At 31.7% G+C, this 56,668-nt stretch carries 64 protein-coding genes and 2 tRNA genes (2 of these 66 only partly in view); 32 read left to right on the top strand and 34 right to left on the bottom strand.

The window, feature by feature from the left end; translation table 11 throughout:
* Window positions 1–1,016 carry the 5' portion of an NFACT RNA binding domain-containing protein gene (locus EU96_RS03935; protein WP_032527013.1) on the bottom strand. It extends 685 nt beyond the left edge of the window, so the window shows 1,016 of its 1,701 coding nt (coding positions 1–1,016); its start codon is at window positions 1,014–1,016; the stop codon falls past the left edge of the window.
* Window positions 1,017–1,090: 74 nt separating this feature from the next.
* Here EU96_RS03935 and gmk point away from each other — a divergent pair, with 74 nt between their 5' ends.
* Entirely contained in the window at window positions 1,091–1,645 is a 555-nt protein-coding gene (gene gmk, locus EU96_RS03930; protein WP_032526768.1) for a guanylate kinase, read from the top strand.
* 15 nt (window positions 1,646–1,660) lie between these two features.
* On the opposite strand, the gene psaJ is transcribed toward gmk, so the two are convergent.
* Both psaJ and EU96_RS03925 read right to left on the bottom strand, forming a co-directional pair.
* On the bottom strand, window positions 1,661–1,795 hold the full coding sequence (psaJ, locus tag EU96_RS0109230; protein ID WP_011376028.1) for a photosystem I reaction center subunit IX: 135 nt from the start codon (window positions 1,793–1,795) through the stop codon (window positions 1,661–1,663).
* A 29-nt stretch (window positions 1,796–1,824) separates the two neighbouring features.
* Window positions 1,825–2,379, bottom strand: coding sequence for a photosystem I reaction center subunit III (locus EU96_RS03925; protein ID WP_032526769.1), 555 nt, complete (start codon window positions 2,377–2,379; stop codon window positions 1,825–1,827).
* Window positions 2,380–2,453: 74 nt separating this feature from the next.
* Between EU96_RS03925 and tsaD the strand changes: the two genes are divergently transcribed.
* From tsaD to EU96_RS03910, 3 genes are all read left to right on the top strand, one after another.
* Complete coding sequence (gene tsaD, locus EU96_RS03920; protein ID WP_032526770.1) at window positions 2,454–3,524, top strand: tRNA (adenosine(37)-N6)-threonylcarbamoyltransferase complex transferase subunit TsaD; 1,071 nt, start codon at window positions 2,454–2,456, stop codon at window positions 3,522–3,524.
* A 5-nt stretch (window positions 3,525–3,529) separates the two neighbouring features.
* Window positions 3,530–3,706: a hypothetical protein gene (locus EU96_RS03915; protein ID WP_032526771.1), complete on the top strand. Its 177-nt coding sequence runs from the start codon at window positions 3,530–3,532 to the stop codon at window positions 3,704–3,706.
* 164 nt (window positions 3,707–3,870) lie between these two features.
* Entirely contained in the window at window positions 3,871–5,070 is a 1,200-nt protein-coding gene (locus tag EU96_RS03910) for a cation:proton antiporter (protein WP_032526772.1), read from the top strand.
* Here the strand turns inward: EU96_RS03910 and gltX are convergent.
* From gltX to EU96_RS03880, 6 genes are all read right to left on the bottom strand, one after another.
* Complete coding sequence (gltX, locus tag EU96_RS03905; RefSeq protein WP_032527014.1) at window positions 5,067–6,506, bottom strand: glutamate--tRNA ligase; 1,440 nt, start codon at window positions 6,504–6,506, stop codon at window positions 5,067–5,069. The genes EU96_RS03910 and gltX overlap by 4 nt on opposite strands.
* Before the next feature lie 17 nt (window positions 6,507–6,523).
* Window positions 6,524–6,597 (bottom strand) — tRNA-Asp (locus tag EU96_RS03900).
* Window positions 6,598–6,712: 115 nt separating this feature from the next.
* Complete coding sequence (locus EU96_RS03895; RefSeq protein ID WP_002807701.1) at window positions 6,713–6,907, bottom strand: hypothetical protein; 195 nt, start codon at window positions 6,905–6,907, stop codon at window positions 6,713–6,715.
* 35 nt (window positions 6,908–6,942) lie between these two features.
* Window positions 6,943–7,015, bottom strand: a tRNA-Trp gene (locus EU96_RS03890).
* A gap of 53 nt (window positions 7,016–7,068) precedes the next feature.
* A complete protein-coding gene (gene rplS, locus EU96_RS03885) occupies window positions 7,069–7,539 on the bottom strand; it encodes a 50S ribosomal protein L19 (protein WP_032526773.1) in 471 nt (156 codons plus the stop codon).
* A 31-nt stretch (window positions 7,540–7,570) separates the two neighbouring features.
* Window positions 7,571–7,879 (bottom strand): PepSY domain-containing protein, encoded by a 309-nt coding sequence (locus tag EU96_RS03880; protein WP_032526774.1) that lies wholly within the window; start codon window positions 7,877–7,879, stop codon window positions 7,571–7,573.
* Between the two features lie 95 nt (window positions 7,880–7,974).
* On the opposite strand from EU96_RS03880, the gene map reads away from it, so the two are divergent.
* Window positions 7,975–8,814 (top strand): type I methionyl aminopeptidase, encoded by an 840-nt coding sequence (map, locus tag EU96_RS03875; RefSeq protein ID WP_032526775.1) that lies wholly within the window; start codon window positions 7,975–7,977, stop codon window positions 8,812–8,814.
* 3 nt (window positions 8,815–8,817) lie between these two features.
* Here the strand turns inward: map and EU96_RS03870 are convergent, their stop codons facing one another.
* Entirely contained in the window at window positions 8,818–9,537 is a 720-nt protein-coding gene (locus tag EU96_RS03870) for an SDR family oxidoreductase (RefSeq protein ID WP_032526776.1), read from the bottom strand.
* A 154-nt stretch (window positions 9,538–9,691) separates the two neighbouring features.
* Between EU96_RS03870 and EU96_RS03865 the strand changes: the two genes are divergently transcribed.
* The 5 genes from EU96_RS03865 to EU96_RS03845 all read left to right on the top strand — a co-directional run bounded on the left by EU96_RS03865 (window position 9,692) and on the right by EU96_RS03845 (window position 13,054).
* Window positions 9,692–10,801 carry a phosphotransacetylase family protein gene (locus EU96_RS03865; protein WP_032526777.1) on the top strand — a complete coding sequence of 370 codons (1,110 nt, stop codon included), beginning with the start codon at window positions 9,692–9,694 and terminating at the stop codon, window positions 10,799–10,801.
* Window positions 10,802–10,826: 25 nt separating this feature from the next.
* Complete coding sequence (locus EU96_RS03860) at window positions 10,827–11,339, top strand: hypothetical protein (protein WP_025922230.1); 513 nt, start codon at window positions 10,827–10,829, stop codon at window positions 11,337–11,339.
* 66 nt (window positions 11,340–11,405) lie between these two features.
* Window positions 11,406–11,903 (top strand): YajQ family cyclic di-GMP-binding protein, encoded by a 498-nt coding sequence (locus EU96_RS03855; protein ID WP_032526778.1) that lies wholly within the window; start codon window positions 11,406–11,408, stop codon window positions 11,901–11,903.
* Between the two features lie 28 nt (window positions 11,904–11,931).
* Complete coding sequence (locus tag EU96_RS03850) at window positions 11,932–12,141, top strand: hypothetical protein (protein WP_032526779.1); 210 nt, start codon at window positions 11,932–11,934, stop codon at window positions 12,139–12,141.
* 109 nt (window positions 12,142–12,250) lie between these two features.
* The gene (locus EU96_RS03845; protein WP_032526780.1) at window positions 12,251–13,054 is read left to right on the top strand and encodes a prohibitin family protein; all 804 of its coding nucleotides are present in this window, start codon (window positions 12,251–12,253) and stop codon (window positions 13,052–13,054) included.
* A gap of 70 nt (window positions 13,055–13,124) precedes the next feature.
* Here the strand turns inward: EU96_RS03845 and hemL are convergent, their stop codons facing one another.
* On the bottom strand, window positions 13,125–14,426 hold the full coding sequence (gene hemL, locus EU96_RS03840) for a glutamate-1-semialdehyde 2,1-aminomutase (RefSeq protein ID WP_032526781.1): 1,302 nt from the start codon (window positions 14,424–14,426) through the stop codon (window positions 13,125–13,127).
* A 226-nt stretch (window positions 14,427–14,652) separates the two neighbouring features.
* On the bottom strand, window positions 14,653–15,498 hold the full coding sequence (gene xth, locus EU96_RS03835; protein ID WP_032526782.1) for an exodeoxyribonuclease III: 846 nt from the start codon (window positions 15,496–15,498) through the stop codon (window positions 14,653–14,655).
* Between the two features lie 71 nt (window positions 15,499–15,569).
* On the opposite strand from xth, the gene EU96_RS10555 reads away from it, so the two are divergent.
* Genes EU96_RS10555 through EU96_RS03815 form a run of 4 tightly spaced genes read left to right on the top strand, consistent with a single transcriptional unit; the run spans window position 15,570 to window position 18,725 of the window.
* Window positions 15,570–15,854: a hypothetical protein gene (locus tag EU96_RS10555; RefSeq protein WP_032526783.1), complete on the top strand. Its 285-nt coding sequence runs from the start codon at window positions 15,570–15,572 to the stop codon at window positions 15,852–15,854.
* Window positions 15,855–15,893: 39 nt separating this feature from the next.
* A complete protein-coding gene (locus EU96_RS03825) occupies window positions 15,894–16,493 on the top strand; it encodes a hypothetical protein (protein WP_032526784.1) in 600 nt (199 codons plus the stop codon).
* Between the two features lie 52 nt (window positions 16,494–16,545).
* A complete protein-coding gene (gene larC, locus EU96_RS03820) occupies window positions 16,546–17,772 on the top strand; it encodes a nickel pincer cofactor biosynthesis protein LarC (protein ID WP_032526785.1) in 1,227 nt (408 codons plus the stop codon).
* The gene (locus tag EU96_RS03815; protein WP_032526787.1) at window positions 17,769–18,725 is read left to right on the top strand and encodes a lysylphosphatidylglycerol synthase domain-containing protein; all 957 of its coding nucleotides are present in this window, start codon (window positions 17,769–17,771) and stop codon (window positions 18,723–18,725) included. Before larC ends, EU96_RS03815 begins: the two co-directional genes overlap by 4 nt.
* Here EU96_RS03815 and EU96_RS03810 read toward each other — a convergent pair.
* The 4 genes from EU96_RS03810 to EU96_RS03795 are packed head-to-tail and all read right to left on the bottom strand — an operon-like array spanning window position 18,722 to window position 22,145.
* Window positions 18,722–20,260, bottom strand: coding sequence for an ABC transporter permease (locus EU96_RS03810; RefSeq protein ID WP_032526788.1), 1,539 nt, complete (start codon window positions 20,258–20,260; stop codon window positions 18,722–18,724). The genes EU96_RS03815 and EU96_RS03810 overlap by 4 nt on opposite strands.
* A gap of 26 nt (window positions 20,261–20,286) precedes the next feature.
* The gene (locus EU96_RS03805; RefSeq protein ID WP_032526790.1) at window positions 20,287–21,333 is read right to left on the bottom strand and encodes a CobW family GTP-binding protein; all 1,047 of its coding nucleotides are present in this window, start codon (window positions 21,331–21,333) and stop codon (window positions 20,287–20,289) included.
* Between the two features lie 27 nt (window positions 21,334–21,360).
* Window positions 21,361–21,651: a 4a-hydroxytetrahydrobiopterin dehydratase gene (locus EU96_RS03800; RefSeq protein ID WP_032527015.1), complete on the bottom strand. Its 291-nt coding sequence runs from the start codon at window positions 21,649–21,651 to the stop codon at window positions 21,361–21,363.
* Between the two features lie 38 nt (window positions 21,652–21,689).
* Entirely contained in the window at window positions 21,690–22,145 is a 456-nt protein-coding gene (locus EU96_RS03795) for a secondary thiamine-phosphate synthase enzyme YjbQ (RefSeq protein WP_032526791.1), read from the bottom strand.
* Between the two features lie 110 nt (window positions 22,146–22,255).
* On the opposite strand from EU96_RS03795, the gene EU96_RS03790 reads away from it, so the two are divergent.
* Both EU96_RS03790 and EU96_RS03785 read left to right on the top strand, forming a co-directional pair.
* The gene (locus tag EU96_RS03790) at window positions 22,256–23,761 is read left to right on the top strand and encodes a carboxypeptidase M32 (RefSeq protein ID WP_032526792.1); all 1,506 of its coding nucleotides are present in this window, start codon (window positions 22,256–22,258) and stop codon (window positions 23,759–23,761) included.
* 63 nt (window positions 23,762–23,824) lie between these two features.
* Window positions 23,825–24,412 (top strand): inorganic diphosphatase, encoded by a 588-nt coding sequence (locus tag EU96_RS03785; RefSeq protein WP_032526793.1) that lies wholly within the window; start codon window positions 23,825–23,827, stop codon window positions 24,410–24,412.
* A 6-nt stretch (window positions 24,413–24,418) separates the two neighbouring features.
* Here the strand turns inward: EU96_RS03785 and hemC are convergent, their stop codons facing one another.
* The gene (gene hemC, locus EU96_RS03780; RefSeq protein WP_032526794.1) at window positions 24,419–25,369 is read right to left on the bottom strand and encodes a hydroxymethylbilane synthase; all 951 of its coding nucleotides are present in this window, start codon (window positions 25,367–25,369) and stop codon (window positions 24,419–24,421) included.
* A 97-nt stretch (window positions 25,370–25,466) separates the two neighbouring features.
* A complete protein-coding gene (gene rpoD / locus EU96_RS03775) occupies window positions 25,467–26,648 on the bottom strand; it encodes an RNA polymerase sigma factor RpoD (protein WP_032526796.1) in 1,182 nt (393 codons plus the stop codon).
* Between the two features lie 323 nt (window positions 26,649–26,971).
* Here rpoD and priA point away from each other — a divergent pair, with 323 nt between their 5' ends.
* Window positions 26,972–29,248, top strand: a complete 2,277-nt coding sequence (gene priA, locus EU96_RS03770) for a replication restart helicase PriA (RefSeq protein WP_032526797.1) — start codon at window positions 26,972–26,974, stop codon at window positions 29,246–29,248.
* Here the strand turns inward: priA and EU96_RS03765 are convergent, their stop codons facing one another.
* From EU96_RS03765 to EU96_RS03755, 3 genes are all read right to left on the bottom strand, one after another.
* Window positions 29,249–30,358: a DUF3153 domain-containing protein gene (locus EU96_RS03765; protein ID WP_032526799.1), complete on the bottom strand. Its 1,110-nt coding sequence runs from the start codon at window positions 30,356–30,358 to the stop codon at window positions 29,249–29,251.
* A 3-nt stretch (window positions 30,359–30,361) separates the two neighbouring features.
* Window positions 30,362–31,213, bottom strand: a complete 852-nt coding sequence (gene argB / locus EU96_RS03760; protein WP_032526800.1) for an acetylglutamate kinase — start codon at window positions 31,211–31,213, stop codon at window positions 30,362–30,364.
* A 64-nt stretch (window positions 31,214–31,277) separates the two neighbouring features.
* Entirely contained in the window at window positions 31,278–31,808 is a 531-nt protein-coding gene (locus EU96_RS03755; RefSeq protein WP_032526801.1) for a DUF2854 domain-containing protein, read from the bottom strand.
* 44 nt (window positions 31,809–31,852) lie between these two features.
* Between EU96_RS03755 and EU96_RS03750 the strand changes: the two genes are divergently transcribed.
* Window positions 31,853–32,035: a hypothetical protein gene (locus EU96_RS03750; RefSeq protein ID WP_032526802.1), complete on the top strand. Its 183-nt coding sequence runs from the start codon at window positions 31,853–31,855 to the stop codon at window positions 32,033–32,035.
* A gap of 1 nt (window position 32,036) precedes the next feature.
* On the opposite strand, the gene EU96_RS03745 is transcribed toward EU96_RS03750, so the two are convergent.
* Entirely contained in the window at window positions 32,037–32,462 is a 426-nt protein-coding gene (locus tag EU96_RS03745; RefSeq protein WP_032526803.1) for a single-stranded DNA-binding protein, read from the bottom strand.
* A 28-nt stretch (window positions 32,463–32,490) separates the two neighbouring features.
* Between EU96_RS03745 and EU96_RS03740 the strand changes: the two genes are divergently transcribed.
* Together EU96_RS03740 and cutA are read left to right on the top strand one after the other, a co-directional pair.
* Window positions 32,491–33,297, top strand: coding sequence for a precorrin-6A/cobalt-precorrin-6A reductase (locus EU96_RS03740; RefSeq protein ID WP_052044259.1), 807 nt, complete (start codon window positions 32,491–32,493; stop codon window positions 33,295–33,297).
* Window positions 33,298–33,318: 21 nt separating this feature from the next.
* A complete protein-coding gene (cutA, locus tag EU96_RS03735) occupies window positions 33,319–33,609 on the top strand; it encodes a divalent cation tolerance protein CutA (RefSeq protein WP_440589344.1) in 291 nt (96 codons plus the stop codon).
* Here the strand turns inward: cutA and EU96_RS03730 are convergent, their stop codons facing one another.
* From EU96_RS03730 to EU96_RS03715, 4 genes are all read right to left on the bottom strand, one after another.
* A complete protein-coding gene (locus tag EU96_RS03730; protein ID WP_032526806.1) occupies window positions 33,610–34,620 on the bottom strand; it encodes an adenosine kinase in 1,011 nt (336 codons plus the stop codon).
* Between the two features lie 15 nt (window positions 34,621–34,635).
* Complete coding sequence (locus EU96_RS03725) at window positions 34,636–35,946, bottom strand: adenylosuccinate synthase (protein ID WP_025887755.1); 1,311 nt, start codon at window positions 35,944–35,946, stop codon at window positions 34,636–34,638.
* An 81-nt stretch (window positions 35,947–36,027) separates the two neighbouring features.
* The gene (psb27, locus tag EU96_RS03720; RefSeq protein WP_032526808.1) at window positions 36,028–36,465 is read right to left on the bottom strand and encodes a photosystem II protein Psb27; all 438 of its coding nucleotides are present in this window, start codon (window positions 36,463–36,465) and stop codon (window positions 36,028–36,030) included.
* 25 nt (window positions 36,466–36,490) lie between these two features.
* Complete coding sequence (locus tag EU96_RS03715; protein ID WP_032526809.1) at window positions 36,491–38,293, bottom strand: proline--tRNA ligase; 1,803 nt, start codon at window positions 38,291–38,293, stop codon at window positions 36,491–36,493.
* Window positions 38,294–38,468: 175 nt separating this feature from the next.
* Between EU96_RS03715 and EU96_RS03710 the strand changes: the two genes are divergently transcribed.
* The 5 genes from EU96_RS03710 to lepB all read left to right on the top strand — a co-directional run bounded on the left by EU96_RS03710 (window position 38,469) and on the right by lepB (window position 40,757).
* On the top strand, window positions 38,469–38,819 hold the full coding sequence (locus tag EU96_RS03710; protein ID WP_032526812.1) for a hypothetical protein: 351 nt from the start codon (window positions 38,469–38,471) through the stop codon (window positions 38,817–38,819).
* A gap of 97 nt (window positions 38,820–38,916) precedes the next feature.
* Window positions 38,917–39,171 carry a hypothetical protein gene (locus EU96_RS03705; RefSeq protein ID WP_032526814.1) on the top strand — a complete coding sequence of 85 codons (255 nt, stop codon included), beginning with the start codon at window positions 38,917–38,919 and terminating at the stop codon, window positions 39,169–39,171.
* Entirely contained in the window at window positions 39,161–39,715 is a 555-nt protein-coding gene (locus EU96_RS03700; protein WP_032526815.1) for an inorganic diphosphatase, read from the top strand. The genes EU96_RS03705 and EU96_RS03700 overlap by 11 nt, the downstream gene beginning before the upstream one ends.
* Complete coding sequence (locus EU96_RS03695; RefSeq protein ID WP_032526816.1) at window positions 39,712–40,068, top strand: Spx/MgsR family RNA polymerase-binding regulatory protein; 357 nt, start codon at window positions 39,712–39,714, stop codon at window positions 40,066–40,068. Before EU96_RS03700 ends, EU96_RS03695 begins: the two co-directional genes overlap by 4 nt.
* A gap of 29 nt (window positions 40,069–40,097) precedes the next feature.
* The gene (gene lepB / locus EU96_RS03690; protein WP_032526817.1) at window positions 40,098–40,757 is read left to right on the top strand and encodes a signal peptidase I; all 660 of its coding nucleotides are present in this window, start codon (window positions 40,098–40,100) and stop codon (window positions 40,755–40,757) included.
* 55 nt (window positions 40,758–40,812) lie between these two features.
* Here lepB and EU96_RS03685 read toward each other — a convergent pair whose 3' ends face one another.
* Window positions 40,813–42,141, bottom strand: a complete 1,329-nt coding sequence (locus EU96_RS03685; RefSeq protein WP_032526818.1) for a histidine phosphatase family protein — start codon at window positions 42,139–42,141, stop codon at window positions 40,813–40,815.
* 116 nt (window positions 42,142–42,257) lie between these two features.
* Here EU96_RS03685 and EU96_RS03680 point away from each other — a divergent pair, with 116 nt between their 5' ends.
* The 4 genes from EU96_RS03680 (at window position 42,258) to tal (ending at window position 46,980) form a co-directional block, all read left to right on the top strand.
* Complete coding sequence (locus tag EU96_RS03680; RefSeq protein WP_032526819.1) at window positions 42,258–43,619, top strand: CPBP family intramembrane glutamic endopeptidase; 1,362 nt, start codon at window positions 42,258–42,260, stop codon at window positions 43,617–43,619.
* Between the two features lie 86 nt (window positions 43,620–43,705).
* On the top strand, window positions 43,706–44,134 hold the full coding sequence (locus EU96_RS03675) for a hypothetical protein (protein ID WP_032526820.1): 429 nt from the start codon (window positions 43,706–43,708) through the stop codon (window positions 44,132–44,134).
* Window positions 44,134–45,885 (top strand): peptidoglycan D,D-transpeptidase FtsI family protein, encoded by a 1,752-nt coding sequence (locus EU96_RS03670; RefSeq protein ID WP_032526822.1) that lies wholly within the window; start codon window positions 44,134–44,136, stop codon window positions 45,883–45,885. The genes EU96_RS03675 and EU96_RS03670 overlap by 1 nt, the downstream gene beginning before the upstream one ends.
* A gap of 90 nt (window positions 45,886–45,975) precedes the next feature.
* Complete coding sequence (tal, locus tag EU96_RS03665) at window positions 45,976–46,980, top strand: transaldolase (RefSeq protein WP_032526823.1); 1,005 nt, start codon at window positions 45,976–45,978, stop codon at window positions 46,978–46,980.
* Window positions 46,981–47,003: 23 nt separating this feature from the next.
* Here tal and EU96_RS03660 read toward each other — a convergent pair whose 3' ends face one another.
* The 5 genes from EU96_RS03660 to EU96_RS03640 all read right to left on the bottom strand — a co-directional run bounded on the left by EU96_RS03660 (window position 47,004) and on the right by EU96_RS03640 (window position 51,431).
* Complete coding sequence (locus tag EU96_RS03660) at window positions 47,004–48,137, bottom strand: NAD(P)/FAD-dependent oxidoreductase (RefSeq protein WP_032526824.1); 1,134 nt, start codon at window positions 48,135–48,137, stop codon at window positions 47,004–47,006.
* Window positions 48,134–48,682, bottom strand: a complete 549-nt coding sequence (frr, locus tag EU96_RS03655) for a ribosome recycling factor (RefSeq protein WP_032526825.1) — start codon at window positions 48,680–48,682, stop codon at window positions 48,134–48,136. Before frr ends, EU96_RS03660 begins: the two co-directional genes overlap by 4 nt.
* Before the next feature lie 22 nt (window positions 48,683–48,704).
* Entirely contained in the window at window positions 48,705–49,409 is a 705-nt protein-coding gene (gene pyrH, locus EU96_RS03650) for a UMP kinase (protein WP_032526826.1), read from the bottom strand.
* Window positions 49,410–49,535: 126 nt separating this feature from the next.
* A complete protein-coding gene (gene cobO, locus EU96_RS03645; RefSeq protein ID WP_032526827.1) occupies window positions 49,536–50,228 on the bottom strand; it encodes a cob(I)yrinic acid a,c-diamide adenosyltransferase in 693 nt (230 codons plus the stop codon).
* Between the two features lie 33 nt (window positions 50,229–50,261).
* Entirely contained in the window at window positions 50,262–51,431 is a 1,170-nt protein-coding gene (locus EU96_RS03640) for a site-specific integrase (RefSeq protein ID WP_032526828.1), read from the bottom strand.
* A 65-nt stretch (window positions 51,432–51,496) separates the two neighbouring features.
* Here EU96_RS03640 and hemH point away from each other — a divergent pair, with 65 nt between their 5' ends.
* The 3 genes from hemH (at window position 51,497) to EU96_RS03625 (ending at window position 54,987) form a co-directional block, all read left to right on the top strand.
* On the top strand, window positions 51,497–52,672 hold the full coding sequence (hemH, locus tag EU96_RS03635) for a ferrochelatase (RefSeq protein ID WP_032526829.1): 1,176 nt from the start codon (window positions 51,497–51,499) through the stop codon (window positions 52,670–52,672).
* A 135-nt stretch (window positions 52,673–52,807) separates the two neighbouring features.
* Window positions 52,808–54,571, top strand: a complete 1,764-nt coding sequence (gene ilvB / locus EU96_RS03630; RefSeq protein WP_032526831.1) for a biosynthetic-type acetolactate synthase large subunit — start codon at window positions 52,808–52,810, stop codon at window positions 54,569–54,571.
* 65 nt (window positions 54,572–54,636) lie between these two features.
* Complete coding sequence (locus tag EU96_RS03625; RefSeq protein ID WP_032526833.1) at window positions 54,637–54,987, top strand: hypothetical protein; 351 nt, start codon at window positions 54,637–54,639, stop codon at window positions 54,985–54,987.
* Between the two features lie 6 nt (window positions 54,988–54,993).
* Here EU96_RS03625 and pgeF read toward each other — a convergent pair whose 3' ends face one another.
* The gene (gene pgeF, locus EU96_RS09820) at window positions 54,994–55,776 is read right to left on the bottom strand and encodes a peptidoglycan editing factor PgeF (protein WP_342666114.1); all 783 of its coding nucleotides are present in this window, start codon (window positions 55,774–55,776) and stop codon (window positions 54,994–54,996) included.
* Window positions 55,777–55,796: 20 nt separating this feature from the next.
* A protein-coding gene (locus EU96_RS03615; RefSeq protein ID WP_032526834.1) for a Tab2 family RNA-binding protein crosses the window boundary here: on the bottom strand, window positions 55,797–56,668 show its 3' portion. It continues 34 nt past the right edge of the window; 872 of the gene's 906 nt are visible here — the last part of the coding sequence; its start codon lies off the right edge, out of view; it ends in the stop codon at window positions 55,797–55,799.

Genomic DNA, 56,668 nt, shown 5'->3' on the forward strand with positions numbered 1-56,668 from the left:
AATATCTCATCAGCTTTTTCTTTATATAAATTGTAGTTTTCTGACTTTGATAGAAGATCATATTGAACATTTAAATTCTTTTTCTCATTATTCGTTTGTTTGAAAATTAACCCTTCAATTTTATTTACTAAGAATTCAAGTTTTTTTTGTTTTAAATGATAATTATAATAATTCTCTATACCGGTGCATAAATCTATATTATTTTCACAGTTAATTTCTTTATCTAAAAACCAAACGCAATAAAAAAATTTATTAAATATGGAAAAATTAAAGTTATTGTTTTTAAACCTATTTATCCATATCTTCCAACTTTTAAATATCTCCTTTAAGTTCGCATCGCTAATTAAATCAATATTTTTTTCCATTATTTCCGAATAGCTAGTGTTACTAAACACCTCTAATTGTTTTGTGAGGATAGGGCTTACTCCTTGGTAGGTATTTATTAAACAGTATTTCAAAGACTCAGGCACTGTTGAAATTGATTCTTTCCATGATTCAAAAGACTCATCTTCTCTAGGTTGTTTTTTGAGATTGACTGGAGGGTTAGAATAAATTAATCCTGTTGAAATTGTTCTAAAACTAGATTGACTTGAATTAATTTGCTTACCTACTGCGATTATTTTATGTTTATTATCCAAATAAAAAATATTACTATGTTTTCCCATTAACTCAAAAATTAAATACTTGCTAATTTCATCTCCAGGTTTTTTTGCAAAACCAAATTTTATAACTCTTTCGAAATCATCTTGATTAATCGAAATTAAAGCCATATATTTTAATCCGTATCTTATTTGTTTAGAAAGTGTACTTTCTCTTCCAATCTTTTCTGGCTTATTTATCTTTAGTATTCTGGGAGAGTCACCATTCCATGAAACTTCTAACCAAGTTTGAGAATCAACTCCTCTGAAACATAATTGAATAGTATTAGGCTCTGGTTGTTGGGCAGTTTCAAACTTTGTAGGTAAAATGTTTTTTGTTAAATAATGCAAGACAGATCTAATCGATGTAATATCCATTATCTGCGGAACACCTTTTTGCATTATTTCTTTTTGATTCATAAGATGTTCATTTTACTGTAAAACTTTTTTATATGAAAAATCAAAAAAAACTCATTATTCTTACCGGACCTAGCGGGGTGGGTAAAGGAACTGTTGTTAAAGAAATATTAGGTAAAGATGAAAATATTTCGCTTTCAATATCTGCAACTACTAGAGAACCTAGAGAGGGAGAGAAGGAGGGAGAAAATTATTACTTTTTGAATCAAGAAAAGTTTAAAGAAATGATTGAACAAAACCTTTTTCTTGAATGGGCTCAATTTGCTGGAAACTATTATGGAACGCCTTTATCTTCGGTCAATCAGAAAATCAAAAAGGGATTTACCGTTTTACTTGAAATTGAAGTGGAAGGTGCAAAGCAAATAAAGGAAAAGTTTCCTGAATCCCTTTCAATATTTTTACTTCCTCCGGATAAAGCAGAGTTAGAGAGAAGAATAAGAAATAGGGGTACAGAAAAAGAAGAGGCAATTAAAAAAAGACTCTTAAGGGCTAGTTATGAGATTTCAGAATCAAATCAATTTGATTTTGAGTTAACAAATCACAATGTTGATGAAACAGCTAAGAGAATAATCAAGTTAATAAAAACTTAACTATTCTCTCATTTATCAACTCATTGGATGGAATAATAAGTCTGGAAAAAATCTATTAAATTCAATGATAATTCCTGCGGTCATAGTAATCCATGCTGCTGCAACAACAGGAGCTGATCTCATGTATTTTGTACTAAATAGTTTGAACATGTTTTTAAGATAAATATTTAAGTTGAGGTTTAGCGTGGACCATTTAGAGTAATGTTTTTATCTGATTCTCTAAGTTCTCCACTTCTTCCTTGCTTGTTTGCAAGTAAGGGCCACTGGGCTCCTTTTATAAGACATTTTTGGGCTAGCGCGAAGTCTATAAAGATTTCCATGTCAGCAGGATTTTTAGTCTTTTTAGATTCAATTAGATACTCTCTTCCTGACCAACCAATTATGCCAGCAATATAAATAAATATTGTGCCTGGAATAAGAAGGTCTCCTTCATGGCCTCTGTTTAAAAGCGCTCCCCATGGTTCTAATGGGGCTCCCAAAATTAAATGAGGTAAGCCATCATCTCCGCAAGATGCTTTGCCATACCTTTCAAATCTTGCTATGTCTTTTTGAGTAGTAGCAGAACTTGCTCTCTCAATGAACTTTGGGTTTTCAGAGCATTTATTGAGTGCTGATGCAGTATATTCTGTGCTTGCTCTGTCTGCGTTTAAGGCAGGGCCATTAGCAGCAAAGGCAATTGGAGTAATGCCTAGGAACAGAAAAAACGAGGTTATGATTGAAAAAAAGAATTTCATAAGTTGCAATCTTTAATTCCTAATAGTGTGTTAATTAAGAAATTAATATTAAAATAGAACAAGTTGAACCAAATATGGGTAAAGTTTTAGCTATTGAAACAAGTTGTGATGAGACATCTGTCTCAATAGTTTCTAATATTGGCGAAAATTTCATAATTCATTCAAATATCATTGCATCTCAAATTGAAGATCATTCCAAATGGGGAGGAGTTGTTCCTGAACTTGCAGCTAGAAAGCATCTAGAGCTATTACCTTTTGTTTTAGAAAAGGCTTTGACAGCATCTAAAATCAAAATTGAGGAAGTTGATTATATTGCATCAACTGTAGCTCCTGGATTAGTTGGATGTTTGCGAGTGGGATCTATAACTGCAAGATCACTTTGCATGTTATATTCAAAGCCATTTTTGGGAATTCATCATTTAGAGGGACATTTATCTTCAATTCTATTTTCAGAAAACTATCCAAAGAAATCTTTTCTTACATTACTTGTGAGTGGCGGACATACAGAATTAATAAAGGTTGATGATAGAAGGAGAATGCAAAGACTTGGAAAAAGTTTTGATGATGCCGCTGGAGAAGCCTTTGATAAAGTTGGAAGATTATTAGGTCTTAGTTATCCAGGAGGACCGGCAATTGAAAAGATTGCTAAAAATGGAGACCCTATGAAATTTAATTTACCAAAGTGTAGGATTTCTGATAAAAGGGGCGGATTTCTTAAATATGATTTCTCTTTTAGTGGTCTAAAAACTGCTGTATTAAGACTAGTTGAGAAAATAAATTTAGACGGGAAGACTGTCCCAGTTCCTGATATTGCTGCAAGTTTTGAGAGAGTAGTGGCAGAGGTCTTGGTAGAGAGAACTATAAGATGTGCAATAGATCATAGCTTGGAAAATGTTGTTGTCGTTGGTGGAGTGGCGGCTAATAATACATTAAGAAAAATGATGATTAATGAAGCTAGTAAAAAATCTATTAAAGTTCATTTAGCTCCCCTTAATCTTTGTACAGATAATGCCGCGATGATTGGAGCAGCAGCGTTGTTCAGGGTCAAATTTAAGGATCATTTAAGTTCCCTTAAATTAGGCGTATCTGGAAGACTATCAATTGAACAAGCGAATACCCTTTATGAAGAAAATCCTCCTTTCTAACTTCAATGAACAAACAACCTAAAATTGAGATTAAAGAAACAAAAAACCTTGTTGATAAGCAGGAACTGAATTTATGGAAAAGAGGGTTTACCCCGCAAGCTGAAATATGGAATGGAAGAATGGCAACTATTGGTATAGGAATAATTTTTATTATTATTGCTTTAATAAGCCAATTTTCTTAATAGAAATCAAATTCACTTCAATTAAAAGTAATTTTAAGAGATTTAATATAATTAAGTTTTGTTCAGCTGATTAATTAAATTAAAAAGTATTGTATTTAATGGACTTGCGATAAGATTATTGATTTAATCAAAATAATTAATATCTTTATTATTTATAATTTTATATGACGCCTGAAAGGCTTGGATTACTTTGGGGAATAACTGTATTTGCAGGCGCTTGTGCTCGATTATTTTCTTCTTTTACAGGATTCCCCAGTGTAGTTATTTTATTGCTTTCTGGATTATTCATCGGAAGATCAGGTTTAGGACTTGTTGAGCCTTTAGATCTCGGACAAGGGCTTGAAACTATTGTAGGACTTTTAGTCTGTTTGGTTCTATTTGAAGGGGGACTAAATTTAAAACTGCCTGAGGGGAATATAAGAAATACTGTTTTGAAAATTTCATTGACAAGACTCTTTATTTCATTATCAGCTGGAATTTTTATTGCTCATTGGCTGGCAGGCCTTTCATGGCAAGTTGCAGGAATATATAGTGCCATAATTTTAGCTACTGGACCAACGGTTGTCTCTCCATTAGTTGAACAAATAAAATTAGCTTCCCCTCTTTCGGATGTTTTAAAAGCTGAAGGGTTGTTACTTGAACCAATTGGCGCAGTACTAGCATTATTACTTTTAGAGCTAACTTTAGGGGACCTACATGGGATTAAAGATGTATTTATTGCATTAATGCAAAGATTAGGGGGTGGAGTTTTAATCGGATTAAGCGCAGGATGGTTACTATCAGAAATTTTAAAAAAAATAAAAAATGAAGCCTCATTTGGCATAGAGCTTCAAGTTACTCTTGGATTTATTTTTCTTGTGTATGGAATTTGTGAATATTTTTTGCCAGAATCAGGATTGCCTGCTTCAGTCGCGGCAGGTTTTATTGTTGGCAAAAGAGAAGTAATAGATAAGGAGAGATTGGATAATCTAATAGGCGAATTAGCTCAATTAGCGATAACAGTTCTTTTCCCTCTTTTGGCAGCTGATGTTTCCTGGGGTGAATTAAGTCCGCTAGGTTGGGGAGGGGTTGTTTGCGTTTTTATGTTAATGGTAATTATTCGTCCCATCTCTATCTGGATAGCCACAATGGGAAGAGAATTAGCCTTAAAAGAAAAAGTATTTTTAGCCTGGTTAGCCCCAAGAGGTATTGTTACTGCAGCGGTAGCCTCTCTTTTTTCTATCAGATTAGAACAGGCTGGTATCCTTGGAGCTGGACGTCTTCAAGGTTTAGTGTTTCTTACTATATTGATGACAGTAGGAATTCAAGGTCTTACAGCTAAACCTTTGGCGAATCTGCTTGAATTAGGACAAAAAAAAAATTAGATTTCTTTAAGACATCTTTCAATTCGTGATATATCACTTTTACTCTCTGAAAAGAGTTCCCAACTTTGAATTAAATCTGGCCCACTAAGACAACCAAAGAATGCCACTCTTAATGATTTCATTAAAATTCCTTTTTTTACATTATGTGATTTTGAAATTTCATTTATTATGTCCTTGGCTTTATCTTTGTTTATTTTTAAAGAATTTTGCTCAATTAAATAATTTAAGATAAGTTTTAGAGCTGCTTTGCTTTCCTTATTTTCGAGAAAATCTTGACCCTCTTTTTGAATTGGAGGTAATAAGAAAAATGGCTTTGATTGATCAATGGAATCTTTTAAAAGGGTTATAGAGTCTCTAAGCAACATTGCTAATTTATCACCCCACTCTTGAGATGGAGGAACCCAACCCATATCAGCCCAGTATCCTCTTATGATCTCACTTAACTTTATTGATTCCATCTTTTTTATATATTGAGAATTAATCCAGTTGAGTTTTTCCCAACTGAATTTAGCTCCAGCTTTATTGATGTCTGATAAGTCAAAAATTTCAGATATCTCATCTATTGAAAGTATTTCACTGCCGGCAGATTTTGGGGACCAACCTAAAAAGGCCATATAGTTTGCTAAGGCCTCAGGTAAATATCCCATATCTCTAAATTCGTCGATTGAAGTAACGCAATCTCTCTTAGATAATTTTTTCCCTTCGCTATTTAGTATTAGCGGTGTATGTGAAAACGTTGGTAATTTAAAATCTAATGCTTTATAAATCAATATTTGTTTTGCAGTATTCGAGATATGGTCTTCACCTCTTACTACATGAGTAATATTCATGAAGTTATCATCAACTACAACTGCAAGATTGTACAAAGGATCTCCAACTTCATATCCCATTGCCCTTCTTGATAAAACCAAATCACCACCCAAGTCCTTCCCTTGCCATTTGATTTCACCTCTTATCTTATCTACCCATGTAATTTGTATTTTTTCATCAATCTTAAACCTTATTACTGAAGTCTTCCCTTGGGATATGAATGTTTCTATTTCTTCTTTTGAAAGATTTCTATGTCTATTATCATGCTTTGGAGGTAATCCTTTATTTTTTTGTTCTTCTCTTAATTTAGAAATCTCCTCTTCTGTTGTGAAGCATCTATATGCAGCTCCACTTTCTAATAGCCTTTTGATGTATTTTTTGTGAATCGAAATTCGACCACTTTGCTTTATAGGTTCTTCATCCCATACAAGTCCAAGCCATTTCAAGCCCTCTAATATATTTTTTGTGTATTCCGATTTAGATCGAAGAAAATCTGTATCTTCTATTCTGATGAGAAACTTTCCGCCTATTTTCTGTGCATACAACCAGTTGAATAATGCTGTTCGAGCTGTCCCAATATGAAATAAACCTGTAGGACTCGGGGCTAATCTTAAACGTTTTTCCAAATTTTTTTTAGAAAAAACGGGACCGACGGGATTCGAACCCGCAACTTCCGCCGTGACAGGGCGGTGCTCTAACCAGTTGAACTACGGTCCCAGAGTTTTGTTCTAGATTTATTTAGAACTTCATTCTTAAAATTATCAGATCATAATACTTAATTAATGTTGTTGTAATAAAAAAAATTTATTAATTTGAGGATTTACTGAAATAGTTATTTTTGAGGCCTAAAACCAGCAGGTTCTATCAATCTTACTTGGTTGCCTCTAGCGGTAAATTCTCTGCCTTGGTCACTTTGTACGACGACTCTTCCACCAGACTTAACTCTGATGACTCTTGCACGAACCCATCCTAAAGCTGCTGATTCGAGGACTTTAACTACGTCCCCAGGTTGAAGATCTAACTCCATCTTATGAAAAAATGATTTACATAATGTTGATCAAACGCGTCGTGGAGGACTTGAACCCCCGACATCAGGTTTTGGAGACCTGCGTTCTACCAACTGAACTAACGACGCATCTAATTGATTATAAGCGTCTTTGAGACCAATAAGTTGATTAATTTACAACTTTATCGATCAAAGCGTTGTTTTACGCGAGTAGCTTTTCCTACTCTATCTCTTAGATAGAATAACTTAGCTCTTCTTACTTTACCTCTACGTTCAACTTTTAGAGAGGCAACCTGTGGACTATGTAGCATAAATACTCTTTCAACACCTATACCCTGGAAAATTCTTCTAACTGTAATTGTTTGGTTAATACCTCCATGCCTTTTTGCTATGACAACACCTTCATAAGGTTGTACTCTTTCTTTATTACCTTCTGTAATTTTTACACCAACTTTAACAGTGTCCCCAACATAAATTTCAGGTAATTCTTTTTTTAATTGTTCATTCTCAAATTCCCCAATAAGCTTGGAAGCGCTTAATATTTTTTTAGTTTCAGAAACCAAGTTTTTTTCTTTTTGTTCAACTGCCACATCAATTGATCCGTCAGCTTTAATACCGGTTTCTAATACATTTTCTTGTTTCTCTTTGGCCATTTTTGTCTTTTTATCCTACAAGTCTTATATCTTAACCTTTTGACTCGCCTTTAGTAACCTTTTTGGTAAATGAAATTGTTTTTGAAAACATTTGGAATCCCGTTATGAGCATCCATAAAACTCCAAGGGAATTTAAAATCACATATATTAATTCTCCATTATCTCCAAGCCATTCGCCCTCATGGAGTGACATTAACCAATGAACTTGGTCTCTAGAATAACCCAATAAATCTTTTGAAACTCTATAGAGAAGACCGGTAATTGAAGATATAAATAACGGAAGAAAAACCCAAGGCGCTAAAGTCTTATGAAATTGCCTAGAATTAGATAAAAATTTCATTACTGTTTCTTTCCCATTGTTATTGATAGATTTAAGATAGCCAAGACCATCATGGCTATTTTGATGATATTTACCTTTTACTATTATTTATTCCAATGAAACATTTTGCAGATCTATTATTAAATAAAAATAATTCCAAAACTAATGATCAAGTTCCTTTTATTCAGAGGAGAAGAGGAATTGAAATAAAGTCTTCACGTGAAATAAATTTGATGAAAAAATCTAGCAGGATAGTAGCAACAGTTTTGAGAGAAATTAATGACTTAATTAAACCGGGAATGACCACAAAAGATTTAGATGATTTTGCTGAAAAGAGGATAAAAAGTTTTGGAGCTGTGCCAAGTTTTAAGGGCTACCATGGTTTCCCATCTAGTATTTGTTCTAGTATTAATAATGAAGTTGTCCATGGAATACCAAATAAAAATAAAATTATTAAAAATGGTGACTTGGTTAAGATTGATACAGGAGCATATTTAGATGGATTCCATGGGGATAGTTGCATATCAATTTGTGTGGGAGAAGTTAGCTCAAAGGCCCAAAATCTTAGTGATGTAGCTCATAAAGCATTGTATGCGGGGCTTTCAAAAATTAAGGCAGGGAATACACTTCTTGATGTGGCTGGGGAAATTGAAGATACTGTTATAAAAAATGGCTTTAGTATTGTTGAAGATTATACAGGCCATGGAGTTGGAAGAAATCTTCATGAAGAACCATCGGTATTTAATTTTCGTACCAAAGAATTGCCGAACGTAGTACTTCGTGAAGGAATGACATTAGCTGTAGAACCTATTGTTAACGAAGGGACTAAATTTTGTAGAACATTAAATGATGGATGGACCGTAATAACAAAAGATGGAAAATTATCGGCGCAATGGGAGCATACAATAGTTGTTTTAAAAGATGGTATTGAAATATTGACTGATAGAGATTTCTAGATACTAAGATTTATATTTATAGATAATTTGGCAATACAATAAGTTGAAAAATTCTTTCAATGGGAACAGTAGGTAAGTTAAAGGGTTCGGACTAATTATTATTAAAAAACTTTTTGAATTAGCTAAATCATAAATCTTTTTAGACACAAATTTAGGACTCATAATTCCGATAGGATTTAGTTCTGATTTAAAAGGCCCTAGGATGATTTTCTTAATAATTAATTTTTTCTTTATATCTTTGTCCAGAAGATTTTTTTTGAAAGAAATTAATTGACCAATAAGGGATTTACTAATCTCATATGATGGATTTAGGGCTGGTAAAATTTCTGCTTCAGATGTGTTTATCCAAATCTCTTTTTTTATTGATGACTCATTTTTTATAGCAATATCTTCAAATAAATTTAAAATTTTAAATTTGCTTAATGCATTTATTTCTATTGAGTTTTCATAATTGGAATTTTCTCTGCTTAAATCATAGATACCATGGTTCAAAATTAAAATATCTATTTTATCTAAATGTTTTTTTAATGACGATTCTTTCCCACATTCCCATTTAATCCATTCATTTGGAGATTCAAGATTTATTTCATAATCAGTTTTACTATGAGTGAATCCAATCACTTTAAATCCTTTTTGACGAAACAACTTTGTTAATTCTTTCCCTAGTGCGCCAGAAGCTCCAGTAATCCCAATAGTTTTTTCGTTTTTGGTTGAATTTATCATTGTGCTAGATTTTGATGAGATACCAAAGAATTAAAATAAATTTACCAAAAAAAAAATCTTTATTTATTTATTTGATTAAAACTCATAAATAAATATTTGTTTAGTTGTGAAAAAAATATTATCTTGAACCTATTAATAAATAATTCTACTAATTATGAGCGATATATTATTAATTGGTTCATGTGAGCCATTTAGTGGTAAGTCTGCAATGGTTCTTGGGATAGCAAAAAGACTTTTACAGGAGAAAAAAAAAGTACGGATTGGGAAACCACTTGCAACATGTATCGAACTAACTAATCTACCATCAATGTCTTATGAAGGTTTAATTGATGATGATGTTAAGTTTATTGGATCTACATTGAATATCGAAGAGGAGAATTTAATTTCTTCAGTTGGATTATTGGATAATATATCAGCTGAAAAAAGAATCTTTAATAAAGACTTGCTCCCAGGCAAGGGTTTTGATCAAATTGAGGGATTGGTTAATGATGATTTTGAAGGACTAAATATTTTAGAGGCAGCTGGAAGTCTTCATGAAGGAATGATTTATGGTTTAAGTCTCCCACAACTAGCTGAGAGTTTAGATGCGAAAGTTTTAATTGTGAATTTATGGGAAGATTGTAAAAGCGTGGATGCATTACTTGATGCGAAAAGACAATTAGGAGAGCATTTGGCTGGAGTGGTATTGAATGGGGTTTTACCTCAAGAAGTCGAAAAAGTTAAAAATGAAATAATACCCTCTCTTAAAGATCTAAATATTGAAGTATTTGGAGTGATGCCTAAATCACCACTTCTCAGAAGTGTCACCGTGGGTGAGCTTGTAAGAAGACTAAATGCCCAAGTGATTTGTTGCACTGAAAAAGATCAATTACTTGTTGAAACATTAAGTATTGGTGCAATGGGGGTGAATTCTGCAATGGAATTTTTCAGAAGAAGACGAAATATGGCTGTAGTTACGGGAGCTGATAGAACTGATATACAACTTGCGGCTTTGGAGGCTTCGACTCAATGCCTAATTTTAACTGGTTTGGGAGAACCTTTGTCTCAATTGATTCATAGAGCTGAGGAATTGGAGGTGCCAATTTTAAAAGTGGAATTAGATACGCTTGCTTCCGTAGAAATTATTGAACAAGCTTTTGGTCATGTCAGAATTCACGAATCTATTAAAGCTTCTTATGCTGTTCAATTAGTTCAGGAGCATGTAAATCTAAAAAGAATTCTCGAAAAGATAGATTTTCCCTGCAATTTTTCAGATAAATGCTAATTTCAAATATAGGAACCATATTATTTTGAGTCGCTCTTTAGATCTACCAGCAACCGAAGGCGTTGATGCCTTAGCTCAAGAACTTGCAAAACTTCAAGATAATGGGAAAAGGAGGATTGCTTTTTTGGGTAGTAGGCACGTACCAGTTGTTGATATCCACTTAATTGAGTTGATAGCAAGGTCGTTAGCAGAGGAGGGACATAATATCCTCACTTCTGGATCTCAAGGAGTCAATGCAGCAGTCATTAGAGCTGTATTAGATATTAACCCATCATTATTGACTGTCTTATTACCACAAAGCCTTGACAGACAAATACCCGAAATAAAGGATCAACTTGAAAGGGTTATGCATTTGGTTGAAAAAAGTGAAAATGATGAATTGCCTTTGCCGCTTGCAAGCAGTCTTTGTAATCAAGAAATTATTTCTAGGTGTGATCAATTGATATGCTTTGCCTTTCACGATAGTGAAACTTTACTTAATAGTTGTAGATGCGCTGAAGAAATGGGGAAAGTGGTTAGTTTGTTGTTTTTTGATTAAAAAAATTCATTTCTCCTTATTGAGAGATGATTTATGCTAAAAATATTTAGCGTTTAAAAATTCACGATGGCAGAAAGTTTTTCATTTGATGTAGTGTCTGATTTTGAGAGACAGGAACTAGTAAACACTTTAGATCAAGTAAAAAGGGAAATTTCTCAGCGTTACGATTTGAAGGGAACAGATACTTCAGTTGATTTAGATAAAGAAAATATTTTTATAACCACTAATAGCGAACTTACCTTAAATGCTGTCAATGACATAATTAGACAAAAGGCAATAAAAAGAAACTTATCTTTAAAAATTTTTGACTATGGTGAAATTGAAATAGTTAGTGGTAATAGAGTGAAACAAACAATTTTATTAAAACAAGGAATTAAACAAGAAATAGCAAAAAAAATCAGTAAAAATATTAGAGATCAAATAAAAAAAATTAATGTCAGCATCAATGGAGAAACACTAAGAGTTTCTAGTAAGAGCAAAAATGATCTTCAATTAGCAATTAAGCTTGTTAGTGAGTTGGAAGATTCTTTGAATATTCCTCTAAAAGCTAATAACTTTAGATAAAATCTTTAGTAAGGATATTTTATAAAATATGGCAGATTATTCAGAATCTCTCATTTCATCATTGGTTAAGAAAGTAAAAGAATATCCACGTTTTTCAAAAGAGGAAATAGACAGATTTTGTTGGATGGCAGTACATGAGTATAAGCATGGTGTTTTACCATCTGAATATGACATTAGGGAGATAGATGAGAACCTTTATTTACAACTTTTGCAAGAATTTAAATTAAACATAGAGTAAATAATATTCATATTTCTTTTTACAATTATTAAAAAAATATTTTAATTAAATGCGTTATTAATGCACTAATTAGTCTATTTAAATATGATTAATTAAAAGAAAAAATTTAATGTCAACATCCTTTAAAAATGTCACACCTACAGGTCCAGGTGGCACAGCAACATTATTGATTGTATTGTCCTTTACGGGCTTTCTTTTGCTCACCCAAGCTCTCTTTGTTGTTCCGTCTGGACAAGTTGCAGTAGTTACAACATTAGGGAAAGTAAGTGGCCCTTCTAGAAGGGCCGGTTTAAACTTTAAACTTCCATTTATTCAGTCTGTATATCCATTTGATATTAAAACTCAAGTTCAACCCGAAAAATTTGAAACTTTAACTAAAGATCTTCAGGTTATTAGGGCTACAGCCACTGTTAAGTATTCAGTGAAACCCAACGAGGCAGGAAGAATTTTTGCAACAATTGCAAGTAGAAATAGCGATGTTTATCAAAAAATTGTTCAGCCATCTTTACTTAAAGCTCTAAAATCAGTCTTTTCTCAATATGAGCTAGAAACAATCGCTACTGAATTTGCAGTAATTTCTGAAAAAGTAGGGGATACTGTTTCTCAAGAACTGAATTCATTCGATTATGTAGATGTTAAAAGTTTAGATCTTACTGGATTAGAGATTGCTGAAGAATACAGAGCTGCTATTGAACAAAAGCAAATAGCGGGTCAGCAATTACTAAGAGCAAAGACAGAAGTAGAAATTGCTGAACAAGAAGCACTCAGATATGAGACATTAAATAAAAGTCTTGACGATCAAGTACTTTTCAAATTATTTCTTGACAAATGGGATGGTAGTACACAAGTTGTTCCAGGCCTTCCAGGTTCAAATGGAGGAACTCCTCCGGTAATAGTTGGTGGTAGAAGATAATTTTTTTAAATTAATATTTCTTTAACAGTTAATCATTTACTTTTTTCTTTAAGCAAAGATAAGTAAATGATTATTTTTTTATTGCATTAAAAGATTGATCAAAGGCCTCGATAGTTTTATCAATTTCTTCTTCACTATGAGCTAGTGATGTAAAACCAGCTTCAAAAGGACTTGGCGCTAGGTAAATTCCTCGTTGAAGCATCTCTCTGTGCAACTTCCCAAAAAGTTCAGCATCATTTGTTTTTGCTTCATCAAAGTTCCTAACTGGTCCATCACATAAGAAAAATCCAAACATTGCGCTTACACTTCCACCGTTAATAGCTAAACCATTATTTTCTGCAGACTGAATTATCCCTTCAATTAATCTAGAAGTTGTTGAATCTAGTTTTTCGTATGTACCTTCTTGTTTGAGTAGTTCAAGAGTTTTTATTCCAGCAGTCATTGCGAGTGGGTTTCCGCTCAATGTACCTGCCTGGTAGACCGGTCCTGAAGGGGCTACCATAGACATTATTTCTTTCTTTCCTCCATAGGCTCCAACAGGTAGGCCTCCACCAATTACTTTCCCAAGTGTGGTTAAATCAGGAGTAACTCCAAATTTTTCTTGAGCGCCTCCATAACTTATTCTGAATCCAGTCATAACTTCATCAAAAACTAATAAGGATCCATTCTCAGTGGTTAATTCTCTTAACCCTTCCAAGAATCCAGGTTCTGGAGTAATAAATCCAGCATTCCCAACAATAGGCTCAAGAATTACACCTGAAATGGCATCAGGATTTTCAGAAAATAATTTTTTTACTGCTTCAAGATCATTGTAGGGGGCAGTAAGTGTGTTGGCAGTTGTTGTTCGTGGAACCCCTGGAGAGTCTGGTAGTCCTAGAGTTGCTACCCCTGATCCTGCTTTAACTAAAAACATGTCTGCATGACCGTGATAGCAACCGTCAAATTTAATAACTTTATCTCTTCCAGTAAATGCCCTCATAAGCCTCAAAACAGCCATGCAGGCTTCAGTCCCACTATTGACAAATCTAACCATTTCTACAGATGGGACTGCATCTATTACCATTTCAGCAAGTTTATTCTCTAAAACGCATGGAGCACCAAAGCTAGTGCCTTTCTCAATTGCTTCCTGTAATGCAGTGGTAACTTCAGGGTGGGCATGTCCACATATAGCTGGCCCCCAACTTCCTATATAGTCAATATATCTATTTCCATCAATATCCCAAGCAAAGGGACCTTTGACTCTATCAAAAACAATTGGCTGCCCTCCGACAGACTTAAAAGCTCTTACTGGAGAACTAACTCCTCCGGGCATTAATTCTTGGGCAGCAGAGAAAATCTGTTCTGATTTGGTGTAATTTAATATGTCAGTCACAATTTAACTAAATGATGTTTTGAGAAAAATCTTGTCATGTTCTAAATTAGAAATAAGTAAAAATTTTGTCAATCAGGTTGAAATTCTACATTATGATATTTTTATTACGATAGTTTGGATTGTAAATTATTAATTTTTAGGAAATCATGATAGAAATCAAGAGCACCCTAAATAACTCTTTATTAATAAGCGTTTTCGGGCATTAAAAAAAATCAATTTATTTTATTTATATTTCGAAAAAATTTTCCTCATCATCAAAAAAATCTACATTTATTTCGTTCAAGTTAAGATCTATCATTACTGGGGCATGATCACTTGGACGTAAATTCTCTCTAGGTGAGCTGTCTATGACACAACTTTTAAGTTTAGATGACAGTTCTTTGCTGATGTAAATATGGTCTATTCTCCAACCTTTATTTAATTCATATGCGTTATTACGGTAATCCCACCAACTCCAATGGCCAGTATTTTTTTCAAAAATCCTGAAAGAATCTATTAATCGTTCTTTCAGAACATTATTTAGTGCATTTCTCTCTATTTCTGATGCCATTATTCCTCCTTCATATTTATTTGGATCATGAATATCCAAGTTAGATGGAGCAACATTAAAATCACCCATAAGACAAATTAAGTCTCCTTTTTTTTCTTGCTCATCTAAAAATGAAGCTAAACAATTTAACCAATTAATTTTGTATTCGAACTTACTAGATTCTAGAGAAGATCCATTTGGCACATAGACATTAATAATCTTAAGTCCTTTGATATCAGCAGAAATAAATCTTTTTTGATCTTGGAAAATTTCGATATTTTGATCAAATTCGGTACAACCGTAGAATCCTTTTTTAACATTTTCTGCTTTTATTTTTGAAATAATAGCAACACCATTGTATGATTTTTGTCCGGAGACCTCCACTGAGTATCCTAATTTTTCAAAAGGGTCAGCTGGGAAACTATCATCCATCACTTTTGTTTCCTGCAAACATAGAATATCTGGATTGACTTGATTTATCCAATCAATTATTTGTGAAAGTCTTGTTCTTATAGAGTTAACATTCCAAGTTGCTATTAACAAATTTCTACCAAATTATGTAAAATTAAATTAGCAAAGAATTTTGGCTTTAAAGAATTTTGAAATTAAATAAAATGAAAAATTATTTTTGCAAAAGCCTACCTAAATCTATACCTTTATTAATTTTTTTTATTTCCTTAATTTCCTTAAAAGGTAATTTACTAAATGCTGAATATTTAGTTGAAGAATTAGAAATCGACTCATCAACTAAAACAGAAGAGAATAATTCAGCTCTGCCAACTAATCCATTTGAACTTGTGGAGATGATTAGGAGACAAAATAGTATGAATGATGCGACTAATCCATCTGATGCTATTGACAATGCGTTAAAGTCTTTTAATAGTTTGGAGGAGAAATAAGAAATTTAATTCGATAAATTGTAATTTCTAATTTTTAAAATGTTAAAAAACCCTATTCCACAAGTTACTAATAAATTACAGTTCAGAGCAATCGGTATTATTAATGGTAAATTTATTCCCCATGATATTGAGCAATTAAATAGAGGCTTTTTAATTGATAATAAAGGCGAAAAAATTGAAACAGTAATACTAGGTAAAGCATTATCACTTTTAAAAAAGCATATTGATTTAAATAAAAGTTATTATTGGGTTGTTTATCCAAAGAATAAAAATACTCAAAACTTGCATTTACAGGTTGCAGGTATCTGGGATCCTTATCAATTGAATGATTTCCCAAATGATTCTTCAAAAAATAACTTCTCTAAATTGCTAGAAGAATTAGATTTAAAAGATAATTACTTTTCTGTTAGAGGAGAATTAGTTTTTGTCAATACTCAAAAAAAAGAAATTGTTATTAAAATCAGCTCTGCTTCAAAGTTAAAGAATTTAAAAAATAAAAATTTTAAATTAGTTATAAAAGGCGAGCTTTCTCTTGAACTTCTCAATAGTTTTGTAAGTTTAGATATTAACAGAGATGGAAATGCTTTGAAATTAATTAGGTACGAAGTTATTGAAAAAGATCTTTCTGGAAATAACTAGAATGAAAGGTTGATTCTCATCGCAATTTTACCAATCAAGAAATCTTAGATTTATGGAAGATATTTTAATTGAATGTTCTCCTGGGATCTCTGGAGATATGTTGTTAGGAGCTTTTTATGATTTAGGTGTGCCTAAAAAAGTTATTGAACAACCACTTATTGATCTTGGATTAAACGATCAATATCATCTAGAGTTTCAAGAATCAAAAAGTTGTTCGATTAGAGGGGTCAAGGCAAAGGTTGATAATATTTATTGCAGTCCTATCAAAAGAACTTGGAGAAGTATTAAAGAACTTATTTCAAATGGGCACTTAGAAGATAAATTAAAGCAAATAATTTATGAAGTATTTGAATCTTTAGCAATTGCAGAAGGAATAGTTCATGGCATCAAATCTGAGGATGTTCATTTTCATGAAATTGGAGCGATTGATTCATTAGTGGATATCATAGGAGTATGTGCCTCATTGAATTACTTAAACCCAAAGAAGGTTTATTGTAATGAACCGATGTTGGGGACAGGTTTTGTTCAAACTGAACATGGAAAATTATCTGTTCCAGCTCCTGCTGTAATAGAGCTAATAAGACAAAAAAATATTAAGGTTTTATCAGGCTTTGATTCAATAGAGGGTGAACTATCTACGCCAACTGGTATTGCCTTACTTTCTAATTTGGCAGATTATCTTGAACCTCCTCCAAAATATTCTATTAACTCTTATGGAGTAGGCATTGGTAACCTAAAATTTTCATTCCCTAATTTGGTAAGAGTTTATAAAATTATCTCATTTGAGGATTCTTCTATTAATGAACAAATTAATCCGAAGTGTGAAGAGATATCTGTTCAAGAAGCATGGATTGACGACCAAACACCTGAAGATGTATCTAATTTTGTAGAGAAACTGAGAATTGAGGGGGCCTACGACGTTTCTTATCAAGCTATCAATATGAAAAAAAATAGAATTGGATTTTCTATTCAAGCAATCTTGCCAATAGAAAAAAGAGAATTTTTTAGACGATTATGGTTTGATTATTCTAATACTATTGGAGTTCGTGAAAAGACCCAATCTAGGTGGATATTGCTTAGAAGGAGAGGCGAATGTTCAACGACTTTTGGAAATATAAAAGTTAAACAGACTTTGAAACCTGATGGATCAATAACTATGAAACCAGAAAATGACGAAGTTTTGAGATTAAAACTAGAGTATAAAATTTCAACTTATGAAATAAGAAAAATAATAAAAGAGTCAAGTAGAAACTTTAATGCATTTGAAAACTGGAAATGACATTTAATATACTTAATAAACCATATTGGAAATTGCTTAAAAAAATTAATTTTGGTGGTTTAAAGAGTATTTTTTTTATTTCAAGCTTGTTATATTTTTGCATCTATTTTTTTAAAAATATCGATAAAATGTCTTTTGATATAAATTTAGAAAAAAATGGTATTAATCTAATATTATCGTTTTCATTTTGTGTTTTGAGTATTTACCTTAACGCTTATGCATGGAAAAATATTGTTAAATGGTTTGGTGAAGAATTTAAAAGTAATAATCTAGTTTCTTTTTATGTTTTAACCAATATTCTTAAATATGTTCCAGGAGGGATTTGGCATTTTGTTGAAAGATTTAATTTTATAAAAGAAATAAGTAATCCTCAGATTGCCTTGTATTCGACAGTTATAGAACCTTACTTTATGTTGAGTGGATCTTTTCTATTGGCATCGCTGGGAGTAATTTTTTCACCAATTTACTTTTTTTTAACTTTGCCTTTAGTATTTTTAAATAGGAAATTAATTTATCTTGTATTAAAACGATTAGGGTCTCTTAAGGGGAAAATATTTGAGGTTTTGAGACTTGCAAATTCAAAGAATAAATTTGAAAAGAGAATAAATATAATTTCTTTTTTCCCTACCAGAGCGTTATTACTTGAAATTGGTTTTGTTTTATCTAAATTTATTGGATTTTATATTATCCTAAATACTTTTTATACAAGTAATACTCTCAACATCTTATTTTTATTAGTAATCTTTTCTTTGTCATGGTCTTTAGGTTTGGCAGTCCCAGCAGCTCCAGGAGGGGTTGGGGTTTTTGAAGCCTGCTTCCTTTTTCTTATTGGTAGAAATATTCCACAAAATACAATTCTTGTCAGTTTAATTTATTTTAGGGTTATGTCTACCTCGGCAGATTTGTTTTTAAGCTTTCCTCTTTTAATTAGAAAACTGTTTAAAAGAATTTAGTTTTTTTTCTCTAAACTTGGTATCAATGTAATTGATGCAATAAGCCCTAAAGTCATAATAAGAATAGCTGGTAATATTGCCTCTAAGATTCTTTCATCTCCAGCATATTGATATATTCTTACAGATAATGTATCGAAATCGAATGGTCTTAAAATAAATGTTATGGGTAATTCTTTTATAGTGTCTACAAAAACTAAAAGTGATCCTACAAATATTGGTCCTTGGAGTAGAGGTAGATGAATTCTTTTGATGATTCCAAACTTATTCTCTCCTAGTCCAAGTGCAGCTTCATCAAGACTAGGAGAAATTCTCTCAAGGCTTGAATCAATAGAACCCTTAGAAATAGTTAGAAATCGGACAAGATAACCCCAGATTAGTAAGCAAATAGCAATGAAATTGAATTTTGAAGAAGAAATGCTTATTAAAGATAAAGCTAATACCGTCCCTGGGATTGCGTAACCTATTCCAGCAAGGTTTGTTATTAGTCCTAATAATAAGCTTTTGTTTGTTCGTCTAGCTAAGGAAATTATTAAGGAGAATAGCATCGTTATTAATGCAGTAAAAATTCCTAAACTAATAGTCCTTAGTGATAGGGTAAGTAATTCTATAGATAACCCTTTTTGAATTTGATCGATATTTAGCAGAACCCAAAAACATGGAATTCCAAAAGAGAAAATCGGAGGAAATAAGGATATGGTTATTGCCAAAAGAGCTCTAGTTTTTTTTAATTCCCATCCTTGAGAATCTTGTGATGCAGGATTTTCACTCCACCTCTTTGATTTTCTTCTTGAGAATTTTTCAAAAATAATTAAAGTGAAAATTATTAACAAGGCTACCAAAGATAATCCAATAGCACTTTTTGGATTACCCTCAATTATCCAATTTTCGGCTATTCCGGTAGAAATACTTGGAATGTTTAATAATGCAAATGTACCTAACTCATTCATTACTTCCATACACATTAAACTTATTCCTGTTATTAGTGCAGGTAACGCCATTGGTAAAGCGATTTTAAAGAAGCTACTCCATGGGCCGACTCCTAATCCTCTACTGGCATTGATTTGATTGATTCCAAATTTATTAAAACTTTCGTTAGCAAGAATGAATACATATGGATAAGTAGAAATTGAAAGTATTAAAACCCCCCACCAAAAACCAGTTACTTGATACCCAAAAACACTTCCTAAATCCTGCAAAATAGCTGTTATTAGATATGCTGGGGCAGCTAGAGGGACTAGCTGACAAATACGGAGAACTTTTCTGAACTTAAAATCACAGTTTGAAAGTAGCCAGCCATTCAAGGTTCCTAATCCCCCTCCAAATAAACTTGTCATTGCTAAAAGTTTTAAAGTTCCTAGTACCTCTTCTCCTCCTGCAATTCCTAATGAAAAATTCCCACCAAAAACATATACAACTCCTTCAAGAAGAAAATTAGAAATGGGAATGATTACAAAAAATGCAACAATAATTGAAGCGATATAAAAAGGTTTTAATTCGCTTAATGCTTTTTTTAATCCCTTAATAATTATTGTCAAAAATCAATCAAGCCCTATTATGTACTCTAATTTGAATTAAATCTACATGATGAAAGTTGATTCTTAATAGTTTGATGATCTAAGTTTTTCCCAATTATTACTATCTTGTTAGATTTTTCCTTCGTCCATTCTTGGTCATCTAGAGAAAACCGTTTCCCAGATAGGTGAAAAATGTGTTTTCGCCCACTTTCCATAAACCATAAGATTCCTTTTGCTCTAAATATATTTTGTGATATTTGATTGTCTAAAAAATATTGAAACTTCCTTAAGGAAAATGGTTCAAATGTCTCATAAGAAACTGATGTAAACCCTTCGATATTATTAATCAAATCGTGTGAATGAGAAGAGTGATCGTGTGAATGAGAAGAGTGATCGTGTGAATGAGAAGAGTGATCGTGTGAATGAGAAGAGTGATCGTGTGAATTGTCTTCTACATTTTTCTTTTTTTTCTCGAATTGAAAAGTATCTGTCTCAAAAAGACCAACGCTCATTATAGTTTGTAAACCAACTTCACTATTTATTGATCTCAAGATTCTGGGTTCTTTTTTTATATTATTTATAAAATTTTCTACTTTCTTTAATTGTTCTTCATTCACTAAATCACATTTATTTAGAAGGAGGATATCTCCGTATAAAATTTGAGAATAAGCGACACTTGTATTATTAATTTCAAAATCAAAATTTTCTCCATCAATAACAGTGATGATCGAATCTAACCTTACTTTTTCTCTAAGATCACCAGCCGCAAAAGTCATAGCTACTGGTAATGGATCTGCTAGCCCAGTTGTCTCAACAATTAAATAGTCTATTTTTTCAGCTTTTTCTAAAACTTTGGAGACTGTATTTAATAATTCGCCATTGATAGAGCAACATATACATCCATTATTTAATTCAATCATATCTTCTGAACCTTCTATTATTAAGTCATTATCTATTCCGATCTCTCCAAATTCGTTAACTAAAACAGCTGTTCTAATGCCAACTTGATTTTCTAAAATATGATTTAAAAGTGTGGTTTTGCCAGAACCTAAAAATCCACTGATAATCGTAACTGGCAATAACTTTTTAGACATTTTGATTATTTTAAAAAAATTTGTATTTTATTGATCGAAAATTTTGTTGATTTCCGAAGCTAATGTTTGATCCAGATTTGTAATGCCTCCCAAATCATGTGTATTTAATTTAATTATTACTTTTGCATAAACATTCTCCCAGTTTGGATGATGGTTATATTTTTCACAGATCAAAGCAACCTTAGTCATAAAAGCGAAGGCTTCAATAAAATTTGCGAAGTTAAATTCTTTTTGGATTTGTTTAGATTTAATTTCCCATCCTGGTATTTTGACAAATAATTCATTCAATTCTCCTTCTTGCAAAAGGTATGGTTCCATTAAAAAACTAATCTGACTTGATTCCATTATAAATAATTTTAATTTTTCTCACCAATTATATGTACATTTATAATTCTTTCCTTTTGATCAAATCTATGTTCCCATAAATAAACTGCTTGCCATGTGCCAAGCATGATTTTCCCGTCTTGAAAACTCAAAGATAAACAAGTGTTTGTTAAGGATGTTTTAATATGTGCTGGCATATCGTCAGCTCCTTCTTGATAATGTTTATATGATATTTCTTTTCTATCTTTTGATAAGGTTAAGTAGGAATCATAGGGAACTATAGATTGCATATATTTTTTTAGGTCTCTTAGTACATTTGGATCTGCGTTCTCATTAATAGTTAAGCTGCAACTGGTATGAAGTGAAGTTAAATTAAAAATTCCGGAATGAAAATTATTTTTTTCAATATATAAATTTAAATCATATGTGATGTCAATAAAACCCTCTCCATTGGTTATGTATTTTAATTTTGAAAATATTTGTTCCATATAAATTAAAAAACTTAATTAATCAATATTCTATTATGGATAAATATTTATGTTTTTATGCAGACATTATAATTTTTATCTTAAAATAAATTTATTTAAAATTTAAATTTTTGGCCGAAACTCAATGGAATAAGCTGGGTGCTTATCTTAAAGAAACTCAAATATTAGGTTCAATCCAAAATACACTTTATTGGGATCAGAATACTGGGATGCCAAAGAAAGGAGCTTCTTGGAGGTCTGAACAACTTACTTATATTGCAAAAGTATTGCATAAAAGAAATTCTTCAGAAGAATTTTCTAATTTAATACAATCTGCTAAAAATGAACTATTAGATATTGATAGAAATTCCGATAATCAACTTTTTATCAAAGATAAAGAAAGAAATATTAATCTTTTATTGAAGGAATTTAATAGAGAAAGAAATTTAGATCCTAAATTAGTTGAGTCTTTGGCAAAGGCAAAATCTAAAGGGTATGAAAGCTGGCAAGAAGCTAAGAAAAAATCAGATTTTAAAATTTTTCTTCCATTATTTAAAGAATTACTCAAATTGCGGATTGAAGAGGCAAAACAAATATCTGATCAATATTCACCTTGGGAGACATTAGCCCAACCCTTTGAACCAGAATTAACTTTGAAATGGTTGAAAAAAATGTTTCAACCATTAAAAGAAACTATCCCAGCCTTGATTAAAGGAATTAATAAATCAAAAAAAAATCATTGGGATTTAAGTCCAGAATCTCAACAAAATTTATGTTCTAAATTACTTGATGAGTTTGGGAGAGATAAAGATCTCGTTGTTGTTGGTAAATCTCCTCATCCTTTCTCGATTACATTAGGACCTAATGATTATAGGATTACTACAAGGATTGTTGAAGGTGAACCATTATCAAGTTTCCTAGCAACTGCGCATGAGTGGGGACATTCAATTTATGAGCAGGGTTTGCCATCTCAAAGTCATCAATGGTTTGCTTGGCCTTTAGGTCAAGCAACTTCTATGGGGATTCATGAAAGTCAATCTTTATTTTGGGAAAATAGAATAGTTAAATCCCAATCTTTTTCAAAAAGATTTTTCAAAAAATTTGTTTCGGCTGGATGTTCGCTAAATAATTATTTAGAACTCTGGAAATCTATTAATCATTTGGAAGCAGGCTTAAATAGGGTTGAAGCAGATGAATTGACTTATGGCTTACACATATTAATAAGAACCGAACTCGAAATAGATTTAATTGAAAGAGGGTTACCTGCTGAAGATATTCCAACAGAATGGAATAAAAGATATGATGAACTTCTAGGAATAAAACCATCTAATGATTCAGAAGGTTGTCTTCAAGATGTTCATTGGAGCGAAGGTGCGTTTGGCTATTTCCCCTCATATTTGTTAGGACATCTTATAAGTGCACAAATTTCAAATCAAATGGAAAGAGACATTGGTTTGATTGATAACTTAATTGAAAATGGTGAATATCAAAAGATCATCGTTTGGTTAAAAAATAATATACACAAATATGGCAGATCCGTTAATTCTATGGAGTTGGTAAGAGCTGTAACTAATGAAGAATTATCGCCAAACTATTTTATTAATCATTTAAGGTCTAAACTAGATGATTTTTGCTGAAACATTACTTTTAAAGAATTTGGTTGGGTGTGAGGATGTAATATAAACAAAAATAATTTCTTGATGGCTAATCTTAATCAACCCCCAAGTAGGGTTACACCAAATCTATTACATATACTAAATGCTTTCACTGATAGCTCAAATTCAATAGTTAACACTATTGTTGAATTGAATTCTAATACGATAAATAAATATGAATTAATTACAGAAACGGGTCATCTTAAACTTGATAGGGTGGGTTATTCTTCACTTGCTTATCCCTTTGCTTATGGTTGTATACCAAGGACTTGGGATGAAGATGGTGATCCACTTGATATAGAAATTGTTGGAGTTGCTGAGCCATTGATTCCTGGTTCTATTGTCGAGGCTAGGATTATTGGTGTAATGAAATTTGATGATGGTGGAGAGGTAGATGATAAGGTAATAGCAGTTCTGGCTGATGATAAAAGAATGGGACATATCTCAAGTTTTAAAGACCTTGGAGAGCATTGGCTAAAAGAAACGAAGTATTATTGGGAACACTACAAAGATCTAAAAAAACCAGGAACATGTACTGTGAATGGTTTTTTTGGGATAGAAGAAGCTGTTGAAGTAATTAAAGATTGTGAAGATAGATATAAAAAAGAAATTGATCCTAAATTAGTAAATTAACTAATTCTATTTTTCTCTAAATTGTTCAAATATTTCGCTCAGTATTTCGTCTGCACCTTGGAGCTTTAGTTTTTTAGCGAGTTCTTTGCCTACTTCTTCAGGATCATTAATATTGCCAATATATTGATCTTTAATTAGTCTTTCTCCATCGAGAGATGCAACCATACCAGTAAGACAAAGTTGATCATTCTGAATTTTACTATTCACACCTATTGGCACTTGGCATCCCCCTTCAAGTTCTCTTAAAAAAGCCCTCTCTGCTAGACATCTTTGACTAGAGGGTTTATGTTCTAAGACATTTATAATTTCTAAAACCTTTTTATCATCAGATTTACATTCAATACCTAGTGCTCCTTGACCAACAGCATGAAGGGAAATTTCATTTGGAATAATCTGGTGAATTCTTGATTCAAATCCCAATCTCTTTAAACCAGCTGCAGCAAGAATTATGCAATCAAATTCACCGGCATCTAATTTTTCTATTCTTGTAATTACATTTCCCCTGATATCTTTAAATACAAGATGAGGATACTTATTTCTTAATTGTGCAAGTCTTCTCAGAGAGCTTGTCCCCACAATTGAACCTGCTGGTAAAGTTTCTAATTTATAACAATCATTTTTTTTGTTTACAACTAAAGCATCAGCAGGATCTTCTCTTTTTGTTATGCATCCTAATTTAAGGCCACTAGGTAAATTAGTTGGTAAATCTTTTAGAGAATGTACTGCTATATCTGCCTGGCCTACAAGCATTTGTGCTTCAAGTTCTTTTGTAAATAAACCTTTGTCACCGATTTTTGCTAAAGCTACATCAAGGATTTTGTCACCTTGAGTTGCCATAGCCTCAACGGATACCTCTAAATTGGGAATATTCCTTTCTAGTTGATCTTTAACCCATAAAGTTTGAACCATTGCTAGTTTACTTCTTCTACTAGCTATTTTCAGCTTAAAATTAGTCATTAAATATTATTTTGAGTTTGAATTAAAAATTAAGTCGAATTTATTTTAAGCTATTCTTTTGCAAGTTTCTAAAGCTGAAAATTATATTTAACTTTTTTTATTTTATATATTCTTTTAAAACTCCATTTCGATTTGGATGTCTAAGCTTTCTAAGAGCTTTTGCTTCTATTTGCCTGATTCTTTCTCTTGTTACATCAAAAATCTGTCCGATTTCTTCAAGAGTTTTCATTCGTCCGTCATCAATTCCATATCTCAACCTAAGCACATCTCTTTCTCTTGGACTGAGAGTCGCTAAAACTCCTTCTAAATCTTCTCTTAATAAGGTTTTAGAAACATCCTGCTCTGGATTTTCTATATCAGCTTCTATAAAGTCTCCAAGTCTTGAGTCTTCTTCTTTACCTATTGGAGTTTCTAAAGAAATAGGCAGCTGAGCACTTTTAGCTATAAATCTTAATTTTTCAATTGTCATTTCCATACTCTCAGCTATCTCTTCTTCACTTGGTTTTCTCCCAAATTCTTGGCTGAGAACTTTTGTGGTTTTTTTGATTCTGGATATTGTCTCGTATAAATGAACTGGCAATCTAATAGTCCTACTTTGATCTGCGATTGCTCTAGTAATGGCTTGGCGAATCCACCAAGTAGCATAAGTAGAGAATTTATAACCTTTTTCATGGTCAAATTTTTCTGCTGCCCTTATTAGACCCAAACTTCCTTCTTGTATTAAATCTTGAAATGATAAACCTCTATTCATATATTTTTTAGCAATAGAGACAACTAATCTTAAATTTGATTGCACCATTTTTTCTTTAGCTCTTCTTCCTAAAAGCAGTCTTCTTCTGAATTTGGAAAGAGGCATATCTATTAATTCGGCCCATTCTCTAACAGAAGGGAAATGGCCTTTTTCTGACTCATATTGAGTTGCCAGTTCTTCTAATTGGAGTAAATCAGCAATTTTTCTTGCGAGTTCAATTTCTTCATCTGGTCTTAAAAGTCTAATTCTTCCAATTTCTTGCAGGTAAACTCTGATTGAATCTTCAGTGTATATGCCTTTTGGTCCAAGCTTTATGTTCCCAAGACCTTTGTCTTCGTCTTCAGAATCACTAAACTCATTATTGGTTTCTAAGCTGCTTTCGTTTGAATCAGAAGATCCCTGTAAATTTTGACTATTAATATTACTATCTTCTTCAGCTACTGTTTCTAAATTAGTATTAATTTTTTTGTTAATCTTTTTTTTTGAACTAGGCTTGGAATTCTTCGATTCTGCTGCTACTGGACACATGATTTACTCCTTTCTACGGTGAATTTAACTAGATAAAATTTTATTTAGGGCTAATTTGTACATTTAGTAGTAAAGTACCCCTTAATTTGTAAAAGAACTTTTTCAGGAATGTTAAAAAAAAAAGTTTTTTAAATTGTTGAAAAATTTAAATAGTGCTATAGATTACCTAAAGTAAAAAGTCTTGGGATTTCTCAGACAGGCAGATCAGGTTTTGAATTTTCACTCAATGATCAAAGCTTCATGTCTCCCTTAAGAGCAGGATACTTACAATGTGAAAAAAACACTTTGTGGAATGTTCAACAATCCAATACTAAGAAAAAGTTTTGAAGCCGGCAAGTAATCAATTATTAAATATCTCCTATAAATTAGAAATATTGCTTGATATAGGTAGTAGTAATAATAGCTTTTACTATTTAGATGGAAATAATCTTGGGGTAGAAGTTGGGGATATTGTAATTGTGAAACTAAGAGGGAGATTATTGAATGGGTTGGTGATCTCCAAAGAGAACTTTTCGAAAATTAATCAAGATGAAGCAAATATTACTGCAGGAAGAAGTATAAGATATTTGTTTGTTGAAGGAATTTTGCAGAAAAGAATAATTGATAATTGTTGGAGAGAATGGATAGAGTCTCTAGCTTCTTTTTATATGGTTAGTAATTTAAAAATGTTTAAAACAGCATTTCCTCCAGGTTGGATTGGTAAATATAAAAAAAATTCACAAGGAATGAAAACTCAAATATGGATTGAAACCAAAAAAGGATTTGATATAAAAAAAAATGAATTGACCAATAAAGAATTTTTATTAATAAATACTTTGCCCGAAAAAGGTGATTGGCAAAGTGAATTAATAAAGTCTGGTTTTAATTACACTCTCATTAACTCAATGGTAAGTAAAAATTACCTGGTTAAATCTAAAAGAAAAAAGACAATAATTACTAAATTAAATTCCTTTTTAAATGATCATATTGCAACAAAAAAACCAAATCTTACATATGAGCAAAAAATTGCATTTCAAGAATTTCAAACAATGAAACCTGGAGATGCTTTACTTTTATGGGGTGAGACGGGTTCAGGGAAAACAGAAGTTTATATGAGAATTTCTGAATATCAATTATTTAAGAAAAAAAGTTGTTTGATACTTGCCCCAGAAATTGGCCTAATTCCGCAACTTGTTGATAGATTTAGTCGGCGATTTAATAATGTTGTTTACGAATATCATAGTAATTGTTCTTCTGGTCATAGAACGTTAGTTTGGAAGAAAATTATTAATGCTAATGAGCCTCTAATAGTTATAGGAACAAGGTCTGCAGTTTTTCTCCCAATTAAAAATCTAGGATTAATAATAATGGATGAAGAACATGATGTTTCATATAAGCAAGATAGCCCTATGCCTTGTTATGACGCAAGAGAGATTGCTATTGAAATTGTAAAAAGGAACTCTGCAAAGCTTATCTTTGGGAGTGCAACTCCATCAATGAAGACTTGGAAAAAGTGTTTTTTTGAAAAGGATTTTAAGTTGGTAAGAATGATTCAAAGGATATCAAGTAAAGAGGTGCCTGAAATAAGAATTATTGATATGCGTGATGAATTTAAGAAGGGAAATATGAAAATCTTATCCGATGAATTATTACAATTGCTACCTCAACTACGATTTAAGAATGAGCAGGCAATAATTTTGATCCCTAGAAGGGGGCATAGTGGGTTTTTAAGTTGTAGAAATTGCGGATATTTAATAAATTGTCCCAATTGTGACGTTCCTTTATCGGTTCATCTCGGTTCACAAGGAACAAAATGGTTAAGATGTCACTGGTGTGAGCATAAATCAAGACTGATCAATCGTTGCCCAGATTGTAATTCAAATGCCTTCAAACCTTTTGGAATAGGGACTCAAAGAGTTATTGAGTTTTTAAATGAAGAATTTCCAGACTTAAGAGTACTTCGCTTTGATCGAGATACAACCTCAGGAAAGGATGGTCATAGAGATATTCTTTCAAAGTTTTCTAGAGGTGATGCCGATATTCTTGTAGGGACTCAAATGTTAGCAAAAGGTATTGACATCCCCAATATCACTCTTTCAGTAGTTTTAGCAGCAGATGGATTGCTTCATCGTCCCGATATTTCGGCAGAAGAAAAATCATTACAATTGTTTTTACAATTAGCTGGCAGGGCAGGCAGGGCTCAAAAAAAAGGAAAAGTCATTTTTCAAACATATAAACCAAGCCATCCTGTAATTTCATATCTTCAAAATAGAGATTACGAAAGATTTTTAATTGAAAATTCGAAATTGAGAAAAGATGCAAATTTGTTCCCATTTTGCAAAATTTGCCTTCTTAAATTATCAGGTGAAAACTATGAATTAACTGAATCAATTGCAATAAAATTAGCAAAATATCTACTAAATCTTTGTGAGAAAAGGAATTGGAAATTAATTGGTCCTGCTCCAAGTTTAATTGCGAAAGTTGGGAAAAAATTTAGGTGGCAGATATTAATCCATGGTCCTGAAGGCTCAAAGATCCCTTTGCCAGATAGGTCATTATTATGGAAACTTATTCCAAAAAATGTTTTTTTAACAATTGACGTTAATCCAGTAGAGTTGTAATTACTTAGAAGGAAGTTGAGGTAAATCCGTACCTAACTTAAATCTATAGAATCTTAATAAATAAGCCAATATTATTATTATTAAAATAATAGTTATGCCAATCAACAATTTGTTCCAGCTCCAAAAAGAAAATTCTAGACTATTCATCTGACCCAGATTTAAATTCCAAATTATTAGATTTTTTGTGATTTCTAAGTTTGAATTATTTTTAAGAGTAAGGGAAGCTTTATTTGGGTGAATGATTTTCAAAATGAATTCTAAATCATCAACATTTTGAATAGAGCTGAGATCTAAATCCATTCTGTAAAAGTATTTTTTAAAAAAAATGAAGTTTTTTTGAGTAGTAATTATTTCTATATTTGTTGGTCCTCCCGCTAACTCTCCTGCAGTATTTTGGATTATTTTAAGAACTTGATTTGTATTTTCTAGATTAAGATTTTTATTTTTCAGAGAAAAAGTAGATGCATCTTGAGCAATTTCTGCATCAGGAAAAATATCTTTAATTTTCTCTTCAAATTTTATCTGCCAAGGTAATTTTTTAATGTATTTACTCTCTATCACTAAATTATTAGTTATTGAATCAAGTTCACTAATATCTAGAGTATTCTCAATTTTAACGCAGCCACTCAAGAGTGGAATTAATAATAATAATATTAAAAAAATGATCAGTGAAAAGCCCTTCTTAAAGGGTTTTGTTTCACCAGTTGGGGTATCAGTAACATTGATAAATTTCTTTTTCTCAACTACTACTTTTTTTTTGCCCAGTGAGTTAAGAGATTTTTTATTTAGTGATGGGTCGCTTTCAAACTGAACGTTCCAATTTTCTGGTTTTTTAATTTCAGGAGAATCTATAACTTCCATCAAATATTTTGCATTTTCTCTAGTCTTATTATCGTAGGATTTTAGAAGCTCTTTACAAAATCTTTTTGCCTCCTCCTTTTTATTGATACCACAAAGAGCAGTAATTAAAATGGTTCTTAAATTTACTCCCTCTTTACTTGATAAAGGAAATGATTCTATTATCGGTAAAAGAAATTCAATGCAATAATGATACTCACCTTTAGCTAAAGCAAGTTCCACGGTCTCTAAAACTTGCTCATAAGTTTTCATAATTTAGGCAACTATCATTGTACCTATCCCAGAATTTGTAAAAATCTCAAGAAGTAATGAATGTTCTATTCGTCCATCGATTATGTGAGCTGCTTTGACTCCTTGTGCTAAAGCTCTTATGCAACATTCTGTTTTTGGAATCATACCTTCAGTGACAATTTTTTTATCAATAAAATCTCTTGCCTCTTTAAGATTCATTTTTTCAACAAGACTATTTTTGTTATCTTTTTCTTTTAAAATACCTTGAGTATCAGTAAGAAGTATAAGTTTTTCTGCATTTATTGAGGCAGCAATTTCCCCAGCTACAAAATCTGCATTAATATTATGCGAGATACCCTCCATGGTTGATCCTATACTAGAAATAATAGGGATATACCCTTTAGTAATAAGAGGATCTAAAATTTCAGGGTTTATTTTTGTGACCTCTCCGACTAGCCCATGGCTCCCATCCCCTAATTCTCTGGATTGAATTAAGTTCCCATCAAGACCTGATATTCCCACAGCTAGGGATCCAGTTTTATTAATGCCTCTAACAATTTGTTTATTGACCCTACCCATTAGAACCATCTCGACAATATCCATTGTTTTTTGATCAGTAATTCTTAATCCATTTTCAAATTTAGGAGATATTTCTAATTTCTTTAACCAATTATTAATCTCGGGCCCTCCTCCATGAATTACTATTGGGCAAACTCCTACGCTTGATAAAAGAGCTATATCTCTAAAAAAAGCCTTTTTTAAATCATCCTCCTCCATGACAGAACCACCATATTTGATAACAATTTTTCTACCTGAGAAACTTTGTATATATGGAAGTGCTTCGCTTAATATTGATACTCTTTGAGAATCATTCATTATTGAAAATTATTAAAACTTTATTGAATTAAGAAATTAGGTTTTTACAAATATATCCCTATATTTAATAAAAGAGAATAAGATCAAATTCTTTTTTATTATCGTCGATAATAAATTCTGATTCAAGGCCTTTTACGAAAAACCTGTTTAATCTTTCTTGCTTCTCAATCCATTTTTCTAGAGGAACAGCATTTAATTCGAAACGCATTCTGAGACCATTTTTTTCGTCCTTTGTAATTTCTTCTATTTCTCTGAGTTGAGGGGGATTATCCTCGTCCCACAAATTTAAAGATTCTAATGACGATTCAAGATGAGCTTTTATCCCATACCTCCATCTCGTAACATCTTTAACAAGTGCTGTTAATTCTTTTGGTCTGTTAAATCTATTTGACGCAAAAATTGTTTTGTCAAACAACTCTACAGGAGGAATTTCGGAAGTCTTTAAACCTAATCCTATTAGAAAAATAGGTACTCCATAAAAAAAAGTAGGTACACTTAAATTTACTGAGTCTGTAAAGTAAGCAGTCATTCCAACAAAAGCTAATATACCCCCAGCGGTTACGATTAAGTTTCCAGGCGATAAGTATTTCTTCATTTTGATTTAGTAGAATGAGTTTTAAATGGACTAACAAGAGTATTATGCAAGATCCTAATACTGCAAATCAAGGAGATTTAATTTTTAAACTTGATCAAGATAGAGCATGGCTATTAGAAAATCTTGATAAGGGTAAATGGCCAGAAATCAGAAGTGAACTTGCTGCTCTTGAAAGAAAAATAAGCAAATTTATTATAATTGTTCAAGAAAATAATGTTGATATTTGATTTAAAAAGGTATTTCGTCAACTTCGGGAACCAAAGGTGAGCTATCCCAACTGGTACTTTTAGTGATATCTTTTTTATCAATTGACCCATTATTTTCTTTTTGATCAGACTTGTTAACATCAACTGGCAATATTTGATGAATCTTTGAAGCTGTAAGTTCTGGTTGCTTTTCTTTTGTTCCGTCTTTTCTAGTAACAGAATTCATCTTGAGACGTCCCTCAATAACAATATTTTGCCCCTCCTTTAGTTCATCTACCATTTCTTGGGCAATATTTCCCCATCCTATGATCTTGAGATCTCTGGTTGGATCTTCAGTACGTAATCCTTTAAAATTAACAATCATTTCTGCAATTGGAGTTTGGTTTTCTTTGGTATACCTCATTTGGGGAGTGCTATTAATTACCGCCTGAATTAAACAATGATTCATTACTTTCTATTTAATTAAAGACATACTGATGCAGAATCAAGGAAATTGCTATAAAAATGTTTGGATCCTATCAGGAACCTCTGATGGACCTGTAATAGCTAATAGGCTTCTTGAACTTAATTATTCAGTTTTTGCAAGTGTTTTAACTTATAAAGCAGGGCAAGCTTATATTGAAGATCCAAAGTTACATATCATTACGGGTAAATTAAATAACAAAGATGAAATAATTAATTTCATAAAAAAAAATAAAATCAAATGCGTTGTCGATGCTACTCATCCGTTTGCTGTTATAATTTCTAAAAATCTGAATAATGCATGTAAAGAGATTCATACACCTCTCTTACTATTTGAAAGAAAATCTCTAATAAATAACACTAAGAATTTTTTTTATATTGATGATTTAAAGGGTATAAATAAAGTTGATCTAGAAAATAAGAACATTCTTCTGGCAATAGGATCAAGATTTCTTAACGATACAGCTAATTATTATATCAATTGTAAAGCAAATGTATTTACAAGGGTTCTCCCAACGTATGAGAGTATAACTAAAGCTTTTGGATCATGTATTAAAAATTCAAATATAGCGATACTTGAACCGAGTAAAAATAATGAAAGCATTTTAGAAAAAAAACTTTGTGATTTTTGGGAGATAGATTATGTTCTATGCAGAGAATCTGGAAGTTATTCTCAGAAGAACTGGGAGAGTATAGTTTCTGGAAGTAAAATGAAGTTATTTTTGGTTAAAAGGCCAAAAGTTAAAAATGATTATTCTCACTCTTTCAATCAATACCAGAATTTGATAAATCAGATAAATAAAACAAATATTGATGTTTAATTCATTATGGAAGTACTAGTTATGATCACAACTGAGTCAAGTAAAACAAATGCTTTGCGAATGGCTAAATTACTAATCCAAAATAAACTTGCAGCTTGTGTTTCGATAAAGCAAATCTTTTCAATTTATGAGTGGGATAATGATATTGAAGAAACTAAAGAGTTTGAAATTACAATAAAAAGTAAACCTGAATTTAAAGATGACTTAATTGATTTCTTAAATAAAATTTCCACATATAATGTTCCACAAATTATTTACAAAAAATACTATTCTGAGATGAAATATTATGATTGGATAAATAAGACTATTTGATTAAATTTCTCTTAATAACTCTTTAAGAACCATATTAGATCTAGATCCTAATTGTGTAATTATATGCCCAGCACAAATTGAACCTATCTCTCCGCATTTTTTTAGGGAATAATTATTTATTAATCCATGAATAAATCCTCCTGCATAAATATCTCCAGCTCCTGTAGTATCAATAACTTTCCCCTTATTCGTTGACTTGATTACTTCAATATCATTTTTGTTAATTATAAGAGAACCATTGCTACCTTGAGTTACTACAACTAATTCACAAAGGGAAGAGAGCTGTCCTTTGCAGGTTTCTAATTTATCCTTTTTAAATAAACTTAACACCTCGGATTCATTACAAAAAACAATATCTACATATTCATCAATTAAGTCCAAGAAACTCTCTCGATGTCTATCTACACAAAATGAATCAGACAATGAAAGGATTATTTTTGTATTAGATTGTTTTGCTATTTGGGCGGCTTTAAGAAAAGCATTTTTAGCTAATTCGCTGTCCCATAAATACCCTTCTAGATATAAGTATTTACTTTCCTTGAGTAAACTAAAATCAATGTCTTTTGGTTCAAATTCTATAGATGCTCCTAGGTAAGTGCACATAGTTCTTTGAGCATCAGGTGTAATAAAAATAATTGAATGAGCTGTTGCGGCACCTTCATTAGTGGGTGGAGTATTAAATATAGTTTTACTTTTTTTTATATCAGAAGAAAAGAAATTCCCAAATTGATCATTTTTCACCCTTCCAATAAACTGCACATCATTACCTAATTCTGCTAAACATACAACAGTATTTGCTGAGGATCCCCCTGATATTTGTTTGATCACTTTGCAATTTTCTAACAATCTCTGAGATTCATCAGAATTAATGAGATTCATTGATCCTTTATCCAGATTATTTATCTCAAGAAATTCATCCTCAATATTTACAATAATATCTACTATTGCGTTGCCTAGACCAATGAGATCAACCTTTTTATTATTTTTAAAATGTCTAAAGGATTCTTTCATTAATTTGGAAATAAATTACCTTAGAAGTGCTCTTTTAGGCCCATGAATTGGGTCTTCAATTACTATGGTTTGATCTCTATTTGCCCCCAACGAGACAATGGCAATTGGAACCTCCATTAATTCAGCTAAAAATCTGAGATAATTCATAGCATTCTCCGGGAGATCAGATAGTTTTCTACAATCTGCAGTTGAGCATTGCCAACCTTTTAATTTTTTGAAGATTGGCTTACATTTTTTTAAGTCATCTGAATTTGTAGGAAAGTAGTCTATTTCCTCTCCATCTAGATCATATGCAATGCAAACTTGAATCTCATCTAATTCATCTAATACATCTAGTTTCGTAACTGCTAAACAATCAAGACCATTTACAGATACAGCATATTTACCAATAACTCCATCAAACCACCCACATCTTCTCCTTCTCCCAGTAGTGGTTCCAAATTCACTGCCTCTATCACAGAGTTGATCATTAATACTCCCTTGTAATTCCGTTGGGAATGGCCCCTCACCTACTCTTGTGGTATAGGCTTTTGCGACACCAATAACTCTATCAATTAATGTGGGACCCACTCCAGCTCCAATACATGCCCCTCCTGATATAGGGTTTGATGAGGTGACAAAAGGATAAGTCCCATGATCTAAGTCAAGTAGAGTACCTTGAGCACCTTCGAATAGAATATTCTTCTTGTTTTTTGAGGCTGTATGGATAGTCCTCGTACAGTCAACAACATGCTTTGATAATCTTTCCCCATAGTCAAGATATTCTTCAACAATATCTTCTAATTTAAGTGGTTTAATGCCATAGATTTTTTCTAGTAGACCGTTTTTTTCTCTTAATGGAATTTCAATCACGTCACTTAGCCTTTCCTTATTGAGCAAATCTCTTATTCTAATGCCATTTCTTTGTGACTTATCCGCATAAGTTGGACCAATCCCACGACCTGTTGTCCCTATTTTGTTTGAACCTCTATCAGCCTCCATCGCTTCATCTAAAATTCGATGGTAGGGCATTGTTACATGTGATGTTGATGAAATTTTTAATCCTGAGATATCAATTCCATTATCAATTAACATGTCAATTTCTTTTAGCAAGATTTTTGGATCTACAACAGTTCCCGACCCAATTAGACAAGAAGTATTTTTATAAAGTATCCCTGAGGGGATTAAATGTAATTTTAAGACTTTATCATCTACAACTATAGTATGTCCTGCATTTACTCCCCCTTGGTAGCGTACGACAACATCTGCCGAACGACTAAGTAAATCAGTTATTTTACCTTTTCCTTCGTCACCCCATTGGGCTCCGATTACAACAACATTAGCCAATTTTAGAAGAGCATTATTTTTGTTCGAATATTTAATATATTCAAAAATCTTGGTTTACTTTTAAAAAGTAAATGAATTGTATCAACTTTCTCTTAGAACCATTTTTTCAGCAAGAGAAAATTCTTTGGTTAAACGCTCCTTAAGTTTATCTGGTAAAGGTCTACTTGCAAAGTTTTTGTAATGACCTGCCATAGCATTTAATGCTGTTTGCATGGTGGTAAATGATTGAGTTTTATTCACCATCCCTCTATTCCTATATCTGGAAATATAGTCAGTTATAAGTGTAAGAGACTCACTTCTTACTTCATCTTTATTTGGAGAATCTTTTGGAGTATCAACAGCTGTCTGTAATGTTTTAACAACTGAAATTGTATCTTTTGTATAATCACCTGTCATAGAGGTTTTTGCAGCTATGGAGGGAGAAATAAATATTGTAAAAACAACAATTAAGGATATTGAAAAAGATATACCTTTGGTAAAATTTTTAAAAAATAATTTTGATGTCCATTTCAGTAACATAACTTAGCTCCCAAAAAAATAAGCCTTAAGACTTTTTATTGTACATTATTTCTGATTCGGAAATAAATGTTTCCAACAATTTATCAGTACTAATTTTAAACTTATTATTATTTGTTCTGCATAAAAGTTCTACTTCTTTGTTAACAGAATCTCTGCCAATAATTATCTGAAAAGGAATACCAATTAATTCCGCATCTTTAAATTTCACTCCAGCTCTATCGTTTCTATCATCAAGAAGGACATCAATTTTATTAATTAAAAAGTTGTTATAGATTTGCTCAGTAAGGTCACTTTGAATAGGATCTTTTAGATTTGTTGGAATAATAATAACTTCAAAAGGAGAAATCTGGATAGGCCAACAAATTCCCTTTTGATCATGATTCTGTTCGATAGCAGCTTGAGCTATTCTTGTAACTCCAATTCCATAACAGCCCATCCATAAATTTTTTAACTGACCATCCTTATCAGAGAACTTTGCATTTAATTTTTCGCTATATTTTTGACCTAGTTGGAAAATATGTCCAATCTCGATACCTTTTTTTTCTTTAAGTTCTTCATTATCATCAATACTTATTTTATCTCCTTTTTTGGCATTCCTGATATCCCCAACTTGATAATCTTTCGAAGCAAAAGAAAATTCTTGGAAAACCTTATGGAAATTAATTTTATTCCCACCACTTATAAACTTTGAGAGGCTACTTGCAGAATGGTCAATTATTCTGGTCCATTTTTTATCCCAATTAGAACTAGCTTTAATAGTTTTATTATCTAAATCTGGCCCGATAAAACCTAAGGGAAAATTAACTAAATTTTTTTCGATAGTATTTTTATCTTCAATCTTTTTAAGATTAAGGAGATTAAAATTATGAAGTTTATTTATTAAGTTAAAAAGCTTTACTTCATTAATGTGTTGATCGCCTCTTATGCAGGCAAGAATTGGGACCTCAAATTTACCTTCGAACTGTGCAAGGAATACTACTACTTTAATAATTTGACTAGGGTCTAAATTATTATTATCGCAAACTTCGAGGATTGTTTTTTGTTGAGGTGTTTCCAACCACTCTGTAATGTTATCTTTTAGTGGAATAGCTTGAGAGGGTAGAGAAACAGCTTTTTCAATATTTGCAGCATAAGAACCACTTTGAGTAAATAAAATGGAATCTTCCCCAGCATCAGCAGTGACCATGAATTCTTTAGAGGAGGCACCGCCAATTGCTCCACTATCAGCTTCAACCCCTACTGTCTGAAGTCCACAAGACTTAAAAATATTTTCATAAGCATTTCCCACCTTTTCATAGAAAGAAGCCAGATCGTTTTCTGAAGAATGAAAAGAATAACCATCTTTCATTATAAATTCTCTACTTCTCATTAATCCAAACCTTGGCCTTATTTCATCTCTAAATTTTGTCTGAATTTGGTAAAAACATTGAGGTAATTGTTTATAGGAGTTAATGATCTCTGATGCAATACTTGTGATAACTTCTTCGTGAGTTGGAGCTAAACCGAATTCTTTCCCTTGTCTGTCTTTGAGGTTAAACATTATTCCTTCCCCTGCAGTATATCCTTCCCACCTTTCACTTTTTTTCCATAAGTCTGCCGGATGAAGTTGAGGTAATAGTAACTTAGTGCAGCCAATAGAATTAAGTTCTTTTTCTATTACTGCGGATATTTTTTCAATAACTCTTAGCATTATTGGCATGTATGCATAAATACCACTGTTAACTCTTCGAATATAACCAGCTTTTAAAAGTAATTGATGTGAGATAATCTCAGCTTCAGAAGGTGTGTCACGAAGTGTCCCCAGAGGAAATGAGGTGGTCACGCGCATACAAAAAAATCCTTAATAATATTTAATTTTATCAATTATGATAAAAAAAAAATTTAAAGTGTCTTGAGTCCCTCAACGCGAATAGTCTAGATATATTCTTTTTGCTAGCTTTTTCAGTAATGAATTCTAAATATTTAACAAAGTTCATTATTTCTAAAAACATTTTCTTAAAGTTATGGAACATATAGATTCCAATATTTCTAGCGAAGAAGAATTAGTAGGTATTGATGAAGTTCAAAAATTCCTAAATAGATCAAGGGCTTCTGTTTATAGATATACTAATACTGATTTAAGAAATCTAAACCCTAGCTTTAACCCAAGAAAATTAAATCCCGAATTTAGAACTGATCAAAAAGATCCTTTGAAATTCCACCCTAATGAAGTAGCAAGATTTGCAAAAGACATTTTAAGAATTAAGGAAGTGACTGTAGAGGTATTTAATACACCTTCCTCTGCTACTCAAAACGTACTACTACAGATTTTAGACGAATTAAAATCTATAAGGACGTTACTAGAAAAAGAATAATTAAAAAGTTAATATATAATGTTTTGATTTATTGACATTTAGTATGTAGGATAATGATGTTCAATTACTTTCTTAATCCTTTACCAATTAAGATTTCTTGAGTTATACGAAATCAAAGCACTTTATAAAAAGTAAATTAAGAGAAGAATCTTCTCTTGATTCCTCTCAAAGTGATTTTGAAAAAGATGATGATGACCCCTTAAGCATAAGGAGTTTATCCATAACATCTTTAGGTATTATTTTTGCCTTTTTGACATTTTTATTACCTTCAATCAGTATTTTAATTGGAAGACCTTTCTCTCAAGGAAACGAGGTAATTTTTAATCACGATTTTAAAAAAGATGGATCTTAGTTCAATACCTCCATCTCCAATGAAGGGAATAGTAAATATAGTTGTTGAAATACCTGCAGGTAGTAGGAATAAGTACGAATATTGTTCTGATGCAGGGATAATGGCATTAGATAGAGTACTGCACTCTTCAGTGAGGTACCCTTTTGATTATGGTTTCATTCCCAATACCCTTGCAGATGATGGTGCTCCTCTTGACGCAATGGTGATAATGGATGAGCCTACTTTCGCTGGGTGTCTAATAAAAGCTAGACCTATTGGAGTTTTAGATATGCATGATTGTGGTGCATATGACGGAAAACTTTTATGTGTGCCTATGGCTAATCCTAGACAAGCCAATATAGTAAGTATTAATCAAATTGCTCCGAATCAGCTCGAGGATGTTGCTGAATTTTTTAGAACTAGTAAAGGACTTGATGGAAGAAAAGTTCAAATTGATGGTTGGAGGGATTTTGATGTAGTGGAAAATCTATTGAAAAATTGCACTCCTCTAAAAAAGAAAAACTTTAAAGTGCTTAAGAAATCAATCATTAGTAAAGTAAATTGAAAAAAATAATTTTCTATAGTTATTTAAAATGCTCTACTTGCCGAAAAGCGGCAAAATGGCTTGATAAAAAAGATTTCGAATACCAATTAATTGATATTGTAAATGAACCACCATTATTAGATTATTTAAGCCTAGCTTTAGAACAATATTCTGCAGAAAAAAAAAAGATTTTTAATACGAGAGGAAAAGCCTTTAAATCGATTAATCTTGATATTTACTCTTTATCGAGAGAGGAAATTATCCAACTTCTTTTAAGTGATGGAAAATTAATAAAAAGACCATTTTTGGTTTATGAAGGTAAAAGAGTAATCTTAGGGTTTAACGAAATTGAATATGCTAAACAATTTATATAAGTTTAAAAAATCAAGACTTTATTAATTTTATGCCTGCTTCTATTAAAAGTTTTTTAAAAGAATGGGGTCTCCTAATTCTATTAACCTTTTTTGTATCTTCTTGTAGATCTTTTTTAGCAGAACCTCGTTATATCCCCTCCGGATCAATGCTCCCAGAATTACAAATAAACGATAGGTTAATTATTGAAAAGTTCTCCCTGAGGAACTCCTTACCAAAAAGAGGAGATATTGTAGTTTTTAATTCTCCTTACTCATTTGATGAACAACTAATTTCATCGAGATCTAATCCTTTACCAAATAAAAGATATTGTTTTTTAATGAGTTTTCCTCCAATGTCTTTTATTCCTGGCTTGAGAGATCAAGCTTGCGATGCCTATATTAAGAGAGTAGTCGCACTTCCTGGAGAAATTGTTAGTGTTAATCATAAAGGTGAAGTAAGAATAAACAATAAATTAATTCCTGAACCTTATGTATCTTATAACTGCTCATTATCCCCTTTTAATAGATGTGGTGAATTTGAGAATATAAAAGTACCTAAAGATCATTTTTTAGTTTTAGGCGATAATAGGTCAAATAGCTGGGATGGAAGATATTGGCCTGGAAGTAAATTTCTTAACAAAAAGGAGATTATTGGAAAGGCTTATTTAAGATTTTGGCCTCTTAGTCAAGTTGGCTTTTTCAATAAATAAAGCCTTTCTTCTGAATCTGACTTCATCAAAATAAATTTTTAAAAATGGTTTTAATTTAAAGTGCTCCGGAAGCAGTTGAATCAATTATTCCTCCTAGATGTGTTGTAATGTTTAGAGCGCTAATCACAGGGGGCTTATTGGGATCTTTAAAAAGATCTATTATAGTTATGCCGCCATTACCTTGTTTTATCATCCAAATATTTGAATAATTAATCCCAAGGATATTGCAAATTAGAGTTTTATTAACTGCATCATGAGCAACCAGAAGGCTTAGATCATTATCCTTTTGAGATAAACAAATTTTGTCAAAAGCTTCTAGGGACCTTTCTGATACATCTTTTATAGATTCTCCTTCGGGCATTATTACTTCTTCAGGTTTATCATGCCAATTTTTTAATAAAGCAGGCCACTGTTCTCTGATTTCTGCTTCCAGTTTACCCTCCCATAATCCGTGACTAATTTCTACAAGTGCATCTATTCTTTCTATTTTTAAATCTTTGCTATTTTTAAGGATTATTTGTGCAGTCTCATAAGGCCTATGCATTGAACTTGAGAATGCCTTATTGAAAGAAATATTTCTCAAATATTCAGAAGTCTTTTTAGCTTGATCCTTTCCGTTTTCATTTAAAGGTATATCAATTTGGCCTTGGAATCTACCTTCTTTGTTCCAGTTAGTTTCACCATGCCTTATTAGAAATATTCTGGAATCTCCAATTTGATTTGGAATATTTTTATTCAGATGGGAAGTTTGATTTAAGCATTCAATTTGGGTCTTAAAAGTGTTATCTTTCTTTGAAATATTGAGTATAGATAAAGAAGCATTTTCTAATCTTATTTTCCTGAAACCTTGCTTAGGCTTTCCTAATAACAAGAGGATTAAACATCTGAGAATCGCATTATGTCCTACAACTAAAATATTTACATCATCTTTGTCTAGATAAGTTTTCAAAATATCTTCTACAAAATTTGTTGCTTGAAAAAATAACTCTTGAATTGGTTTATAAGTTTTATTATCATTTCTTTTTAAGATTAGATTTTCTGGATCATTTTTCCATATAGGGTAAATTTCTGGAAATTTCTTTTTTATATCATCAATTTTTAGACCAGACCATTCACTAAGATCTACCTCTAGCAAATTATCATCAAATAAAATATTTTGTTCTTTATCAAAGGTCTTTTTAATTGTTTTTGCAGTCTCTGCCGCTCTCACAAGTGGGGAGGAATAGATTTTATCGAAGTTTATTTTTGATAATGCTTTTCCTGCTTTTCGGGCTTGTTCGTATCCTTCATCAGTTAATAATGAATCATCTGTTCTTCCTTGAATTAATCCTTTTGCATTGAAACTGCTTAGTCCATGCCTAACTAAAACTAATCGTATAGTCATTATATAAATTTGAAAATTAAGATAATTTAATCATCTCATGGCGTGATTAAAATAGATATATAAATATTAGGAACTTCAATGATAACTAAGTATGGTTTTCAACAATATAATAAGTTATGATCTTTAAAAATATTTCTAAGTCAAAACTCTCTTTAGCTTTTATTTCTATAGTCATAACTTTTTTTGTATGGCAGCAAGGCTTAAGAGATAGTTTAAATAGACCATCTGTTTCATTTGATATAAGTCAAAAAGAGCAAGAAATTGCTGAATTATCTGTCCAATCAATACCTGTAAATCTTAAAAAATTTTTTATCATAAATGATCCTGTTGATCAAATAAATAAATCACTAGCTGAGGTCTCATTTGATGAACTAACAGAAAGAAATAAATTAATTAGAATAATTTCTTCAGAATCAGATGATCCTATAATCTATAAAAATATATCCAAAGATTTTGAAAATAAAAACTTTAAATTACTGATTGATGAGATAGAAAAAAAATCCAATAATAATTCATATAAACCAAATTCTGATAAATTTGATTTTTTTAAAGGAGATAGATTTTTATATCACCTATTAAGCCAGAAATTTGATTTTGACGATAGTTTATTAATAACAAAATCATTTTCAAGCAAAATGTTTTTAAAAATATTAGCCATAAGATTAATACCACTTTTAACAATACTTCTTGGCTCGATGTTGGCTTTAAAAACATTATGGAGAGCTATATCTTTGAAGAGCTTTGGGTGGAAAGAAATTAAACCCTTAGACTTAGAATTGATAGATATGGTTTTATTAATTGCAGGTGGATTTGTTGTTTTAGGAGAAGTAGTGTCCCCTTTATTCTCAATAAGTTTAGTTGAACTTTTTTCTAAAAATATCTCGACAGAGTTGTCTCAAGCTTTGAAAATATTTTTTGGATATCTTTTTATGGCTTTCCCACCATTACTGATAGTTTTTTATCAAATAAAATCTTTGAATGGTGAATTTACTTTTAAGAAAGATTATTTGCAGTTCAATTTCTTGCCAATAAAAGATGCAATAATTCAAGGAATTAATGGTTGGTTAACTATAGTCCCTTTTGTCTTATTAGTTTCTTTAATTATGAACAGTTTGATCGATAATCAGAATGGTAGTAACCCTTTGCTGGAAATTGTTCTCAATAATAATAATTTCTTATCATTTATTCTTTTATTCATAACAACAACTCTTTTAGCTCCTTTATTTGAAGAGATTATATTTCGCGGTATTTTACTCCCAACTCTTTCAAGAGATTTTGGAATAATTTTGGGTATCATAGTTTCAGCCTTTATCTTTGCTTTAGCTCATTTAAGTTTAGGAGAAATGCTCCCATTATTTGTTCTTGGAATAGGACTAGGAATTACAAGAATTGCTTCAGGTAGTTTGCTGTCTTCAGTGATTATGCATTCTTTATGGAATGGATTGACCTTCTTAAATTTATTCTTATTAAGAACATAAATAATTTAAATTTATTACTTGCGAATCAAACTAAAAGATGTTTATTTAATTAATAACACTCCTTTCATTTAAAAAATACATCATAGATGAAATCTTATGGGAATCAATTTAATTTAAAAAAAAATTTTTCATACCAAAGTCAAAAAAAATCTGAAAAAATTTCCCTAGTTCATATCAAATTAATACATCAAATATTTGACACAATTAATATCTCTCTTTTGGTATTAATCTTTACATTATTTTTCTTATCATTTGATAGCCAAAGGAAATGGTCTAATACATATAAAGCTTTATCTAAAACAAGATCTATCAATAATAATCTCATTGACTATATTTCTAAAACAGAAGAAATTTATATTAGCGAACTTGAGTCTCTCAATACATATAGAAAAACTAAACCTGAAGATTTAATCTATCTAGATAAAATTGCAGAAAAAAAAGAAAGTTTATTTAAGAAATCTTTTAGTAGTTTCATTGAAGGTTTTAGTGATAGCAAATATCAAAGGGGATATTGATGAAAAAATACAAAAGAATTTCTCGTCTAATACCCCTTGATAAAGGGAGATTTAAATTTCTCTATATTTTTAGCTTGCTATTAATATTTTGTTTGTTTGGTAGGTTAGTTAAATTGCAAGTCTTTAACGCCTCTGATCTGCGAAGGAAAGCTAGATTAATACAATCTTCTAAAATTAACTCCTTAGAAAAAAGGAGATCAATTGTCGATAGAAATAATAGACTAATTGCTTACGATAAAACACTTTATAAATTATGGGCTCATCCAAAATATTTTAATTTTCCTGGGGATTCAAATAACAAAGTTCGCAGTATTGGAGAAGTTGCCAAAAAATTGTCACCTATCTTGGATATAAAAGATGAAATACTCTTGGAAAAATTTAATAACAAAAATAGCGGCATCAAGCTTTTGGATAAAATTTCTAAAGATAAGGCAGAAAAGATTAAAAACCTTCAAATAAGTGGACTCGATTTGTTTAAATATTCGCAAAGATATTATCCACAAGGGGAGCTTTACTCTAATCTTGTCGGTTTTGTTAATGATGAGAATAAAGGGTCAGCAGGTTTAGAGCTTCATTTAGATAATCAAATTAAAGTTTTTAATAAAAGTAACTTGATAAAAATAGGAGGAGATGGAACACCTTTACCTGATAATTCAGCCCCAGGTGATTTTATTTCAGATTACAAGAGTTTAGGCCTAACTATTGATTCAAAATTACAGTACGCGTCATTCAATGCATTATCAAATCAAGTAAACAAATGGAAAGCAAAAAAGGGATTTGCAATAGTTATGGATGTTAATAATGGACAGATTCTTTCCCTGGTTACAGTTCCTTCATATGATCCGAATAAATTTTGGCAGTATGATTCTGAACTCTTTAGAGGTTGGTATTCCCAAGATTTATTTGAGCCTGGATCAACTTTTAAACCTATTAATCTTGCTTTAGCTTTAGAAGAAAAAGTAATTCAGAAAGATGGTTTAGTTGAAGATAATGGAAAGATTAATGTTGGAGGATGGACACTTTCTAATTGGGATAAAAAAGGTAATGGATACATAGATTATCCAAAAGTATTGCAGGTTTCAAGTAATGTTGGGATGGTAAAAATAATGCAGAATTTAGACCCCACAATTTATTGGGATTGGCTGAAAAATTTAGGTTTAAATAAAAATTTAGAGACTGACTTATATGAATCAACTGCAGGCCAAATAAAGAGAAAAGATTTATTTGTAAATCAATCAATTGAGCCAGCAGTGACTTCTTTTGGTAAAGGGTTCTCAATCTCGCCACTTAAATTGGTTCAACTGCATGCGGCTCTTGCAAATGGCGGTTTTGAAGTAACTCCTCATGTAACCTCAACTTTTAAAGCAAGAGTTAATGAAAATCCAAAAAAACAATTTTTTTCACATAGTGTCTCTAAAACAGTTCTTGAATGGATGGAGAGCGTAGTTGATAAAGGTAGTGGATCTGGAGTCAAAATTGAGGGTTATAGAATAGCTGGTAAAACGGGTACTTCTCAAAAAGCTTTAAATGGTTCGTATACAAGTAAAAAAGTTTGTAGTTTTGTAGCGACATTACCAGTTAATGATCCGAAATATGTTGTCCTTGTGGTCGTTGATGAGCCATCTAAACCATATGCATATGGTTCAACTGTTGCAGTACCCGTTGCTAAAGAAATTATCGAGAGCTTAATAGTAATTGAAAAAATTCCTCCTGCGATTAAAGATCACAGAATGATTGTTAAAAAACCCTAAAATTTTCCAACTTTATAAATATTTAGTTCATTATTTGATGATTTCATAAGGAATAAAAGCTATTTTATATATATATATGATTATTTGGATATGAAATCAATTTTAGAACAATTGTCCTCAATGACTGTTGTTGTGGCGGATACTGGAGATTTAGATTCGATAAAGAAATTTCAACCAAGGGACGCTACTACCAATCCATCATTAATACTAGCTGCGGCTAAGAATCCTGATTATGTGAAATTAATTGATAAAGCTTTAGAAAGTTCAGAAAATGCATTGCCCCAGGGATTTTCTGAAGTTGAATTAATTAAAGAAACTATTGACCAAGTTTCAGTATTTTTTGGAAAAGAAATATTGAAAATTATTTCAGGGCGTGTATCTACAGAAGTTGACGCAAGACTAAGCTTTGACACTGAAGCTACGGTAAAAAAAGCAAGAAAATTAATCAATCTTTATAAAAACTTTGGAATAGAAAAGGAAAGAATCTTAATTAAGATTGCCGCTACTTGGGAAGGAATTAAAGCAGCTGAAATTTTGGAAAAAGAGGGTATTAAATGCAACTTAACTTTACTTTTTAACTTCTGCCAAGCGGTAACTTGTGCAAATTCAAAGATAACCTTAATCTCTCCGTTCGTTGGTCGTATATTGGATTGGCATAAAGCAAAAACTGGTAAAACTAGTTTTATAGGTGCTGAAGACCCTGGTGTTATTTCGGTTACACAAATTTATAACTACTTTAAAGAAAAAGGATTCAAGACAGAAGTAATGGGAGCGAGTTTTAGAAATCTTGATGAAATAAAAGAATTAGCAGGTTGCGATCTTCTAACAATTGCACCAAAATTTCTAGAGGAACTAAAAAAAGAAAAAGGAGTTTTAATTAAAAAATTAGATGCCACCAGTACCCTAATAAATAATTCTATAGACTACAAATTTGAAGAAAAAGATTTTAGATTAAGTATGTTAGAAGATCAAATGGCGAGCGAGAAGCTTAGTGAAGGGATAACAGGATTCAGTAAGGCTATAGAAGAATTAGAAGAGCTCTTATTAGAGAGATTCTCAGAAATTAAAAATCATAAATTAATTTCTGCCAACTAAATTTAAGCTTTAATTAAAAAAAATTAAATTTCACTTTTTGTTAAAAGTCTTCTGATAACTCTTTTTGCGATGTCTTCATAACTCATTTCCCCTGATAATATCTGAGCGATACGTTTAGGTGCCGTTTTTCTTTTAACACCCAATTGATACCCAGTTCTCGGAAATCTATAAAATACCTGTGCAATTCTCCTCCCCCAAGCCATTGATTTACCCCAATTGTGGTTAATTTTTTTTGTGTAAAGATTTAAATCATCTGCTTTACCTGATAGGCATTGATCAATGGATTCTGCAGCATAAAAACTGCTAATTAAAGAAGGTCTAATTCCTTCAGCTAAGAATGGATCGCATAGAGAGGCTGCATCTCCAACCGCTAAAACTTTATCACTATTAATTGGGTGGATGCCATTCCATATTCTCAGTTTTTTATTGATTGTTTTGTAAGAAAAATCATCAAATCCGAAGCTTCTAATAACTTCATTATTTATAGTCTGATTTTCCAGAAGACCATTATTTATAAAAGTACCTAAACCAATATTTAGGCTCTCTTTTAATGGGAATGCCCATGCAAATCCATATTTTATAAATCCAAACTCAAATCTAACTGAATTTCTAGGAATTTCACCTAAACCTTTCAATCTTAGTGAGATTGTGTTTGCGAATTTAGGTTTTCTTGGCCCTAATTTGAAATATCCCGCCCATTTGGATTGGGAACCGTCTGCAATAACAAGAAATTCAGATATATATATTCTTTTGTTATTACATGTAATTTCCCATTTATCATTTTTTTTTGTGATTTTTTCTACTAATGCTGGTCTTATTATTTGAACTCCATTTCTCAAGGATTCTTCTTGTAATAATTGATCAAGTTTCTCTCTTTTAATAACCCAAAAAGGCGATTCACCAGTTAGATCAGCGATAACATTATCTGAAGCCTTCCATCTGAATTCAACATTCTTAATTTTTGATTCTATGGAATCTTTTATGTCTAAAGAGAGAAATTTTTGCATTGAGGATGCCATCCCCCCCGCACATGGTATGTAATCTTGGAATTTTTCTTTTTCAATAATTAGAACTGAATATCCTTTTTTTGATAGGTTAAGAGCTGTGGAGGATCCAGATAAACCTCCACCAATTATTATGACGTCAAATCCTTTCAAACTTTTAGAATTTCCTTCTCTTTCTCAGACAATTTAGTTTCTATTAAATTAATAAATTTATCAGTAATTTTTTGAATTTCAGATTGATTATCTCTCGATTCGTCAATAGAAATAAGACCATCTTTTTCCTCTTTTTTTTCTTTATCAACAGCATCTCTTCTAATATTCCTCAAAGCTACTTTTCCTTCTTCTGCATATTTAGAGGCTAATTTACAAAATTCCTTTCTTCTTTCCTCTGTTAAAGGAGGAACATTTATTCTTATTACTTTCCCATCATTATTTGGAGTAATACCTAAATCACTCATCGAAATGGATTTTTCTATGGCTTGTAAACATGAAATATCGAAGGGTTGTATTGAAATTGTTTGTGAATCAACAGTACTTATCGTGGCAAGTGATTTGATTGGTGTTTCTGCACCGTAGTACTCAACACTTATTCTGTCTAACAATGAAGCATTAGCTCTACCAGTTCTTATAGTATTGAAGTTTCTTTGCGTGGCTTCAATACTTTTATTCATATTTTCTTGAATTTCTTTTTCTTTCATAATAAAAAAAATTAAATAAGCTTTAACTAATTAATGAACCTATAGGCTCACCAGCAACAGCTTTAGATATGTTCCCTTTTTTGAATATATCAAATACCATAATAGGGATATTATTGTCTTTGCAAAGCGCAATCGCAGTACTGTCCATTACTGCTATTTCATCACTAAGAACTTGTTGATAATTGAGTGTAGAATATTTTTTTGCGTCTTTAAATTTATTAGGATCACAATTATATACTCCATCGACTTTGGTAGCCTTCATAACAACTTCAGCGTTTATCTCGGCTGCTCTAAGAGCAGCTGTAGTGTCAGTTGTGAAAAATGGATTTCCACATCCACCTCCGAAAACAACAACTCTACCTTTTTCTAGGTGTCTCATAGCTCTTCTTCTAATATAAGGCTCTGCAATTTCCTGCATTTCTATTGCGGTTTGAACTCTGGTTGCTACTCCTACTCTTTCCAAGCCATCTTGAAGTGAAATCGCATTCATTACTGTTGCTAGCATCCCTACATAATCAGCAGTAGCTCTATCCATACCATCTGCAGACCCTTTAAGCCCCCTAAAAATGTTCCCGCCGCCAACAACTATTGCAAGTTGTACATTATTTTCGACTACTTTTGAAACGTCTTCTGCAATTGACTGAACTATAGCAGGATCAATCCCATAAGGTTTTTCACCCATTAGTGCTTCACCACTAAGTTTTAAGAGAACTCTTTTGTAAGTCATTCAACAATCATACTTTTAAGACCTTAGCAAGTAAATGTACCGAATTTATTTTTTGTTTTGATATTGCTTGCGTCTTTAAACATTTCTAAACTTGTCTAGAGAAAATATAATATAAATTTGTTTTAACTAGAATTCAATGCACTTTTGTGCTTTTATTCCTTGTTCTTTGAAAGGATGTCTTATTAGCTTCATTTCTGTAACTAGATCAGCGTAATTGATAATAGAATCAGATGCTCCCCTTCCAGTTAAAACAACATGATTTTTTCTATTATTTAAACTTTTTAAAAAGGTGATTATTTCTTCTGAAGCAAGATAGCCAAGTTTTGTAGCTATATTAATTTCATCAAGGATTATAAGTTTGTAGGATTCATTCTTAATATATTTTTTTGCAAGTTGCCATGCTTCTCGAACTAATTTTTCGTCCCTAATTCTATCTTGTGTTTCCCAAGTAAAACCCTCTCCTAGTGAATGCCAAGATATTTTTGAAGACAAATTTTTAAGTGCTTTTTCTTCTCCAGTTGCCCAGCCCCCTTTAATAAATTGAATGATTGCTACTTTATAACCGTGCCCTATGGTCCTTAAGGCCATCCCTAAAGATGCTGTTGTTTTACCCTTACCATTCCCAGTAAAAACAATCAATAATCCTTTTTTTGTTTTTCTAATTTGTAGTCTTTCAGCTTGAATATTTTTTCTTTGCTGCATTCTTTTTTTATATGAGCTCTCATCGCTATCTGGCGATATTTTGCCTCCCATACCAAGTTCTTTGGCTTGATTATCTAGGTTGAATATTTTCTCGGAAGATAAAGTTTCTTCTTTCATGTAACTCTAATTTCATTTAGTGATTATAAATCTTTAAATACTTTTATCTCTCTTAATTTTTAAAAGTGCATTATTAACTGCCTTTTGTTGATCTCTTTTAGTAATCCAGTGGTGATAAGTTTGAGTATGTAGGCTAACTGAATGTCCCATCATTCTGGCAGCCACAGTATCAGGTAAATCATAAAAAATTGTTCTTACTGCCCAAGCATGACGTAGATCATAAGGTTTTATATGTAAAGAATAACGCTTAAACTGGTCTGTAGTTTTCTTGCCAATATTTTGTAAGGTTGTAATTTTAAGGTCTCTATTAATATTTGGAAGAAGTTCGGGGTCTTCACCAAGTTTTAATAATTCGAACTTTTCTACCCATTCAGGATGGAATGGCCAAACTTGATGTTCCCCTGTTTTCGTTGTTGGTAAAACTCTAATGATTTTGTCTCCAAAATTTGTTAAGGAGCTTAAATCACAAAAAAACACTTCATGATTTCTTAAGCCATATGTAGCCATCAGACCAAAAACAAATTTCCAAGATTTGTTTGGTATCTTCTCCCAAAGTTTTTCTATTAACTCGTCTGTGGGGAGGTCTCTAAACCCTGCTTTATTTAGACCATATCCCTTAGAATTTAATTTCCAGTCTTCTGGAAGTTTAATATTCAGAAACTTAGCTAAAACACTTAGTGAGGTGGCGCATTGTTTTCTACTCCTACTCCCCTCCTTGTAACTTTCAAGAGTTTTTTTAAATATGTATTCCAATTCCTTATTGTCATAATCATTATAAAAATGAAGAATTCTTTTGAGATAGGGCTTGTAAGAACTTCTCCAAGTAGTTTTTCTAGTGCTGCTTAAATAATCATTTTTTCTTTCTTTAAAAAAAAATTCCTCAAATTGATTTAATCTATTTGGAAATGCAAAATCATTTTTTATTTCCTTTTTATTAGGGTTACTTATCCAATTAATCCAGTCAAATTGATTTAATTCCAGTTGCAAATTGATTAATTGTAATTTTTTTTTAGCCTCCTCTAATCCATAAATATCAGCCTTTATACCGAGAGATATTCTTTGAATTTTAAAGTTGTTTTTATCTTCTTTCGTGGGAAGTGAACCTCTAATATTTAATTTTTCTCCCCTTTTTTCAATTCTAAGCTTGCTTCCTTGAGTAGCAAATTTATCATTCACATTATTAATTTCCTGAATTACGTTCATTTACTTCTATAATTGTACATATAATGACGTTTTTAATGTTTTTTTTCAATCTCCATAAATTTTAAATGGATAAAATAGGCGTCTTACTAATGAATTTAGGAGGGCCTGAACGCATTACAGATGTTGGCCCATTCTTATATAATCTTTTTTCTGATCCAGAAATAATCAGGACACCTTTTCCTGCTTTTCAAAAACCTTTAGCTTGGTTAATTAGTACGCTTAGGAGTACTACTTCACAGCAGGCTTATCTTTCTATAGGTGGAGGATCACCCATCAGAAGGATAACTGAACAACAAGCAAGAGAATTGCAATCTAAATTAAGGGATAATGGTGTAAATGCTACTACTTATATAGCTATGAGGTATTGGCATCCTTTTACCGAATCAGCAATTGCAGATATGAAAGCAGATGATGTAGATCAAATTGTTGTATTACCTTTGTATCCTCATTTTTCAATAAGTACAAGTGGTTCAAGCTTTAGGGAATTAAAAAAATTGCGAGATTCAGATAATGACTTTAAGAAAATCCCAATGAGATGTGTAAGAAGTTGGTTCAGTCAATCAGGATATTTAAATTCAATGGTTGAATTAATTTCCGAACAAGTCTCACTTTGTGAATCACCTTCAAATGCGCATATATTTTTTACTGCGCATGGAGTTCCTAAGAGTTATGTAGAGGAAGCTGGAGACCCTTATAAACAACAAATTGAAGATTGTTCATTATTGATAATAAATGAGTTAGAAAAATATTTAGGGCATAGTAATCCGCATACACTCTCTTATCAAAGTAGAGTTGGTCCAGTTGAATGGTTGAAGCCTTATACAGAAGAAGTTTTAGCTGATCTTGGGAGGTCAAATGTTAATGATCTCATTGTCGTTCCCATAAGTTTTGTTGGAGAGCATATTGAAACATTGCAAGAAATTGACATTGAGTATAAAGAAATTGCCGAAAAAGCTGGTATCAAAAACTTTCGAAGAGTAAAGGCTCTAAATACTCATCCTACTTTTATTAAGGGTCTTAGTGATCTAGTAGTTTCTTGCTTGGAAGGACCTTTAATTGATATAGAGGAAGCTTCTCAGTTGCCTGAAAAAGTTAAACTTTACCCCCAAGAGAAATGGCAATGGGGTTGGAATAATAGTTCAGAGGTTTGGAATGGAAGGGTTGCTATGATTGTTTTTTTGGTACTTTTTATTGAACTTATTTCAGGTTCTGGACCATTACATAGGCTAGGAATTCTATAAAGATCAATTTGAATTTACTTATAAAATTTAAATTTATTAATTAATTTTTTGAATAGTATTCTGACATTACATTTCTAAATGAGGCAAAAGTATTTAATTAAGTTTAAAATTTATAGTAAATATTGAATTTCTTTAGTGACTCTTACTTCGAGATCCTTGTCAAAGGGTAGTTCAAAAAATGAAAATCCCGTTTGGATAACTGGTGCAGATGCACTAATGGATTCTTTAAAAATTCATGGGGTAAAGGTAATATTTGGTTATCCTGGAGGCGCCATACTACCAATATATGATGCTGTTCATAAAGCAGAACATGATGGTTGGCTAAAGCACTACATGGTAAGACATGAACAAGGAGGTTCTCATGCGGCTGATGGATATGCTAGATCTACTGGTGAAGTAGGGGTATGTTTTGGAACCTCAGGTCCAGGTGCAACAAATTTAGTGACTGGAATTGCCACTGCTCAAATGGATTCTGTTCCTTTAGTAGTAGTTACAGGTCAAGTTCCAAGACCTGCTATAGGGACAGATGCTTTTCAAGAAACTGATATTTTTGGCATAACTCTTCCAATAGTTAAACATTCATGGGTAATAAGAGATCCTTCAGATATCGCGAAAGTAGTTTCTGAAGCTTTTTTTATAGCCTCTTCTGGAAGACCTGGCCCTGTTTTAATTGATATACCAAAAGATGTAGGTCAAGAATTCTTTAATTACAAAAGAGTTTTGCCTGGTGAGATTATTCCAAAAGGATTTAAGAGGAATGGAGATATTAATGACTGCGATATCAAAAAAGCAATTAAATTAATAGAAGATTCTGAAAGACCTCTTCTATATGTTGGAGGTGGGGCAATATCTTCAGGGGCTCATGATGAAATAAGAACTTTGGCAAAGAATTATCAAATACCAGTTACAACAACCTTAATGGGCAAAGGTGCTTTTGATGAAAAAGACAATTTATCAGTTGGGATGTTAGGAATGCACGGAACTGCTTACGCAAACTTTGCAGTTACAGAATGTGATCTTTTAATTGCTATTGGAGCTAGATTCGATGATAGGGTTACGGGGAAATTAGATACTTTTGCACCTAATGCAAAGGTAATTCATATAGATATTGACCCAGCAGAAGTTAATAAAAATAGACGAGTAGATGTGGCAATTGTCTCTGACGTTTCAAAAGCTGTTCTCAAAATTAATGAAAAATATCTTAATAACAAATTTACTTGTCATACGAAGAGCTGGTTAGAAAAAATTGATTTTTGGAAAAATAAACACCCTTTATATGACCCGCCTAAAGAAGGCGAAATTTATCCTCAGGAAGTTCTTTTAAAAGTTAGGGAACTTTCACCTGAATCTTATGTAACTACAGATGTAGGACAACATCAGATGTGGGCTGCTCAATATCTTAGGAATTCTCCAAGAAAATGGATTAGTAGTGCAGGCTTAGGAACTATGGGTTTTGGATTACCAGCCGCAATTGGAGTGAAAGCAGCCTTACCTCATTCAGATGTAATTTGTATTGCTGGAGATGCAAGTGTCTTAATGAATATTCAAGAATTAGGGACTTTATCTCAATATGGTTTGAAGGTGAAATTGATCATTATAAATAATCGCTGGCAAGGGATGGTAAGACAATGGCAGGAAAGTTTCTATGATGAAAGGTATTCCTCATCTGATATGAGTTGTGGTGAACCTGACTTTGTAAAACTTGCTGAGTCTTTTGGAGTTAAAGGATACTTAATTTCTGATAGAAAACAACTACATAATGAATTTAAAAATGCGCTTGATCATGACGGACCTGCCTTGATTAATATTCTTGTCAGAAGAGGTGAAAATTGCTATCCAATGGTTCCTCCTGGGAAAAGTAACGCTCAAATGGTTGGATATGTTAATTGTGAAGACTAATTATTTAAGTACCTTATTTAAAAAATTAACTATTAATATGAATCAAAAAGTTAAATTTTTCTGAATTGAAAAAATTATCAAAATATTTAATAATAATCTTCTTGATTATTATTAATCCTCTAGTAGTAGACTCGGCTGAAATACTTCAAATTAAAAGTTCAAATACTATTTTGGTAGGAGATCAAAATAGGAATTTAACAATTGGATTATTTTGTGTAGATGTAGATAAAAATGATGAGCTTGAAGCAATGAATTTACTTAAAAGTGAATTTCCAAGGGGAAGTAAAGTGAAAATAAAACCTTTTGGTTTTAAAGAGAATGTTTTGTTAGCAAAAGTTTTCAATATTAAAGGTACTAAGGAGATGGCCGAATTATTAGTTGCTAAAGACTTAACAAGAAAAAATTGTCCAAATTAAATATCTCTATGAATGAATAAAATTCCATTGTCTCGAGATTGTCTTGTTCCTTCTCCAGGAATTAAATTCATTTTTTGATTCGTATGTGCATATATTTGAGATATCGATATTTGTATTAGGAATATTTTCATTCAAAAGTTGTCTATAAGCAAACCTCCTAAGATCAAGTTGATTTAAGTTTTGCTCTTTTAAGTTATTTGAATCATTAAAATAAAAATTTTTTTTAGTTTCACTCAAATTGACTGTTAATTTTTTATTTTCGGCCTTTTTATAAAATTCTTTCAATGTCTTTTTATCAACTAGATAATGTTCCTTCGATATCGCTGGCCCTATTGCTACAAGCAAGTCATCTCTGGAAGTCCCAAAATTATCGAAGATTTTAACTAGATTTTTTATTATTTTTTTTTCTAAGCCTTTTCTCCCACAATGCAAGGCGGCTACATTTCTTGTTCTTTTATCTGCAAAAAATATTGGCATGCAATCAGCTGTGTAAACCCATAAGTTTTGATTGCATTTATTACCAATAAGACCATCTGCATCAGTCTTACTCCCTTTTTGCGAATTTGATCCAAAAGTCAATATATTACTGTGAATTTGATTAGATAAACAATTTACGGAATTTTCATTAAAGTGATTTCCTAATAATTGAAGAAATTTCTCAGAGCTAGACTTTGTAAAGTATGCATGTTGAAAATTATATTGACTAAGAATTGGTGATGAATAGTACTCAAAATTTTTGTTTTGAATAAAAATTTTAGTTTTTGAGAAATATACTTCTTTGTAAGGAATAGCTCCCTCCTAACTTAAAATTATGAAATTAATTCAATATCTCTCAAGATCCAGAACCCTGCAAATTTTTCAATGTATGGCGTTGACTGTATGGAAATAAATTGATAGCCAAAAGAATTTTTTTTATTCTCTAAAAACTTTGTACTTAAAATTTTTGCATCTTTTTCTGGCAAATCTGTTACTAGCCACTTATCGTCTTCCGAAGCTTCAAGAATGAGTTGGTTCTTATTTATATTTAGTTTAATAGGTTCTAAACAACTGAACCATGCAGAAAGTGCTAATGATCTATCTTTGCTAAAAAGTCTTAATCCAGGTACTAAATTATTAGTATTCAATTTTTGGTGAATTGGGAAAATATCTCCAAATTCCATAGGCCAATTTTCTGCTGATTTTAATTCTTCAATTGATATTTCAGCGATAGTTAAAGCATCCCCCCTCACTGCTTCTGGTAAAGGTTTAGGTGAGGTTTCCATTGTAGAAGTGAAAGTTGGCGCTAGCACACCTCTTACATAGCCATTTTCATTTGGATAAATCTCTTTTTCAAGAAATTCGATTCTATCGAACAAATCGTAAGTTCTTCTACTAACGAGAGCCTCAATACTGGCGGCCTCCAGAGATTTCTTAATGATGGATTTCATTGACGTCCTCCAGAATCTAACTATTGAGGGCTTTGCCCACCCTTCTTTTTTTGCATCATTAATTGCTTCATTTAGTGCCTTTGTAAGCCATACCGAATTAACTTCATTGGCAGGGCATTTTTTATTCCAAAGAAAAATATCTTCAGTCTTATAACTTCTTTTGGAGCAAATAATTAACTCCCACCTTTTTTTTCCATTTGATTCAATAATTGGTCTTGAGTAAAAGTCTAATTCCCAATCTGAAATTTTAAATT

Source organism: Prochlorococcus marinus str. MIT 9302 (assembly GCF_000759975.1).
In the GTDB taxonomy this organism is placed as follows: domain Bacteria; phylum Cyanobacteriota; class Cyanobacteriia; order PCC-6307; family Cyanobiaceae; genus Prochlorococcus_A; species Prochlorococcus_A marinus_M.

What these genes read in the sequence shown, in the direction of transcription:
- gmk (WP_032526768.1), top strand. Translation starts at nt 1,091, where the DNA reads ATGAAAAATCAAAAAAAACTCATTATTCTTACCGGACCTAGCGGGGTG.
- psaJ (WP_011376028.1), bottom strand. Translation starts at nt 1,795, where the DNA reads ATGTTCAAACTATTTAGTACAAAATACATGAGATCAGCTCCTGTTGTT.
- EU96_RS03925 (WP_032526769.1), bottom strand. Translation starts at nt 2,379, where the DNA reads ATGAAATTCTTTTTTTCAATCATAACCTCGTTTTTTCTGTTCCTAGGC.
- tsaD (WP_032526770.1), top strand. Translation starts at nt 2,454, where the DNA reads ATGGGTAAAGTTTTAGCTATTGAAACAAGTTGTGATGAGACATCTGTC.
- EU96_RS03915 (WP_032526771.1), top strand. Translation starts at nt 3,530, where the DNA reads ATGAACAAACAACCTAAAATTGAGATTAAAGAAACAAAAAACCTTGTT.
- EU96_RS03910 (WP_032526772.1), top strand. Translation starts at nt 3,871, where the DNA reads ATGACGCCTGAAAGGCTTGGATTACTTTGGGGAATAACTGTATTTGCA.
- EU96_RS03895 (WP_002807701.1), bottom strand. Translation starts at nt 6,907, where the DNA reads ATGGAGTTAGATCTTCAACCTGGGGACGTAGTTAAAGTCCTCGAATCA.
- rplS (WP_032526773.1), bottom strand. Translation starts at nt 7,539, where the DNA reads ATGGCCAAAGAGAAACAAGAAAATGTATTAGAAACCGGTATTAAAGCT.
- EU96_RS03880 (WP_032526774.1), bottom strand. Translation starts at nt 7,879, where the DNA reads ATGAAATTTTTATCTAATTCTAGGCAATTTCATAAGACTTTAGCGCCT.
- map (WP_032526775.1), top strand. Translation starts at nt 7,975, where the DNA reads ATGAAACATTTTGCAGATCTATTATTAAATAAAAATAATTCCAAAACT.
- EU96_RS03870 (WP_032526776.1), bottom strand. Translation starts at nt 9,537, where the DNA reads ATGATAAATTCAACCAAAAACGAAAAAACTATTGGGATTACTGGAGCT.
- EU96_RS03865 (WP_032526777.1), top strand. Translation starts at nt 9,692, where the DNA reads ATGAGCGATATATTATTAATTGGTTCATGTGAGCCATTTAGTGGTAAG.
- EU96_RS03855 (WP_032526778.1), top strand. Translation starts at nt 11,406, where the DNA reads ATGGCAGAAAGTTTTTCATTTGATGTAGTGTCTGATTTTGAGAGACAG.
- EU96_RS03850 (WP_032526779.1), top strand. Translation starts at nt 11,932, where the DNA reads ATGGCAGATTATTCAGAATCTCTCATTTCATCATTGGTTAAGAAAGTA.
- EU96_RS03845 (WP_032526780.1), top strand. Translation starts at nt 12,251, where the DNA reads ATGTCAACATCCTTTAAAAATGTCACACCTACAGGTCCAGGTGGCACA.
- EU96_RS10555 (WP_032526783.1), top strand. Translation starts at nt 15,570, where the DNA reads ATGAAAAATTATTTTTGCAAAAGCCTACCTAAATCTATACCTTTATTA.
- EU96_RS03825 (WP_032526784.1), top strand. Translation starts at nt 15,894, where the DNA reads ATGTTAAAAAACCCTATTCCACAAGTTACTAATAAATTACAGTTCAGA.
- larC (WP_032526785.1), top strand. Translation starts at nt 16,546, where the DNA reads ATGGAAGATATTTTAATTGAATGTTCTCCTGGGATCTCTGGAGATATG.
- EU96_RS03815 (WP_032526787.1), top strand. Translation starts at nt 17,769, where the DNA reads ATGACATTTAATATACTTAATAAACCATATTGGAAATTGCTTAAAAAA.
- EU96_RS03805 (WP_032526790.1), bottom strand. Translation starts at nt 21,333, where the DNA reads ATGTCTAAAAAGTTATTGCCAGTTACGATTATCAGTGGATTTTTAGGT.
- EU96_RS03800 (WP_032527015.1), bottom strand. Translation starts at nt 21,651, where the DNA reads ATGGAACCATACCTTTTGCAAGAAGGAGAATTGAATGAATTATTTGTC.
- EU96_RS03795 (WP_032526791.1), bottom strand. Translation starts at nt 22,145, where the DNA reads ATGGAACAAATATTTTCAAAATTAAAATACATAACCAATGGAGAGGGT.
- EU96_RS03785 (WP_032526793.1), top strand. Translation starts at nt 23,825, where the DNA reads ATGGCTAATCTTAATCAACCCCCAAGTAGGGTTACACCAAATCTATTA.
- hemC (WP_032526794.1), bottom strand. Translation starts at nt 25,369, where the DNA reads ATGACTAATTTTAAGCTGAAAATAGCTAGTAGAAGAAGTAAACTAGCA.
- rpoD (WP_032526796.1), bottom strand. Translation starts at nt 26,648, where the DNA reads ATGTGTCCAGTAGCAGCAGAATCGAAGAATTCCAAGCCTAGTTCAAAA.
- EU96_RS03765 (WP_032526799.1), bottom strand. Translation starts at nt 30,358, where the DNA reads ATGAAAACTTATGAGCAAGTTTTAGAGACCGTGGAACTTGCTTTAGCT.
- argB (WP_032526800.1), bottom strand. Translation starts at nt 31,213, where the DNA reads ATGAATGATTCTCAAAGAGTATCAATATTAAGCGAAGCACTTCCATAT.
- EU96_RS03755 (WP_032526801.1), bottom strand. Translation starts at nt 31,808, where the DNA reads ATGAAGAAATACTTATCGCCTGGAAACTTAATCGTAACCGCTGGGGGT.
- EU96_RS03750 (WP_032526802.1), top strand. Translation starts at nt 31,853, where the DNA reads ATGCAAGATCCTAATACTGCAAATCAAGGAGATTTAATTTTTAAACTT.
- EU96_RS03745 (WP_032526803.1), bottom strand. Translation starts at nt 32,462, where the DNA reads ATGAATCATTGTTTAATTCAGGCGGTAATTAATAGCACTCCCCAAATG.
- EU96_RS03740 (WP_052044259.1), top strand. Translation starts at nt 32,491, where the DNA reads ATGCAGAATCAAGGAAATTGCTATAAAAATGTTTGGATCCTATCAGGA.
- cutA (WP_440589344.1), top strand. Translation starts at nt 33,319, where the DNA reads ATGATCACAACTGAGTCAAGTAAAACAAATGCTTTGCGAATGGCTAAA.
- EU96_RS03730 (WP_032526806.1), bottom strand. Translation starts at nt 34,620, where the DNA reads ATGAAAGAATCCTTTAGACATTTTAAAAATAATAAAAAGGTTGATCTC.
- psb27 (WP_032526808.1), bottom strand. Translation starts at nt 36,465, where the DNA reads ATGTTACTGAAATGGACATCAAAATTATTTTTTAAAAATTTTACCAAA.
- EU96_RS03715 (WP_032526809.1), bottom strand. Translation starts at nt 38,293, where the DNA reads ATGCGCGTGACCACCTCATTTCCTCTGGGGACACTTCGTGACACACCT.
- EU96_RS03710 (WP_032526812.1), top strand. Translation starts at nt 38,469, where the DNA reads ATGGAACATATAGATTCCAATATTTCTAGCGAAGAAGAATTAGTAGGT.
- EU96_RS03700 (WP_032526815.1), top strand. Translation starts at nt 39,161, where the DNA reads ATGGATCTTAGTTCAATACCTCCATCTCCAATGAAGGGAATAGTAAAT.
- lepB (WP_032526817.1), top strand. Translation starts at nt 40,098, where the DNA reads ATGCCTGCTTCTATTAAAAGTTTTTTAAAAGAATGGGGTCTCCTAATT.
- EU96_RS03685 (WP_032526818.1), bottom strand. Translation starts at nt 42,141, where the DNA reads ATGACTATACGATTAGTTTTAGTTAGGCATGGACTAAGCAGTTTCAAT.
- EU96_RS03680 (WP_032526819.1), top strand. Translation starts at nt 42,258, where the DNA reads ATGATCTTTAAAAATATTTCTAAGTCAAAACTCTCTTTAGCTTTTATT.
- EU96_RS03675 (WP_032526820.1), top strand. Translation starts at nt 43,706, where the DNA reads ATGAAATCTTATGGGAATCAATTTAATTTAAAAAAAAATTTTTCATAC.
- EU96_RS03670 (WP_032526822.1), top strand. Translation starts at nt 44,134, where the DNA reads ATGAAAAAATACAAAAGAATTTCTCGTCTAATACCCCTTGATAAAGGG.
- tal (WP_032526823.1), top strand. Translation starts at nt 45,976, where the DNA reads ATGAAATCAATTTTAGAACAATTGTCCTCAATGACTGTTGTTGTGGCG.
- frr (WP_032526825.1), bottom strand. Translation starts at nt 48,682, where the DNA reads ATGAAAGAAAAAGAAATTCAAGAAAATATGAATAAAAGTATTGAAGCC.
- pyrH (WP_032526826.1), bottom strand. Translation starts at nt 49,409, where the DNA reads ATGACTTACAAAAGAGTTCTCTTAAAACTTAGTGGTGAAGCACTAATG.
- cobO (WP_032526827.1), bottom strand. Translation starts at nt 50,228, where the DNA reads ATGAAAGAAGAAACTTTATCTTCCGAGAAAATATTCAACCTAGATAAT.
- EU96_RS03640 (WP_032526828.1), bottom strand. Translation starts at nt 51,431, where the DNA reads ATGAACGTAATTCAGGAAATTAATAATGTGAATGATAAATTTGCTACT.
- hemH (WP_032526829.1), top strand. Translation starts at nt 51,497, where the DNA reads ATGGATAAAATAGGCGTCTTACTAATGAATTTAGGAGGGCCTGAACGC.